General features: G+C 72.3%; 50 protein-coding genes (2 of these 50 cut by a window edge). 27 read left to right on the forward strand and 23 right to left on the reverse strand.

The genetic code is table 11. From position 1 onward, the window contains the following. The 5 genes in view from ACIPRD_RS29445 to paaA are tightly spaced (each overlapping or abutting the next) and all read right to left on the reverse strand, a layout consistent with a single transcriptional unit that may run on beyond the window. A protein-coding gene (locus ACIPRD_RS29445) for a 2Fe-2S iron-sulfur cluster-binding protein (protein ID WP_356402006.1) crosses the window boundary here: on the reverse strand, nucleotides 1–248 show its start. 820 nt of this gene lie to the left of the window's left edge; only the first 248 of its 1,068 coding nucleotides appear in the window; it begins with the start codon at nucleotides 246–248; its stop codon lies beyond the left edge, outside the window. After that, entirely contained in the window at nucleotides 248–835 is a 588-nt protein-coding gene (paaD, locus tag ACIPRD_RS29450; protein ID WP_356402004.1) for a 1,2-phenylacetyl-CoA epoxidase subunit PaaD, read from the reverse strand. The genes ACIPRD_RS29445 and paaD overlap by 1 nt, the downstream gene beginning before the upstream one ends. Continuing rightward, a complete protein-coding gene (gene paaC / locus ACIPRD_RS29455; RefSeq protein ID WP_356402002.1) occupies nucleotides 829–1,548 on the reverse strand; it encodes a 1,2-phenylacetyl-CoA epoxidase subunit PaaC in 720 nt (239 codons plus the stop codon). The genes paaD and paaC overlap by 7 nt, the downstream gene beginning before the upstream one ends. Beyond that, the gene (gene paaB, locus ACIPRD_RS29460; RefSeq protein ID WP_356401999.1) at nucleotides 1,545–1,832 is read right to left on the reverse strand and encodes a 1,2-phenylacetyl-CoA epoxidase subunit PaaB; all 288 of its coding nucleotides are present in this window, start codon (nucleotides 1,830–1,832) and stop codon (nucleotides 1,545–1,547) included. Before paaB ends, paaC begins: the two co-directional genes overlap by 4 nt. Further along, nucleotides 1,829–2,848, reverse strand: a complete 1,020-nt coding sequence (gene paaA, locus ACIPRD_RS29465) for a 1,2-phenylacetyl-CoA epoxidase subunit PaaA (protein WP_356401997.1) — start codon at nucleotides 2,846–2,848, stop codon at nucleotides 1,829–1,831. The genes paaB and paaA overlap by 4 nt, the downstream gene beginning before the upstream one ends. Before the next feature lie 356 nt (nucleotides 2,849–3,204). On the opposite strand from paaA, the gene ACIPRD_RS29470 reads away from it, so the two are divergent. Genes ACIPRD_RS29470 through ACIPRD_RS29480 form a run of 3 tightly spaced genes read left to right on the forward strand, consistent with a single transcriptional unit; the run spans nucleotide 3,205 to nucleotide 6,178 of the window. Then, nucleotides 3,205–4,221 (forward strand): DUF5819 family protein, encoded by a 1,017-nt coding sequence (locus ACIPRD_RS29470; protein WP_401567397.1) that lies wholly within the window; start codon nucleotides 3,205–3,207, stop codon nucleotides 4,219–4,221. Then, a complete protein-coding gene (locus tag ACIPRD_RS29475; RefSeq protein ID WP_356401993.1) occupies nucleotides 4,218–5,432 on the forward strand; it encodes an HTTM domain-containing protein in 1,215 nt (404 codons plus the stop codon). The genes ACIPRD_RS29470 and ACIPRD_RS29475 overlap by 4 nt, the downstream gene beginning before the upstream one ends. Then, entirely contained in the window at nucleotides 5,429–6,178 is a 750-nt protein-coding gene (locus tag ACIPRD_RS29480) for a TrmH family RNA methyltransferase (protein ID WP_401567400.1), read from the forward strand. Before ACIPRD_RS29475 ends, ACIPRD_RS29480 begins: the two co-directional genes overlap by 4 nt. A 19-nt stretch (nucleotides 6,179–6,197) precedes the next feature. Here the strand turns inward: ACIPRD_RS29480 and paaN are convergent, their stop codons facing one another. Further along, on the reverse strand, nucleotides 6,198–7,889 hold the full coding sequence (paaN, locus tag ACIPRD_RS29485) for a phenylacetic acid degradation protein PaaN (protein ID WP_401567403.1): 1,692 nt from the start codon (nucleotides 7,887–7,889) through the stop codon (nucleotides 6,198–6,200). 167 nt (nucleotides 7,890–8,056) lie between these two features. Between paaN and ACIPRD_RS29490 the strand changes: the two genes are divergently transcribed. Beyond that, on the forward strand, nucleotides 8,057–9,571 hold the full coding sequence (locus ACIPRD_RS29490; RefSeq protein WP_401567406.1) for a 3-hydroxyacyl-CoA dehydrogenase: 1,515 nt from the start codon (nucleotides 8,057–8,059) through the stop codon (nucleotides 9,569–9,571). After that, nucleotides 9,568–10,155 carry a TetR/AcrR family transcriptional regulator gene (locus tag ACIPRD_RS29495; protein ID WP_356401985.1) on the forward strand — a complete coding sequence of 196 codons (588 nt, stop codon included), beginning with the start codon at nucleotides 9,568–9,570 and terminating at the stop codon, nucleotides 10,153–10,155. The genes ACIPRD_RS29490 and ACIPRD_RS29495 overlap by 4 nt, the downstream gene beginning before the upstream one ends. 172 nt (nucleotides 10,156–10,327) lie before the next feature. Here the strand turns inward: ACIPRD_RS29495 and ACIPRD_RS29500 are convergent, their stop codons facing one another. Next, a complete protein-coding gene (locus tag ACIPRD_RS29500; RefSeq protein ID WP_356401983.1) occupies nucleotides 10,328–10,828 on the reverse strand; it encodes an Lrp/AsnC family transcriptional regulator in 501 nt (166 codons plus the stop codon). Nucleotides 10,829–11,003: 175 nt separating this feature from the next. Here ACIPRD_RS29500 and pdhA (ACIPRD_RS29505) point away from each other — a divergent pair, with 175 nt between their 5' ends. The 7 genes from pdhA (ACIPRD_RS29505) to ACIPRD_RS29535 all read left to right on the forward strand — a co-directional run bounded on the left by pdhA (ACIPRD_RS29505) (nucleotide 11,004) and on the right by ACIPRD_RS29535 (nucleotide 19,351). Further along, nucleotides 11,004–12,170 carry a pyruvate dehydrogenase (acetyl-transferring) E1 component subunit alpha gene (pdhA, locus tag ACIPRD_RS29505; RefSeq protein WP_356401981.1) on the forward strand — a complete coding sequence of 389 codons (1,167 nt, stop codon included), beginning with the start codon at nucleotides 11,004–11,006 and terminating at the stop codon, nucleotides 12,168–12,170. Continuing rightward, entirely contained in the window at nucleotides 12,167–13,171 is a 1,005-nt protein-coding gene (locus ACIPRD_RS29510) for an alpha-ketoacid dehydrogenase subunit beta (protein WP_401567409.1), read from the forward strand. Before pdhA (ACIPRD_RS29505) ends, ACIPRD_RS29510 begins: the two co-directional genes overlap by 4 nt. Continuing rightward, the gene (locus tag ACIPRD_RS29515) at nucleotides 13,171–14,685 is read left to right on the forward strand and encodes a dihydrolipoamide acetyltransferase family protein (protein ID WP_401567412.1); all 1,515 of its coding nucleotides are present in this window, start codon (nucleotides 13,171–13,173) and stop codon (nucleotides 14,683–14,685) included. The genes ACIPRD_RS29510 and ACIPRD_RS29515 overlap by 1 nt, the downstream gene beginning before the upstream one ends. Nucleotides 14,686–14,756: 71 nt before the next feature. Beyond that, entirely contained in the window at nucleotides 14,757–15,707 is a 951-nt protein-coding gene (locus ACIPRD_RS29520) for an NTP transferase domain-containing protein (RefSeq protein ID WP_401567414.1), read from the forward strand. Further along, nucleotides 15,704–17,206, forward strand: coding sequence for a molybdopterin molybdotransferase MoeA (locus tag ACIPRD_RS29525; RefSeq protein WP_356401975.1), 1,503 nt, complete (start codon nucleotides 15,704–15,706; stop codon nucleotides 17,204–17,206). The genes ACIPRD_RS29520 and ACIPRD_RS29525 overlap by 4 nt, the downstream gene beginning before the upstream one ends. After that, nucleotides 17,203–18,300, forward strand: a complete 1,098-nt coding sequence (locus tag ACIPRD_RS29530; RefSeq protein ID WP_356401973.1) for a potassium channel family protein — start codon at nucleotides 17,203–17,205, stop codon at nucleotides 18,298–18,300. Before ACIPRD_RS29525 ends, ACIPRD_RS29530 begins: the two co-directional genes overlap by 4 nt. A gap of 70 nt (nucleotides 18,301–18,370) precedes the next feature. Next, a complete protein-coding gene (locus ACIPRD_RS29535; RefSeq protein ID WP_401567417.1) occupies nucleotides 18,371–19,351 on the forward strand; it encodes an NAD(P)H-quinone oxidoreductase in 981 nt (326 codons plus the stop codon). Between the two features lie 143 nt (nucleotides 19,352–19,494). Here the strand turns inward: ACIPRD_RS29535 and ACIPRD_RS29540 are convergent, their stop codons facing one another. Further along, nucleotides 19,495–20,070 carry a hypothetical protein gene (locus tag ACIPRD_RS29540; RefSeq protein WP_401567420.1) on the reverse strand — a complete coding sequence of 192 codons (576 nt, stop codon included), beginning with the start codon at nucleotides 20,068–20,070 and terminating at the stop codon, nucleotides 19,495–19,497. A 243-nt stretch (nucleotides 20,071–20,313) separates the two neighbouring features. Between ACIPRD_RS29540 and ACIPRD_RS29545 the strand changes: the two genes are divergently transcribed. After that, nucleotides 20,314–20,850: a bacterial proteasome activator family protein gene (locus ACIPRD_RS29545; protein ID WP_356401967.1), complete on the forward strand. Its 537-nt coding sequence runs from the start codon at nucleotides 20,314–20,316 to the stop codon at nucleotides 20,848–20,850. An 87-nt stretch (nucleotides 20,851–20,937) separates the two neighbouring features. Here the strand turns inward: ACIPRD_RS29545 and ACIPRD_RS29550 are convergent, their stop codons facing one another. Then, nucleotides 20,938–22,560 carry a protein kinase gene (locus ACIPRD_RS29550; RefSeq protein WP_401567521.1) on the reverse strand — a complete coding sequence of 541 codons (1,623 nt, stop codon included), beginning with the start codon at nucleotides 22,558–22,560 and terminating at the stop codon, nucleotides 20,938–20,940. 344 nt (nucleotides 22,561–22,904) lie between these two features. Here ACIPRD_RS29550 and ACIPRD_RS29555 point away from each other — a divergent pair, with 344 nt between their 5' ends. Next, entirely contained in the window at nucleotides 22,905–24,503 is a 1,599-nt protein-coding gene (locus ACIPRD_RS29555) for a protein kinase domain-containing protein (RefSeq protein ID WP_356401965.1), read from the forward strand. Nucleotides 24,504–24,819: 316 nt separating this feature from the next. On the opposite strand, the gene ACIPRD_RS29560 is transcribed toward ACIPRD_RS29555, so the two are convergent. Then, entirely contained in the window at nucleotides 24,820–25,836 is a 1,017-nt protein-coding gene (locus ACIPRD_RS29560) for a phosphotransferase (RefSeq protein WP_356401963.1), read from the reverse strand. Nucleotides 25,837–26,398: 562 nt separating this feature from the next. Here ACIPRD_RS29560 and pdhA (ACIPRD_RS29565) point away from each other — a divergent pair. From pdhA (ACIPRD_RS29565) to murJ, 4 genes are all read left to right on the forward strand, one after another. Further along, nucleotides 26,399–27,610 (forward strand): pyruvate dehydrogenase (acetyl-transferring) E1 component subunit alpha, encoded by a 1,212-nt coding sequence (gene pdhA / locus ACIPRD_RS29565; RefSeq protein WP_356401961.1) that lies wholly within the window; start codon nucleotides 26,399–26,401, stop codon nucleotides 27,608–27,610. Nucleotide 27,611: 1 nt separating this feature from the next. After that, nucleotides 27,612–28,589, forward strand: a complete 978-nt coding sequence (locus ACIPRD_RS29570; protein ID WP_356401959.1) for an alpha-ketoacid dehydrogenase subunit beta — start codon at nucleotides 27,612–27,614, stop codon at nucleotides 28,587–28,589. An 11-nt stretch (nucleotides 28,590–28,600) separates the two neighbouring features. After that, nucleotides 28,601–30,031: a dihydrolipoamide acetyltransferase family protein gene (locus ACIPRD_RS29575; RefSeq protein ID WP_401567424.1), complete on the forward strand. Its 1,431-nt coding sequence runs from the start codon at nucleotides 28,601–28,603 to the stop codon at nucleotides 30,029–30,031. 268 nt (nucleotides 30,032–30,299) lie between these two features. Next, nucleotides 30,300–31,958 (forward strand): murein biosynthesis integral membrane protein MurJ, encoded by a 1,659-nt coding sequence (gene murJ, locus ACIPRD_RS29580; protein WP_401567426.1) that lies wholly within the window; start codon nucleotides 30,300–30,302, stop codon nucleotides 31,956–31,958. A 113-nt stretch (nucleotides 31,959–32,071) separates the two neighbouring features. Here the strand turns inward: murJ and ACIPRD_RS29585 are convergent, their stop codons facing one another. Then, the gene (locus tag ACIPRD_RS29585) at nucleotides 32,072–33,112 is read right to left on the reverse strand and encodes a BRO family protein (RefSeq protein ID WP_401567428.1); all 1,041 of its coding nucleotides are present in this window, start codon (nucleotides 33,110–33,112) and stop codon (nucleotides 32,072–32,074) included. A 215-nt stretch (nucleotides 33,113–33,327) separates the two neighbouring features. Beyond that, on the reverse strand, nucleotides 33,328–34,248 hold the full coding sequence (locus tag ACIPRD_RS29590; RefSeq protein WP_356401952.1) for a D-alanyl-D-alanine carboxypeptidase: 921 nt from the start codon (nucleotides 34,246–34,248) through the stop codon (nucleotides 33,328–33,330). A gap of 210 nt (nucleotides 34,249–34,458) precedes the next feature. Here ACIPRD_RS29590 and ACIPRD_RS29595 point away from each other — a divergent pair, with 210 nt between their 5' ends. After that, nucleotides 34,459–35,109 carry a GntR family transcriptional regulator gene (locus tag ACIPRD_RS29595; protein ID WP_356401950.1) on the forward strand — a complete coding sequence of 217 codons (651 nt, stop codon included), beginning with the start codon at nucleotides 34,459–34,461 and terminating at the stop codon, nucleotides 35,107–35,109. Next, a complete protein-coding gene (locus ACIPRD_RS29600; RefSeq protein WP_401567431.1) occupies nucleotides 35,106–36,401 on the forward strand; it encodes a nitrate/nitrite transporter in 1,296 nt (431 codons plus the stop codon). Before ACIPRD_RS29595 ends, ACIPRD_RS29600 begins: the two co-directional genes overlap by 4 nt. 117 nt (nucleotides 36,402–36,518) lie before the next feature. On the opposite strand, the gene ACIPRD_RS29605 is transcribed toward ACIPRD_RS29600, so the two are convergent. Continuing rightward, on the reverse strand, nucleotides 36,519–37,343 hold the full coding sequence (locus ACIPRD_RS29605) for a maleylpyruvate isomerase family mycothiol-dependent enzyme (protein ID WP_401567434.1): 825 nt from the start codon (nucleotides 37,341–37,343) through the stop codon (nucleotides 36,519–36,521). A gap of 185 nt (nucleotides 37,344–37,528) precedes the next feature. On the opposite strand from ACIPRD_RS29605, the gene ACIPRD_RS29610 reads away from it, so the two are divergent. Beyond that, on the forward strand, nucleotides 37,529–38,335 hold the full coding sequence (locus ACIPRD_RS29610; RefSeq protein WP_401567437.1) for a carbon-nitrogen family hydrolase: 807 nt from the start codon (nucleotides 37,529–37,531) through the stop codon (nucleotides 38,333–38,335). 45 nt (nucleotides 38,336–38,380) lie between these two features. On the opposite strand, the gene ACIPRD_RS29615 is transcribed toward ACIPRD_RS29610, so the two are convergent. Both ACIPRD_RS29615 and ACIPRD_RS29620 read right to left on the reverse strand, forming a co-directional pair. After that, nucleotides 38,381–38,875 (reverse strand): LURP-one-related family protein, encoded by a 495-nt coding sequence (locus ACIPRD_RS29615; RefSeq protein WP_356401941.1) that lies wholly within the window; start codon nucleotides 38,873–38,875, stop codon nucleotides 38,381–38,383. A 32-nt stretch (nucleotides 38,876–38,907) separates the two neighbouring features. After that, on the reverse strand, nucleotides 38,908–39,996 hold the full coding sequence (locus ACIPRD_RS29620) for a GlxA family transcriptional regulator (RefSeq protein ID WP_401567441.1): 1,089 nt from the start codon (nucleotides 39,994–39,996) through the stop codon (nucleotides 38,908–38,910). Nucleotides 39,997–40,048: 52 nt separating this feature from the next. Here ACIPRD_RS29620 and ACIPRD_RS29625 point away from each other — a divergent pair, with 52 nt between their 5' ends. Further along, nucleotides 40,049–40,456 carry a cupin domain-containing protein gene (locus ACIPRD_RS29625; RefSeq protein WP_356401938.1) on the forward strand — a complete coding sequence of 136 codons (408 nt, stop codon included), beginning with the start codon at nucleotides 40,049–40,051 and terminating at the stop codon, nucleotides 40,454–40,456. A 68-nt stretch (nucleotides 40,457–40,524) separates the two neighbouring features. Beyond that, nucleotides 40,525–42,348: a thioredoxin-like domain-containing protein gene (locus tag ACIPRD_RS29630; RefSeq protein WP_401567442.1), complete on the forward strand. Its 1,824-nt coding sequence runs from the start codon at nucleotides 40,525–40,527 to the stop codon at nucleotides 42,346–42,348. Nucleotides 42,349–42,463: 115 nt separating this feature from the next. Here ACIPRD_RS29630 and ACIPRD_RS29635 read toward each other — a convergent pair whose 3' ends face one another. From ACIPRD_RS29635 to ACIPRD_RS29645, 3 genes are all read right to left on the reverse strand, one after another. After that, nucleotides 42,464–42,721, reverse strand: a complete 258-nt coding sequence (locus ACIPRD_RS29635; RefSeq protein WP_356401934.1) for a hypothetical protein — start codon at nucleotides 42,719–42,721, stop codon at nucleotides 42,464–42,466. 179 nt (nucleotides 42,722–42,900) lie between these two features. After that, nucleotides 42,901–44,232: a M18 family aminopeptidase gene (locus ACIPRD_RS29640; protein WP_401567445.1), complete on the reverse strand. Its 1,332-nt coding sequence runs from the start codon at nucleotides 44,230–44,232 to the stop codon at nucleotides 42,901–42,903. Nucleotides 44,233–44,356: 124 nt separating this feature from the next. Then, nucleotides 44,357–46,183 carry an acyl-CoA dehydrogenase gene (locus ACIPRD_RS29645; protein WP_356401930.1) on the reverse strand — a complete coding sequence of 609 codons (1,827 nt, stop codon included), beginning with the start codon at nucleotides 46,181–46,183 and terminating at the stop codon, nucleotides 44,357–44,359. Nucleotides 46,184–46,367: 184 nt separating this feature from the next. Between ACIPRD_RS29645 and ACIPRD_RS29650 the strand changes: the two genes are divergently transcribed. The 3 genes from ACIPRD_RS29650 (at nucleotide 46,368) to ACIPRD_RS29660 (ending at nucleotide 49,136) form a co-directional block, all read left to right on the forward strand. Continuing rightward, nucleotides 46,368–46,838, forward strand: a complete 471-nt coding sequence (locus tag ACIPRD_RS29650; protein ID WP_356401928.1) for an SseB family protein — start codon at nucleotides 46,368–46,370, stop codon at nucleotides 46,836–46,838. A 118-nt stretch (nucleotides 46,839–46,956) separates the two neighbouring features. After that, nucleotides 46,957–47,934, forward strand: a complete 978-nt coding sequence (locus tag ACIPRD_RS29655) for a pirin family protein (RefSeq protein ID WP_356401926.1) — start codon at nucleotides 46,957–46,959, stop codon at nucleotides 47,932–47,934. A gap of 155 nt (nucleotides 47,935–48,089) precedes the next feature. Further along, the gene (locus ACIPRD_RS29660) at nucleotides 48,090–49,136 is read left to right on the forward strand and encodes an AI-2E family transporter (protein WP_356401923.1); all 1,047 of its coding nucleotides are present in this window, start codon (nucleotides 48,090–48,092) and stop codon (nucleotides 49,134–49,136) included. A 66-nt stretch (nucleotides 49,137–49,202) separates the two neighbouring features. On the opposite strand, the gene ACIPRD_RS29665 is transcribed toward ACIPRD_RS29660, so the two are convergent. Further along, nucleotides 49,203–51,353 carry a SpoIIE family protein phosphatase gene (locus ACIPRD_RS29665; protein WP_356401921.1) on the reverse strand — a complete coding sequence of 717 codons (2,151 nt, stop codon included), beginning with the start codon at nucleotides 51,351–51,353 and terminating at the stop codon, nucleotides 49,203–49,205. 237 nt (nucleotides 51,354–51,590) lie between these two features. Between ACIPRD_RS29665 and aspS the strand changes: the two genes are divergently transcribed. Further along, on the forward strand, nucleotides 51,591–53,354 hold the full coding sequence (gene aspS, locus ACIPRD_RS29670) for an aspartate--tRNA ligase (protein WP_401567450.1): 1,764 nt from the start codon (nucleotides 51,591–51,593) through the stop codon (nucleotides 53,352–53,354). An 87-nt stretch (nucleotides 53,355–53,441) separates the two neighbouring features. Here aspS and ACIPRD_RS29675 read toward each other — a convergent pair whose 3' ends face one another. From ACIPRD_RS29675 to ACIPRD_RS29690, 4 genes are all read right to left on the reverse strand, one after another. Further along, entirely contained in the window at nucleotides 53,442–54,167 is a 726-nt protein-coding gene (locus ACIPRD_RS29675) for a hypothetical protein (RefSeq protein WP_401567453.1), read from the reverse strand. 59 nt (nucleotides 54,168–54,226) lie between these two features. Continuing rightward, complete coding sequence (locus tag ACIPRD_RS29680) at nucleotides 54,227–54,478, reverse strand: hypothetical protein (protein ID WP_401567455.1); 252 nt, start codon at nucleotides 54,476–54,478, stop codon at nucleotides 54,227–54,229. Between the two features lie 122 nt (nucleotides 54,479–54,600). Next, nucleotides 54,601–55,377, reverse strand: coding sequence for a hypothetical protein (locus tag ACIPRD_RS29685; RefSeq protein WP_401567457.1), 777 nt, complete (start codon nucleotides 55,375–55,377; stop codon nucleotides 54,601–54,603). Between the two features lie 366 nt (nucleotides 55,378–55,743). Then, nucleotides 55,744–56,251, reverse strand: partial view of a Uma2 family endonuclease gene (locus tag ACIPRD_RS29690; RefSeq protein WP_401567460.1) — the 3' portion only. Its footprint extends 104 nt past the window's final position; the window shows 508 of its 612 coding nt (coding positions 105–612); its start codon lies beyond the right edge, outside the window; the stop codon is at nucleotides 55,744–55,746.

Genomic DNA, 56,251 nt, shown 5'->3' on the forward strand with positions numbered 1-56,251 from the left:
TCGACGAGCCGCACGCCCACCCGCAGCGTGCCGGGGCCCTCGCCCGCCGGGTCGGGGGCCGGGGAGCAGATCGAGTAGGTGCGCCGTATCTCGGTGCCGTCCACGTCGCGCCGCCGCAGGGTGAGGTGCTGGCCGGGCGCGTGCCGGTACTCCTCGCGCAGCCCGGGCGGGACGGCGAGGGTGAGGGCGACGGAGTCGTCGGTGAGCCGCTCGACCGCGGCCACCGGGAGCGGGTGGAAGCGCGCCATCACAACTCCTTGAAGTGGTCGAAAGGTTCACGGCAGGCGAGGCAGCGGCGCAGGGCCTTGCAGGCGGTGGAGGAGAACCTGCTCAGCAGCTCGGTGTCCGCGGAACCGCAGTGCGGGCAGCGGACGGGGTCCGCCTCCGCCTCCGCGGCTGTTCCGGCGCCGGCGTGCGCGGTGCCAGTAAGCGCGGTGCCGGTACGCGCGGGGCCCGTGCGGGTCGGGCCCAGGGAGAGCGTGACCGGCCCGGTGCCGTGCCGCTCACGCGGCGGGGCGATGCCGAACTCCGCGAGCTTGCGGCGGCCTTCGGGGGTGATGTCGTCGGTCGACCAGGCGGGTGCGAGCACCGTGCGGACGGTGACGTCGCGTATGCCGCGGGCGTGCAGCGCCCGCTCGATGTCCAGGCTCATCGCCTCCACGGCCGGGCAGCCGGTGTAGGTCGGGGTCAGGTCGACCTCGACCGCGCCGGTGTCACCGACGCGGACCGCGCGCAGGACGCCGAGCTCCTGGAGGGTGAGCACGGGCAGCTCGGGGTCGGGCACCGAACCGGCCAGCTCCAGCAGTTCGGCCTCCAGGGCGGTGGCCGTCACCATGACGCCCCCGGGTGGCTGCGGTGCAGGTGCTGCATCTCGGCGATCATCCGGCCGAAGGGCTCGGTGTGCACGCCCTGGCGGCCGGCCCCCGCGGTCCAGGCACCGGTGCGCGGACCCTCGGGCACGGTCAGGCCGGCCCGGCCGAGCACGTCCGTCACGGACTCCGTCCAACGGCTCCCGATGTCCTGGAGGTCGACGTCCAGGCCCTCCACGGGCTGGAACATCTCGCCGGTGAACCGCCACAGCGCGTCGCAGGCCCGCTGCATCCGCCGTCCGCTCTCGGCGGTGCCGTCGCCGAGCCGGAGGGTCCACTGCTCGGCGTGGTCGCGGTGGTAGGCGACCTCCTTGACGGCCTTCGCGGCCAGCGGGGCGAACGGGCCCGACCCGGCGGCGAGTCCGTCGTACATCAGGTGCTGGAAGGTGGAGAAGTACAGCTGGCGGGCGATGGTGTGGGCGAAGTCGCCGTTCGGCTGCTCGACCAGCTGGAGGTTGCGGAAGGCGCGTTCCTCGCGGAGGTAGGCCAGTTCGTCCTCGTCGCCGGCCATGGACAGCAGGACGCGGGCCTGGCCGAGCAGGTCGAGGGCGATGTTGGCGAGTGCGACCTCCTCCTCCAGCACGGGGGCGTGCCCGGCCCACTCGCCCAGGCGGTGGGAGAGCACCAGGGCGTCGTCGCCGAGAGCGAGCGCGGCGGTCGCGGGGACGGTCGCGGTCACAGGTGCTTCACCCCTTCCGGGATGTCGTAGAAGGTCGGGTGCCGGTAGGGCTTGTCGCCGGCCGGCTCGAAGAAGGGGTCCTTCTCGTCGGGCGAGGAGGCGGTGACGGCGGCGGCCGGGACGACCCAGATCGAGACGCCCTCGCCGCGCCGGGTGTACAGGTCACGGGCGTTGCGCAGGGCCAGCTCCGCGTCGGGGGCGTGCAGGCTGCCGGCGTGGGTGTGGGACAGGCCGCGGCGCGAGCGCACGAAGACCTCCCACAGGGGCCAGTCGGTGTTCGTCATGCTCGCCTCTCTCCGGTCGCACCGGCGGTCCCGGTGTGCTTCGCCGCGTAGGCCGCGGCGGCCTCCCTGACCCAGGCGCCCTCGTCGTGCGCGCGCCGGCGCTGGGTGATCCGCTGTTCGTTGCACGGGCCGTTGCCCTTGAGGACCTCCCAGAACTCCGTCCAGTCGATCGCCCCGAAGTCGTAGTGCTCGCGCTCCTCGTTCCACCGCAGGTCCGGGTCGGGGAGGGTGAGGCCCAGGGACTCGGCCTGGGGGACGGCGATGTCGACGAAGCGCTGGCGCAGTTCGTCGTTGGAGTGGCGCTTGATCTTCCATTCCATCGACTGAGCGGAGTGCTGCGACGCGTCGTCCGGCGGGCCGAACATCATCAGCGAGGGCCACCACCAGCGGTCCACGGCGTCCTGAGCCATCGCGTGCTGCTCAGGGGTGCCGTTGCTGAGGGCGAGCAGCAACTCGTAGCCCTGGCGCTGGTGGAAGGATTCCTCCTTGCAGATCCGCACCATGGCGCGCGCGTACGGGCCGTAGGAGCAGCGGCACAGCGGGACCTGGTTGGTGATCGCGGCGCCGTCCACCAGCCAGCCGATCGCGCCGACGTCGGCCCAGGTCAGCGTGGGGTAGTTGAAGATCGAGGAGTACTTCTGGCGGCCGCTGTGCAGCTTGTCGAGCAGCTCGTCGCGGCCGGTGCCGAGGGTCTCGGCGGCGCTGTACAGGTACAGGCCGTGGCCGGCCTCGTCCTGGACCTTGGCCATCAGGATCGCCTTGCGGCGCAGGCTGGGCGCCCGGGTGATCCAGTTGGCCTCCGGCTGCATGCCGATGATCTCCGAGTGCGCGTGCTGCGCGATCTGCCGGACGAGGGACGCGCGATAGGCGTCGGGCATCCAGTCGCGTGGCTCGATGCGCTCGTCGGCGGCGACGGCCGTGTCGAAGGCGTGCTGGTGGGCGGCCGTGTCGCCGGCGGTGCCCGGCGCCTCGTCCACCGGTGTGCGGGCGGTGCCGGGCGCGGCTGCTGTGGCCATGCGGTCCCCCTGACCTCGGGCTCTGCGTGGGACTGGTCCCGACCGATCGTTCGGTCCGTGCGCATCAATGGTGTGCCGGGCCGCCACCGGGTGTCAACCGCTGTGGACAACCCCGACGGCGACGCGCCGGACACCGCTGAGCGCCTGTGGACGACCCACCGTGCCGGGGGCGTGAGAACCGCGCGCCGCGGCGAGGACACCGGCTCCGGGGGCCGTCGGGGCCGTACCCGGGGCTGCGCCCGGCGGGCTCAGCTGAGTACCGTTCCGTCCGGGCGCCGTCCAAGAGGCGTTCGTGGGCCATGGGGCGCCTGTGCCGGGCGGCCGGAGGACAGAGCGGAAACGGGGGACGGGCCGGAATGGACGCGTACGAAGAGGGCGCGCGGGCCTCGCGCGGGCCGGACGGCCCGGCGGTGCCGACCGGAACGGCCGAGCGGGCGGAGGCGACCGGGCCGGCGGAGGTCACCGGGCCGGCCGGGGACGGCCGGGCGTCCGGGGTCTCCGGGGCCTCTGGATCGTCCGGGGCGACCGGGTCGTCCGGGGCGACGGAGGGGCCAGGGCATTCCGCTGAGGGGCCAGGGCACTCCGGCGGACCACCCGGCGGCATAGCGCCGCCCGGGGACGGCCCGGAGCCGGCCGGAACCGGCACCGACGCCGACACCGGCACCGACGCCGACACCGGTACCGACGCTGACACCGGCACCTCAAGGAGCGGCGGCAACAGCAGCGGCACCGGACTCGCCGCGCTCTCCCTGCCCTACCGGGTCGCCGCCGCGGTGGCGCTCGCGGTCGTCGCGGTCACCGCGGGCGTGCACCTGTGCATGGTGTTCCTGAGCCTCGCGCCGACGAACACCGTGACGAAGAAGCACGGCCAGGCCGTCCAGGACTGGGTCTACCCCGAGTTCGAGCAGAACTGGAAGCTGTTCGCCCCCAACCCGCTCCAGCAGAACATCGCCGTCCAGGCGCGCGCCAAGGTGCGCACGCGGGACGGCGGTCTGCGGGACACCGGCTGGTACGACCTCTCCGCACAGGACGGCGCCGCGATAGACGGCAACATCGCGCCCAGTCACACCCAGCAGAACGAGGTGCGCCGCGCCTGGGACTTCCTCGTCGGTACGCACGGCACCGACAACCGGCCCCTGGGCATGCGCGGCGCGCTGTCCGAGCAGTACGTGCGCCGGATCGTCGTGATGCGCCTGTACCGCGACGACACGATCGGCAGGGGGAACGTCATCCAGAGCGTCCAGGTCCGTTCCAGCACCACCAATGTGCAGCCGCCCGTCTGGAGCGGTGAGAAGGTCTCCGGCAAGCCCGTCCTCCGTGTGCTGCCCTGGTGGTCGGTGCCCGACGACGAGGCCGCGGGAGGTGTCCGGTGAACCGGTTCTCCCTGTCTCTGTCGCGCGGTGTCGCCCGCGTCACCGGATCGGCCCTCGGCCCGTACCAGAGCGCCGCGATCCGCATCGGCTTCGCCGGGACCTGGCTGCTGTTCCTGCTCCGCGAGTTCCCCCACCGCCAGGAGATGTACGGCCCCGACGGCCCCTGGAGCAGGCCTCTCGCCCAGCAGCTGATCTCCGACAACCACGCGTTCACGGCGCTCATGTGGTTCGACGGTCAGTTCTGGTTCGAGACCGTCTACGCGCTGGCGGTCCTCGCGGCCGCGGCCCTGCTGGTCGGCTGGCGCACCCGTACCGCCTCGGCGCTGTTCATGGTCGGCGTGCTGTCGCTGCAGAACCGCAGCGTCTTCATGGGGGACGGCGGTGACAACGTCCTGCACCTGATGTCGATCTACCTGGTGTTCACGCGCTGCGGTCGGGTGTGGTCGCTGGACGCGCGGCGCGCGGCCCGTGAGGAGGCGGCACGCGCGCGAGGGGAGCGTGTTCCCGCCGACCGGACGGGTCCGCTGCTGTGGGCGGTGCTGGGCCTGGCGTTCCTCGTGGTGACGCTGACCGGCCGGTCCCAGGGGGACTGGCCGGTACCGGTGCTGCTGTGGACGGTGTGGGCGGGACTCGGCCTGCGCTGGGCCGTCGGACGCCGCGCGAAGTCCCCGCAGCCGCGGATCCTGCTGGAGATGATCGCCGACATCGTGCACAACGGTGCTCTCGTCGTGATCATGGTGGAGGCGTGCCTGATCTACGCGACCGCCGGCTGGTACAAGATCCAGGGATCGCGCTGGCAGGACGGCACCGCCGTCTACTACCCGCTCCACCTGGACTACTTCTCGCCCTGGCCCGCCCTCGCGGACCTGATGTCCTCCAGCGGCACGATCATGATGATCGTGGCCTACGGCACGGTCATGGTGCAGGTCGCGTTCCCGTTCACGCTGTTCAACCGGCGGGTCAAGAACGTTCTGCTGGTGGTGATGATGGCCGAGCACGCCGTCATCGCGGTCGTCCTCGGACTGCCCTTCTTCTCGCTGGCGATGATCACCGCGGACGCGGTCTTCCTGCCGACGGCCTTCCTGCTGCTGCTCGGCGGCTGGGTGACCCGCGCGGGCGGCCGGCTTCGCGCGCGGACCGGGGACCGTACGCTGCCCTCCCCCCGCGCCCCGGAGGAGAGCGAGGCGGAACGCGTAGGGTTCACGGCATGACCGACCCCCTGATCCGCTGGCGCGCATGCGCCGGTGACGCCGTGCTGCTCGACGGCTTCCACGCCCTCAAGCACGCGCTGCGCTTCGGGGCAGAGGTGCCGGTGGCCGTCACCACCGACCGGCGCGCCACGCTCGCCCTCGCCGGCGAACTGGCCGGGGACGTCCGGGACACCCTGGACGCGCTGCTGACCGAGGTGTCCGCGCAGACGTACGCCTCCCTGGTGCCGCGCCCTCATCCGACCGGGGTCGCGGCGCTCGCCGTACGGCCGTCACGCGAGGACGGGCTGCGGGCGCTGGCCCGCACGCCGCGTACCGCACCCGTCGTGGTCCTCGACGATCCGCGCCACCTCGGCAACGCGGGGGCCGTGATCCGGCTCGCCGCCGGTTTCGGCGTCACCGGGGTGGTCACCACGGGCACGCTCGACCCCTGGCACCCCACCGTGGTGCGAGGCGGCGCGGGGCTGCACTTCGCGACCACCGTGGAGCGGCTCGGCGTCGACGAGCTGCCCGAAGGCCCGCTGTTCGCCCTCGATCCCGAGGGCGACGACATCCGGGGCGTGACGCTGCCCGACGACGCCGTGCTGGCGTTCGGTTCGGAGCGCAGCGGCCTGTCGGCGGAGCTGCGCGCGCGGACCGGCCGGCTGCTGGCGCTGCCCATGCGCCCCCAGGTCTCCAGCTACAACCTGGCCACCAGCGTGGCCATGACGCTGTACCACTGGAGTGCCACCGGGGGCGCACCCTCCTGAGCCGTTCCCGGGCGTCGGCCTAGGCCTCCCGGCGGACCTCGATGACGCGGAAGCGGCCGGCCACGAAGGCGCCGTCGGTGAGCGCCGCGTTCGCCGCCGGGTTGCCGCCCGAGCCGTGGAAGTCGGAGAAGGCCGCGGTCTGGTTCACATAGACCCCGCCGGTCAGGTTCAGCGACAGCTGGGCGGCCTCCTCCAGGCACACCTCCTCGACGGCCCGCGCGACCTCCGGGTCGGTGGTGTACGCCCCGACCGTCATCGCGCCCTTCTCACCGATCGTGCGGCGCAGCAGCTCCACCGCGTCGGACACCGAGCCCACCGCGACGGCGAAGGAGACCGGGCCGAAGCACTCGTTCATGAAGGCGGCCTCGGCGTCCGGCTTGGCGCCGTCCAGCTTGACCATGACGGGGCTGCGCACGACCGCGTCCGGGAACTCCGGGTTGGTGATCTCGCGGGAGGCGAGCGCGACCTCGCCGAGCCCGGACGCGGCCTCCAACCGGGCCTTGACGTCCGGGTTCACGATCGCGCCCAGCAGGGCGTTCGCGCGCGCGTCGTCGCCGAGCAGGCCGTCCACCGCGCGGGCGAGGTCCGCGGTGACCTCGTCGAAGGTCTTGTGGCCCTCGTCGGTGCGGACGCCCTCGCGCGGGATCAGCAGGTTCTGCGGGGTGGTGCACATCTGGCCGCTGTACAGGGACAGCGAGAACGCCAGGTTGGACAGCATCCCCTTGTAGTCGTCGGTGGACTCCACGACGACCGTGTTGACGCCGGCCTTCTCGGTGTACACCTGCGCCTGGCGCGCGTTGGCCTCCAGCCAGTCGCCGAAGGCCGTGGAGCCGGTGTAGTCGACGATCCGGATCTCGGGGCGCGTGGCGAGCGTCTTCGCGACGCCCTCACCGGGCCGCTCGGCGGCCAGCGCGACCAGGTTCGGGTCGAAACCGGCCTCGGCGAGCACGTCCCGCGCGACCTGGACGGTCAGCGCGAGCGGCAGCACCGCGCGCGGATGGGGCTTGACCAGGACCGCGTTGCCGGTGGCCAGGGAGGCGAACAGGCCCGGGTAGCCGTTCCAGGTCGGGAAGGTGTTGCAGCCGATGACCAGGCCGATGCCGCGCGGTACCGGCGTGAACGTCTTGGTCAGCGCGAGCGGGTCGCGCTTGCCCTGGGGCTTGGACCACTCCGCCGTCGCGGGCGTGCGGACCTGCTCCGCGTAGGCGTAGGCCACCGCCTCCAGGCCGCGGTCCTGGGCGTGCGGGCCGCCGGCCTGGAACGCCATCATGAAGGCCTGGCCGCTGGTGTGCATGACCGCGTGCGCGAACTCGTGCGTCCGGTCGCTGATCCGCTTGAGGATCTCCAGGCAGACCGCGGCGCGCAGCTCCGCTCCCGCGTCCCGCCAGGCGCGCTGTCCGGCCCGCATCGCGGGCAGCAGCACGTCGATGTCCGCGTGCGGGTAGGTCACGCCCAGCTCGACGCCGTACGGCGAGACCTCGCCGCCCACCCAGTCGTCCGTGCCGGGCTGGCCGAGGTCGAGACGGGTGCCGAGGACGGCGTCGAAGGCGGCCTTGCCCGCGGCCGCGTCCAGGCTGCCGTGCTCGCCGTACGCCTTGGGGTGCTCGGGATGGGGGGACCAGTAGGCGCGCGTGCGGATCGCTTCCAGGGCCTGGTCGAGCGTGGGCCGGTGCTTCGCGATCAGTTCGTGGGGGGTCGGCTGGGCGGTCATGCGGGACCAACTCCTCGTCTGCAGAACTCGTCTTCGAGTTCATGACCTGGGCGGAACGGAGAAAGCACAGCGGGATCGAGCGGTCAGAGCTAGAGTAACCGAACGATCGGTCGGGACAAGGGGGTCCGCCGCATCTGTGGACAACGTCGTGCGGGAGGATCGCGCACATGACAGCAATCGACCTCAGCAGCCCCGTTGCCGTCGTCGGCACCGGGACCATGGGCCAGGGCATCGCCCAGGTCGCGCTGGTCGCGGGCCATCCCGTGCGGCTGTACGACGCCGTGCCGGGCCGGGCCCAGGAGGCCGCGGACGCGATCGGCGCGCGGCTGGACCGCCTGGTGGCGAAGGGCCGGCTCGCCGCGGCGGACCGGGACGCGGCGTGCGCCGGGCTCACACCTGTCGACTCCGTCGCGGAGCTGGCGGACTGCGCACTGGTCGTCGAGGCCGTGCTGGAACGGCTCGACGTCAAGCAGCGGCTCTTCCGGGAACTGGAGGAGGCCGTCTCCGAGGACTGCCTGCTCGCCACCAACACCTCGTCCCTGTCGGTGACGGCCATCGGCGGCGCCCTCGCGAACCCCGGCCGCTTCGTGGGCCTGCACTTCTTCAACCCGGCTCCGCTGCTGCCGCTGGTCGAGGTGGTCTCCGGGTTCGCCACCGACGTCACGTCGGCCACGCGCGCGTACGAGACCGCGCGTGCCTGGGGGAAGACCCCCGTGGCCTCGGCGGACACCCCGGGTTTCATCGTCAACCGCATCGCCCGGCCCTTCTACGCCGAGGCCTTCGCGGTGTACGAGGACCAGGGCGCCGATCCGGCCACCATCGACGCGGTGCTGCGCGAGTGCGGCGGCTTCCGGATGGGCGCCTTCGAACTGACCGACCTCATCGGGCAGGACGTCAACGAGTCCGTGACCCGCTCGGTGTGGGAGTCCTTCTTCCAGGACGCCCGCTTCACGCCCTCTCTGGCCCAGCGCCGGCTGGTCGAGGCGGGCCGGCTGGGCCGCAAGTCGGGGCACGGCTGGTACGACCACGCCGAAGGGGCCGAGCGGCCCGAGCCGCACACCACCCAGAAGGAACGGCCGCCCGCCCACGTCACCGTCGCCGGCACCCTCGGTCCCGCCGCGGAACTGGTCGCGATGATGCGCGAGGCGGGCATCGAGGTCCGCGAGGAGGAGCAGGAGCACGGCTCCTTCATCGAGCTGCCGAGCGGCGACACCCTGTGCCTCGCCGACGGGCAGACGGCCGTCGAGTTCGGCGGCGTCGTGTACTTCGACCTCTCTCCCGACTACCGCAAGGCCACCCGGATGGCCCTGTCCGCCTCCCAGGAGACCTCGGCGCAGACCCTCGCCGAGGCGGTCGGTCTCTTCCAGGCCCTCGGTATGGACGTCAGCGTCGTCGGTGACGTCCCGGGCCTGATCGTGGCCCGGACGGTGGCCCGCATCGTCGACCTCGCCTACGACGCCGTCGCCAAGGGCGTGGCCACCGAGGAGGACATCGACACCGCGATGCGTCTGGGCGTCAACTACCCGCTCGGGCCCTTCGAGTGGAACCGGAGGCTCGGCCGCACATGGGCGTGCGACCTGCTGGAGGACCTGAACGCGCGCCACGCCTCCCCCCGGTTCCGGCCGTCCCTCGCGCTCTACCGGCACGCCCACACACTCGACACGCGGGAGGGCGCCTCATGACCACCGCACGGCGCGACACGTACACCCCCGAGACCCTGCTCTCGGTCGCCGTCCAGGTCTTCAACGAGCGCGGCTACGACGGCACGTCCATGGAGCACCTGTCCAGGGCCGCGGGCATCTCCAAGTCGTCCATCTACCACCACGTCAGCGGCAAGGAAGAGCTGCTGCGGCGGGCCGTGAGCCGGGCGCTGGACGGCCTGTTCGCGATCCTGGAGGAGGAGCACGCGCGCGCGGGCCGGCCCGTGGACCGGCTGGAGCACGTCGTACGGCGCATGGTCGAGGTGCTCATATCCGAGCTGCCGTACGTCACCCTGCTGCTGCGGGTGCGCGGCAACACCGAGACCGAGCGGTGGGCGCTGGAGCGGCGCCGCGACTTCGACCACCGTGTCGCCGGGCTACTGAGGGCGGCCGCCGACGACGGGGACGTACGCACGGACGTGGAGGTGCGGCTGGCGACCCGGCTGGTCTTCGGGATGATCAACTCCGTCGTGGAGTGGTACCGGCCCGAGGCACGCGGCGCCAGCGGACGCGAGGTGGCCGACGCCGTGGTCCGGCTGGTCTTCACCGGCCTGCGCCAGGGGTGAGACCGGGGCCGCGGCCTTCTTGCCGAGGACCGCGGAACGGCGCCGTGATGGTGATGGCCGTGGCGCGGGGTCTTCACGGCGAGGGCCGCGACGCAGGGCCTTGACGGAGAGGGCCGTGGCGCGGGGCCTTCATGGCCAGGGCCGCGGCGCGGGGCCGGCGCAGGGCCGGGGCTCAGGTCTCCGGTTCCAGGTCCTCCTCCTCGAAGACCAGCAGCGTGCGGGTGCTGAGCACCTCCGGGATCGCCTGGAGCCGGGTGAGCACCAGCTCGCGCAGCGCGCGGTTGTCGGGCGTGTGCACCAGCAGCAGGACGTCGAAGTCGCCGCCCACCAGGGCGATGTGGGAGGCGCCCGGCAGCTCCCTGAGCTGGTCGCGGACCGTGCGCCAGGTGTTCTGGACGATCTTCAGCGTGACGTACGCCGATGTGCCGTGCCCCGCCCGTTCGTGGTCGACGCGGGCGCTGAACCCGCGGATCACCCCGTCCTCGACGAGACGGTTGATCCGCGCGTAGGCGTTGGCGCGGGAGACATGGACCCGTTCGGCGACCGACCGTATGGAGGCACGGCCGTCGGCCTGGAGGATCTTCAGGATGTCCTGGTCGATGGCGTCCAGCGGGCGCGGCGGTGGCGATGCGGCCCCGTCCTGAGGCCCCTGGGCCATTTGTTCAGGTGCCATGTCCCCCCGCTTCGCCGCCGTGGACGTCCTGCATTCATTCCAGGCTGTGCAGAACCGTTTGTCCACAGCCTGGCGGGGCCTGTAGCCAAAATGTGCCGACGACCGAACAATCGGTAGGTGAGGCGGGTCACAGCCGACCCGTCTCCCGTAGCCACCGCCACGAGGAGGTGCCGTGATGACGGTCATGGAGCAGCAGGGCGCGTACCGGCCGTCGCCGCCGCCCGCCTGGCAGCCCCGCATGGACCCCGCCCCGCTGCTGCCCGACGCCGAGCCCCACCGGGTCCTCGGCACGAAGGCGGCCGCCGAGGCCGATCCGGCCCTGCTGCTGAGGCTCTACGCCCAGCTGGTCCGGGGCCGCCGGTACAACGCCCAGGCCACCGCCCTGACCAAGCAGGGCCGCCTCGCCGTCTACCCTTCCACCACCGGCCAGGAGGCCTGCGAGGTCGCCGCCGCCCTGGCCCTCGAAGAGCGCGACTGGCTCTTTCCCAGCTACCGCGACACGCTCGCCGTCGTCGCCCGCGGGGTCGACCCCGTCGAGGTGCTCTCCCTGCTGCGCGGCGACTGGCACAACGGCTACGACCCCCGCACCCACCGGGTGGCCCCGCTGAGTACCCCGCTCGCCACCCAGCTGCCGCACGCCGTCGGTCTCGCGCACGCCGCCCGCCTCAAGGGGGACGACGTGGTCGCGCTCGCCATGGTCGGCGACGGCGGCACCAGCGAGGGCGACTTCCACGAGGCGCTGAACTTCGCCGCCGTCTGGCGGGCACCGGTCGTCTTCCTGGTGCAGAACAACGGCTTCGCCATCTCCGTCCCCCTCGGCAAGCAGACCGCCGCGCCGTCGCTGGCCCACAAGGCCGTCGGCTACGGCATGCCGGGCCGGCTGGTCGACGGCAACGACGCGCCCGCGGTGCACCAGGTGCTCACCGAGGCGGTCGCGCGAGCGCGCGAGGGCGGCGGTCCCACCCTGATCGAGGCGGTCACCTACCGCATCGACGCCCACACCAACGCCGACGACGCCACCCGCTACCGCGGCGACGCCGAGGTCGAGGCATGGCGCGCCCACGACCCCGTCCAGCTGCTGGAGCGCGAACTCACCGCGCGCGGGCTGCTGGACGAGGCCGGCATCGAGGCCGCCCGGCAGGACGCCGAGGCGATGGCCGCCGACCTGCGTGCGCGGATGAACCAGGACCCCGAGACCGACCCCATGGACCTGTTCGGCCACGTCTACGCCGAGAGCACCGCGCAACTGCGCGAGCAGCGCGCCCTGCTGCGTGCGGAGCTCGAGGCCGAGCAGGCCGACCGGCACGACAGCGACGACGACCAGGAAGGCGACCAGCGATGACGACCGTCGCCGCCAAGCCCGCCACCATGGCGCAGGCCCTCACACGCGCGATGCGCGACGCGATGGCCGCCGACCCCACCGTGCACGTCATGGGGGAGGACGTCGGCACCCTCGGCGGTGTCTTCCGGGTCACCGACGGACTCGCCAAGGAGTTCGGCGAGGACCGCTGCACCGACACCCCGCTGGCCGAGGCGGGCATCCTCGGCACCGCCGTCGGCATGGCCATGTACGGCCTCAGGCCGGTGGTGGAGATGCAGTTCGACGCCTTCGCCTACCCGGCGTTCGAGCAGCTCATCAGCCATGTCTCGCGGATGCGCAACCGCACGCGCGGCCGCATGCCCCTGCCGATCACCGTGCGCGTCCCCTACGGCGGCGGCATCGGCGGAGTCGAGCACCACAGCGACTCCTCCGAGGCGTACTACATGGCCACGCCCGGCCTGCACGTCGTCACCCCGGCCACCGTCGCCGACGCCTACGGGCTGCTGCGCGAGTCCATCGCCTCCGACGACCCGGTCGTCTTCCTGGAGCCCAAGCGCCTGTACTGGTCCAAGGACACCTGGGACCCCGAGCACCCGGCGGAAGTGGAGCCGATCGGGCGCGCCGTGGTGCGGCGTCCCGGCCGCAGCGCCACCCTGCTCACCTACGGCCCCTCGGTGACGGTCTGCCTGGAGGCCGCCGAGGCCGCCCGGGCGGAGGGCTGGGACCTCGAGGTCGTCGACCTGCGGTCCCTGGTGCCGTTCGACGACGAGACGGTCTGCGCGGCCGTACGCCGCACCGGACGCGCGGTCGTGGTCCACGAGTCGACCGGGTTCGGCGGTCCGGGCGGCGAGATCGCGGCCCGTGTCACCGAGCGCTGCTTCCACCACCTGGAGGCACCGGTGCTGCGCGTGGCCGGCTTCGACATCCCCTACCCGCCGCCCATGCTGGAGCGGCACCATCTGCCCGGCGTCGACCGCATCCTGGACGCCGTGGCCCGCTTGCAGTGGGAGGCCGAGGGCTGATGGCACAGGTGCTGGAGTTCAGGCTTCCCGACCTCGGCGAAGGCCTCACCGAGGCGGAGATCGTGCGCTGGCTGGTGGGAGTCGGCGATGTCGTCGCCGTCGACCAGCCGGTCGTCGAGGTCGAGACGGCCAAGGCGACGGTCGAGGTGCCCTGCCCGTACGGCGGAGTGGTCACCGCCCGCTTCGGCGAGGAGGGTGCGGAACTGCCCGTGGGAGCGCCGCTGCTGACGGTCGCCGTGGGGTCCGCGGCGGACCCGGGCGCCCCGGCGGCGGAGACCGGCGGATCGGGCAACGTGCTGGTCGGCTACGGCACCTCCGAGGCGCCGGCCCGGCGCCGCAGGGTGCGGCCGGTCGCCCTGGGGCCGACGGGTGCGGGCCCGGCGGGTGCGCGGACCGGTGCGTCCGCCGCGCCGGTGACCCACCGGGCGAACGGCAGCACCGCACCGGCCGCCGGCGGTACGCCCGGCACACTCACGGGCGGCGCGGTCACGGACGGCACGACCGGCGCGGGTGTCCATGACGGCTCCGCGGTGTCCGCCCCGGCGGCGTCCACGCGCGGGAGCGTGCCGCTCGCCGAGGGCCCCGTCCCCGTCATCTCCCCGCTCGTGCGCAAGCTGGCCCGGGACAACGGGGTGGACCTGCGCGCCCTGGCCGGTACGGGCCCGGACGGCCTGATCCTGCGCGGGGACGTCGAGGACTTCCTGCGGTCCGGGACGGTCCGGGACAGCGGTACGGCCGTGGCCACCGCCCTCCCGGCGGCGACCGGGACCGGGACCAGGACCGGGACCACGACCGCTCCGGCATCGGCCCCCGCCGGACATGCTCAGGACGTCCGTGTCCCCCTCAAGGGCATCCGCGGCGCCGTCGCGGACAAGCTCTCGCGCAGCCGCCGGGAGATCCCGGACGCGACCTGCTGGGTCGACGCCGACGCCACCGAACTCATGCGCGCGCGGGCCGCGATGAACGCCGCGGGAGGCCCGAAGATCTCCCTCCTCGCGCTCCTCGCCCGTGTCTGCACCGCGGCCCTCGCCCGGTTCCCCGAGCTGAACTCCTTCGTGGACACCGAGGCACGCGAGATCGTCCGCCTCGGCCAGGTGCACCTCGGGTTCGCCGCGCAGACCGAACGCGGACTCGTCGTGCCGGTCGTCCGGGACGCCCACACGCGCGACGCGGAGTCGCTGACCGCCGAGTTCGCCCGCCTCACCGAGGCGGCCCGCACCGGCACGCTGACGCCCGCGGACCTCACCGGTGGCACCTTCACCCTGAACAACTACGGGGTCTTCGGCGTCGACGGCTCCACCCCGATCATCAACCACCCCGAGGCGGCCATGCTCGGAGTCGGCCGCATCATCCCCAAGCCGTGGGTCCACGAAGGCGAACTGGCGGTCCGGCAGGTCGTGCAGCTCTCGCTCACCTTCGACCACCGGGTGTGCGACGGGGGCACGGCGGGCGGCTTCCTGCGGTACGTGGCGGACTGCGTGGAACAGCCGGCGGTGCTGCTGCGCACGCTGTGACATCCGGCGGCCCGGGCTTCCCCTCCGGGCCGCCGCGGCCAGGAAGGGGAGCCCGGGGACATACTCGAAGGGTGACCGACAACGCCCCCACCGCCCCCGAACCCGCCGGGACCCACCGGCCCACCACGGACACCGGGGGCGCCGAGGCCCCGGGTACCGCCGCGCCGTACGACGCCGTCGTCCTGGCCGGCGGCGCGGCGCGACGGCTCGGCGGGGCCGACAAACCGGCTGTCCAGGTCGGCGGCCGGGCGCTGCTCGACCGGGTGCTCACCGCCTGCGCCGACGCCGCGACGACCGTCGTCGTGGCCGGCCCGCGGCCGACCGTCCGCCCCGTGCGCTGGACGCGCGAGGAGCCGTCCGGAGCCGGACCCGTGGCCGCGCTGGAGGCCGGGCTGCGGCTCACCACCGCCGAGCACGCCCTCGTCCTCTCCGCGGACCTCCCCTTCCTCGACCCGGCCACCGTGCACCGGCTGCTGACCGCCCTGCGGGACACCGGAGCCGACGGCGCGCTGCTCACCGACGCCGGCGGCCGGGACCAGCCGCTCGTCGCCGCCTATCGCACCGACGCACTGCGCGGCGCCCTGGCCGGCCTCGCCGAGGAGCACGGCGGACTCACCGGGCTGCCCCTGCGCCGGCTCACCGGAGCACTGCGCCTGACCCGTGTCCCTGACGCGCTCGCGTCCTTCGACTGCGACACCTGGGAGGACATCTCCCACGCCAGGGCCAGGATCAGGGAGCATGGGCACGTGCTCGATGAATGGATCACCACAGTCAAGAACGAACTGGGTATCGACCTCGACGTCGACATCCGCGCCCTGCTCGACGTCGCACGCGACGTCGCCCATGGCGTGGACCGGCCCGCCGCCCCTCTCACCACCTTCCTCGTCGGCTATGCCGCCGCCCAGGGCAAGGGCGGTCCCGAAGCCGTCGCCGAGGCCTCGGCCAAGGTCACCGCGCTGGTGCGCCGCTGGGAGGAAGAGAACGAAGGGAAGAGCGGGGCCGACACCCCCGACGCCGGATGACCACCCCCGCCCCGGCCCCCGGCACCCGTGCCGGGGGACCCGGAGCCAAGGGCTCCCGGGACACCCGGGACGCCGACGATTCAGGCAACAGCCGCACCGGCCGCCGAGGCGGCAAGGGCGGCGAGAGGGAGAGGAGCGGGGACCTGGACGACCTTGACGTCGAAGAAGCCCTGGCGCTGGTGAGGAGCTCCAGGGACACCGCCTGCGGCACCCGGACCGCGCCCCGGAGCGATTCCCACGGGTCCCCGCAGACACCCGGGCACGGAACTCCGCACGCACCGGCGGCCGAAGCGCGCCACCGGTCCGTCCCCTGGCCCGGTGCCCGTGAGATCGCCGCCCGGGCCGCCCGCGGCGCGAGCCGTCGCGCACCCGTGTCCGTGCCCCTCGCCGACGCCCTGGGCCTGGTGCTCGCCGCCCCCCTGACGGCACTGAGCGACCTGCCCTCGTTCGACACCTCCGCCATGGACGGCTGGGCGGTCGCCGGACCGGGACCCTGGCAGGTGGGCGAGGAGGGCGTACTCGCCGGACACGCCCGGCCGGAGCCGCTCCGCGACGGAGAGGCGGCCCGGATCGCGACCGGCGCCCGTGTGCCCGCCGACGCCACCGCGGTCCTGCGCAGCGAACACGGCCGCACCGACTCCCAGGGCCGGCTCCACGCCACCCGGGAGATGAGCCACGGCCAGGACATCCGCCCGCGCGGCCAGGAGTGCCGCAGCGGCGACCAGTTGCTGCCCGCCGGCATCCAGGTCACCCCCGCCGTCCTCGGCCTCGCCGCGGCCGCCGGGTACGACACCCTCCTGACCGTTCCACGCCCCCGCGTGGACGTCCTCGTCCTCGGCGACGAACTGCTCACCGGGGGACTCCCGCACGACGGCCTGATCCGGGATGCGCTCGGCCCGATGCTGCCGGGCTGGCTGCGCGCGCTCGGCGCCGAGGTCAGCGCCGTACGCCGGCTGGGCGACGACGCCAAGGCCCTGCGCAGGGCGCTCACCACCTCGCGCGCCGATCTCGTCGTCACCACCGGCGGTACCGCCGCCGGTCCCGTCGACCACGTCCATCCCACCCTGGAACGCATCGGCGCCGAACTCCTCGTCGACGGCGTCCAGGTGCGCCCCGGGCACCCCATGCTGCTCGCCCGCCTCAAGGACGACCAGTACCTCGTCGGGCTGCCGGGCAACCCCCTCGCGGCCGTCTCGGGCCTCGTCACCCTGGCCGAGCCCCTGCTGCGCACCCTCGCCGCCCGTCCGGCCCCCGAGCCGTACTCGCTGCCCCTCCGGGAGGCGGTGCACGGGCACCCGCACGACACCCGGCTCGTCCCCGTGACACTGCGCGGCGACCGGGCCGTACCGCTGCACTACAGCGGGCCGGCCATGCTGCGCGGGATCGCCGCCTCCGACGCGCTAGCCGTCGTACGGCCGGGTGGTGCCAGGCAGGGGGAGGAGGTCGAGCTGATCGACCTGCCGTGGACGGCGGCGGGAACCGGGGTGTGTTTCACGTGAAACTTCCGGGCCATGACGCCATCGCCCGCCAGGCGGACGAACACCTGGTGACCCGACGGGTGGAACTCCCCCGGAAAGTGGTGGACCGTCCGATCCGCCAGGTCGTCAAGCGCCTGCTCATGGCCCTGCTCGTGCTGGTCGCCACCGCACTCGTCGTCTACGCCGACCGCGACGGCTACCGCGACAACTCCGACGGCCCCGTCGATCTGCTGGACGCGTTCTACTACGCGACCGTCACCCTCTCCACCACGGGCTACGGCGACATCACCCCGGTCAGCGACGGTGCCCGGCTCACCAACATCTTCGTCATCACCCCTCTGCGCGTGGTGTTCCTGATCATCCTGGTCGGCACCACGCTGGAGGTCCTCGCCGAACGCACCCGCGAGGAATGGCGGCTCAAGCGCTGGAGGTCCACCGTGCGCGACCACACCGTGGTCATCGGGTTCGGCACCAAGGGGCGGTCGGCCGTCCAGACCGTCTGCGCGACCGGCCTGAGGAAGGACCAGGTCGTCGTGGTCGACCCCAGCGCCAAGGCGATCGAGGCGGCGACCGCCGAGGGCTACGCGGGAGTCGTGGGCGACGCCACCCGCAGCGATGTCCTCAAGCGGGCCGAAGTGGACAGGGCCCGCCAGATCATCGTCGCCCCGCAGCGCGACGACACCGCCGTCCTCGTCACGCTGACGGCCCGGCAGCTCAACCGGAAGGCCAAGATCGTGGCCGCCGTCCGCGAGGAGGAGAACGCCCCGCTGCTCAAGCAGTCGGGCGCGGACGCCGTCATCACCAGCTCCGGCGCGGCCGGCCGACTGCTCGGCCTGTCCGTGCTCAGCCCGGCCGCCAGCATGGTCATGGAGGATCTGATCCAGCAGGGCAGCGGCCTGGACCTGGTCGAACGGCCCGTGGTCCGGGCCGAGGCGGGCAGGACACCGCGCGAGACGGACGACCTCGTGGTGAGCGTCCTGCGCGGACACCGGGTCCTCGGCTACGACGATCCGTCCATCGGCACCCTCCAGCTGACGGACCGCCTGATCACCATCGTCCGGGCCACCCCGAGCACCCACGTCACCCCGCACATCCGCCCTCTGCCGGGCGACTGACCGGGGATGCTCCGCGCGCGGCAGCGGGTCTTCTCCGGAGCCGGCCGGCACGGGGAGTAGCGTCGTGGACATGCATGCGATCACGATTTCCGAACCCGGCGGGCCCGAGAAGCTGACGTGGGCCGAGGTGCCCGATCCGGTGGTCGGCGAGGGCGAGGTGCTGGTCGAGGTGGCGGCCACCGCCGTCAACCGGGCCGACATCATGCAGCGTCAGGGCCACTACGACCCGCCGAAGGGGGCTTCCCCGTACCCCGGTCTGGAGTGCTCCGGCACCATCGCCGCGCTCGGCCCCGGAGTCTCCGGCTGGTCCGTCGGTGACGAGGTGTGCGCGCTGCTCGCGGGCGGCGGCTACGGACAGAAGGTCGCCGTTCCGGCCGGCCAGCTGCTGCCCGTGCCCAAGGGGGTCGGTCTGGTCCAGGCCGCGGCGCTGCCCGAGGTGGTCTGCACGGTCTGGTCCAACGTCTTCATGGTCGCCCACCTGCGCCCTGGCGAGACGCTCCTCGTGCACGGCGGCTCCAGCGGCATCGGCACGATGGCGATCCAGCTGGCCAAGGCCGTCGGCGCCCGGGTCGCGGTGACCGCCGGGTCGGCGGAGAAGCTGGAGTTCTGCGCCCGGCTGGGCGCCGACATCCTGATCAACTACCGCGAGCAGGACTTCGTCACCGAGATCAAGCGGGCCACCGACGGCGCCGGCGCCGACGTCATCCTCGACAACATGGGCGCCAAGTACCTGGACCGCAACGTCCAGGCCCTCGCCGTCAACGGACGTCTCGCGATCATCGGCATGCAGGGCGGTATCAAGGGCGAGCTGAACATCGCCGCGCTGCTGGGCAAGGAAGGCGCGATCACCGCGACCTCGCTGCGCGCCCGCCCGCTGAGCGAGAAGGCCGCGATCGTCGCCGCCGTGCGCGAGCACGTGTGGCCGCTGATCGACTCGGGGCACATCCGGCCGGTCGTCGACCGCGAGCTGCCCATGACGGACGCGGCCGAGGCGCACCGCGTGGTGGAAGGCAGCGGCCACATCGGAAAGGTGCTGCTGGTCGCGCCGTGACCGGTGGGGCGCCCGGCGGCAGCCCGGCTGCCGAGGGCGCCCCGGACCGTGCCCGCGAAGCACAGTCCCGCGCCTCTACGGCGGATGCCCGCGCCGCTCTCCGGAGGGTGACCCCGCCGCGCGGACACACCCCGGCGGTGTGGTCAGTCGCGCCGGATGCGCAGGCCCACGAAGGCCAGGGCCAGACCCAGCCCGATGAGCACCATTCCGCTGCCGAGCGGCAGGATCTGGAGCGCCGGCCCGGTGCGGCCCTCGCTCTGCTGGAGGCCGTTCTGGTCCGGGGACGGCGTCGCCGGGGCGGACTCCGTCGCCGTGCCGGTGGCGGCGCCGCCGCCCGGGGTCTCCGCCGTCTCCGGCTCCTCCGGACGGTCCCCGTCCGCGGTGTCCGGCTCGTCCCGGCCGTGCGAGGTGTGCTCCTCGCCCCCCTCGTCGTCCTGCCGGTCCGGACGTCCCGGCCGCATCCGTCCCTCGCCCGCCCGGCTGCCGGCCCGCGACGGCCGGGCGGGCGACGGCGACGGGGAACGTGACTCCCGCGAGGTGACGCGCGCCGGCACACCGGAGGAGGCGGACGGGGCCGGAGCCGAGGCGGAAGGAGAAGCCGAGGCGGCCGAGGCGGAAGAAGAGGACGCCGGCGGACCCGGCGGCGCGGGCTCGGCGCCGTACGCCGTGGCCGGACCGCAGGCCGGTGCGGCCGCCACGAGGACGAGCAGCACCCGCACGAGGCGGAGTGTGAGTCGCAGCCATGGAGTCACGTCGGTGACCTCCCGAGCCCAGTTGCCATTGACCGACGGAATACGCGCGACCGAAGGAAAGCGCGTGACCGACGGAAAACCGATGCCATCCAGACTCACATTCCGCGCAAGAGGCGGCATTCCGGATTGGGCCGACGGGTCTAAACGCCGGAACGGCCGCGCGAGGGGGCGCCCCGGTGGTGAGGTGTACCGGTGCGAGAGAATGGCGGCATGGAGATGCCGAGGAACGAACGGTCGCCGGAAAATCCCCAGATCCTCGTCATGGGACAGGACGGGATGGCCCTCGGCGGCGGCGGAGACGACGAGTCCCGCGAGACCCCGGTCACGGAGCAGGTCGAACAGCCGGCCAAGGTCATGCGCATCGGAAGCATGATCAAGCAGCTCCTCGAGGAGGTGCGCGCCGCTCCTCTCGACGAGGCGAGCCGCGCGCGTCTCAAGCAGATCCACCGCAGCTCGGTGAAGGAGCTGGAGGACGGCCTCGCTCCCGAGCTGGTGGAGGAGCTGGAACGGCTGTCGCTGCCGTTCATGGACGACGTCACGCCGAGCGACGCCGAGCTGCGCATCGCGCAGGCGCAGCTGGTGGGCTGGCTCGAGGGCCTCTTCCACGGGATCCAGACGACGCTGTTCGCCCAGCAGATGGCCGCACGGGCCCAGCTGGAGCAGATGCGCCGCGCGCTCCCGCCGGGCGCCGGCCATGACGGCGAGGACCCGCGCATGGGCACCCGCTCGGGCGGCCCCTACCTGTAGTCCCCGTCCGCGGAGATCCCGCGGAACCGGTCATGTGAAGGGCCCGGCGGTGCGTCCGCCGGGCCCTTCACCGCTGTCCGGGCGTCTCTACGGGTTGCCCGTCGACACGCTCAGCTGGATGTCGACGTTCTTGGGGTCGACATCGGTGCCCTGCAGGGGGAACTGCGTGATGACCGCGCCGTCGCCCCAGGTGTTCTCGTCGACGGGGTTCTCCTTGATCCGCCAGTGCGCGGCCTGCGCGCACTCCTTGACGGACTTGATGTTCTTGAACCGGAAGTCCGGCAGCCGGACCTTCTGCGGGTCGTTGTACGACTCCGCGGGCTCCGTGCACTCGGTCTTGTCGATCGTCCGGGTCGTGTCCGGGCCCTTGTAGCCCGCGGAGTGCCTGGCCGGCGAGTTCTTGGCGCCACCGCCGCCGTTGTTGTCCTTCTTGTCGCCCGTACCGCTGTTCAGCACCAGGGCGACGACCAGGCCGGCCACGGCGAGCCCCGCGAGGGCCGAGACACCGATCACGGTCCTGTTCATGCCGCCGCCGGGCCGCACCACGGTCCCGGCGGTGGCGCCGTAGGCCGGCGCCTGCTGCTGCCCGTAGCCCGCCGGCGGGGTCGCGTAGCCGGCCGCCTGCGGGTACCCGTACGCCGGGGCGGGCCCCGGGGTGGCGGGGGCGCCGTACGGGCCCGGCGCCGGAGCCGACTGGTACGGCGGCGTCCCGGCCGGGCCGGTGGGGGCGGGGGGCTGCTGTCCGACGGGCGGGAACACCGCGGAGCCGACGCCCGCGCCGCTCTGCGTCGGCGCGGCGTCCGCGACGATGCTCGGCGGCGCCGCCTGGAAGGAGGCGGCGACGCGCAGGCACTCGTCGCGCATGGACTCGGCGGTCGGGAAACGCTCGTTCGGGTTCTTCTTCAGCGCGCGGGCGATCAGGGCGTCCACGGCCGGGGGCAGCGCCCGGTTGACCGAGGAGGGCGCGACCGGCTCCTCCTGCACGTGCGCGTAGGCGATCGCGAGCGGGGAGTCGGCCTCGAACGGCAGCCTGCCGGTGACCAGCTGGAAGAGCATGATGCCGACCGAGTACAGATCGGAACGCGGGTCCACGCCGCGGCCGAGGGCCTGCTCGGGCGAGAGGTACTGCGGGGTGCCGACGACCATGCCGGTCTGCGTCATCGACGTGACGCCGGACTGCATGGCGCGCGCGATGCCGAAGTCCATCACCTTGACCACACCGCGCCGGGTGACCATCACGTTGCCGGGCTTGATGTCCCGGTGGACCAGCCCCATCTCGTGGCTGATGTCCAGCGCCGCGAGCACGTCCGCGGTGATCTTCAGCGCCTTGTCGGCGGGCATCGCGCCGTACTGGCGGAGGTCCTCGTCGAGGACGGAGCTGAGCGGGTGCCCCTCGACGTACTCCATGACGATGTACGGCGTGGTCATGCCGCCCATCTCGTCCTCGCCGGTGTCGAAGACGGAGACAATGTTGGTGTGCGTGAGCTTGGCCACGGCCTGGGCCTCGCGGCGGAAGCGCTCGCGGAAGGCGGGCTCCCGGCCCAGCTCGGTGTGCAGGGTCTTGACCGCGACCTGGCGGTCCAGCACGGCGTCGTACGCGAGGTGCACGGAGGCCATGCCGCCCTCGCCGAGCAGGTCGCGCAGCTGGTAGCGGCCGCCGGCCAGCGCCCGTCCCGGATACCGGCCCTGTCCGCCGCCGTCCTGGCTCATCTCTCCGCGTCCCCCACTGGCCGTCCGGCGCCGTCGCTGGGCGGACATGCCTTGATCGAATGTCCCATTCCCGGCCAAGTCTGCCCCAGGGCACGGACACGTCAAGCTCGGTGCCCGTTCCGTGACCGTACGCGAAAGAAGAGTCGCGCAAGCGTTACAGCGGGCGCACTCCGGCGCACAGAATTTGCACCCCGGTGCGTGCGGGAGGTTTCATGGCCGGTCCGCCCGTAGGCCGTTCCCGGCACCCGATCCGGACCGGCGGCCCTCGCGAAGGCTGTAGCGTGGCCGCGGAAGACCCGTGACAACACCGCGCGCACCGCGGGCAGAAACGACGGCGAGGACCGATGGCACAGACGCACAGCGCCCAGGGCCCGTCCGACCCCGAGGCGGCTGGCGGCGGGATGTCGGACGCGCCTGAGGCGTGGGGCAACGGAGGGCTGGTCGGCGACGGCCGTTACCGGCTGACGCACCGGCTCGGCCGGGGCGGCATGGCCGAGGTCTTCGCGGCGGAGGACGTCAGACTGGGCCGCACGGTCGCGGTCAAGCTGCTCCGTGCCGACCTCGCCGAGGACCCGGTCTCCAAGGCCCGCTTCACGCGCGAGGCACAGTCGGTGGCCGGTCTCAACCACCACGCGATCGTCGCCGTGTACGACTCCGGCGAGGACCAGGTGAACGGCCACGCCGTGCCGTACATCGTGATGGAGCTGGTCGAGGGCCGCACCATCCGCGACCTGCTGATGAACGCCGAGGCACCGGGCCCCGAGCAGGCCCTGATCATCGTCTCCGGCGTCCTGGAGGCGCTCGCCTACTCGCACCAGCACGGCATCGTGCACCGCGACATCAAGCCCGCCAACGTCATCATCACCGACAACGGCGCGGTGAAGGTGATGGACTTCGGCATCGCCCGCGCCCTGCACGGCGCGCAGTCCACGATGACGCAGACCGGCATGGTCATGGGCACCCCCCAGTACCTGTCCCCGGAGCAGGCGCTCGGCAAGGCCGTCGACCACCGTTCCGACCTGTACGCGACCGGCTGCCTGCTCTACGAACTGCTCGCGCTCCGGCCTCCGTTCACCGGTGAGACCCCGCTCTCGGTGGTCTACCAGCACGTCCAGGACATGCCGAACCCGCCCTCGTCCGCCTCCGACGGCTGCCCGCCGGAGCTGGACGGGCTGGTCATGCGCTCGCTGGCCAAGGAGCCCGACGACCGGTTCCAGACGGCCGAGGAGATGCGCGGCCTGATCCAGTACGGCCTGCAGATGCTGTACGACCAGGGCGGCCACACCGGCACCTGGAACACCGGACCGGTGGGCGGCCACGACGGCCGCGGTCCCGCGGCCGGCGGTTTCGCGCACACGACCGCGATGCAGCACCCCGGTGACTTCGGTTCCGGCACGACCCAGATCCCGCAGCAGATCATTCCCGGCCGCTACGGGGACGACGGCGGCTTCGAGGGGCACGGCAACCGGGGCAGCGGCCGCGGCAAGCTGTGGATCCTCGCCGTTCTCGCGGTGGTCGCGATCGCGGCGGGCGTGGCGCTGGCGCTGAACACCACGGGCGGCGGCGGCAAGCACCAGGGCACCGATCCCTCGACGTCCCAGTCGCAGCCCGCCAAGCACCACAAGGCGACCAAGAAGCCGTCCGACGACGGCGCCGACCAGCCCACGGACACGAGGACGGACGACGGCTCGGGCTCGGGCGGCGGCACCGGCTGGTCGCAGCCGTACACCCCGACGCAGGCCCCGACCACCGCGGACACGTCCGAGCCGACCGACGCGGCGACGACCCCGCAGACCACCACGGAGCCGACGGACCCGCAGACCCCTCCGACGACGCCGGCCGATCCGGCTGACGGCGGTACCGACGCGGGCACCGGCGACGGTGGCACCGGCACCGACGCGGGTGCCGTCGACGGTGGCACCACGGTGGGCACCACTCCTTGAAGGACACCGGACCCGGACCCCTCCGGACCGGCCGAGCCGGCGGTGCCGTGAGGCGCGGCGCACGGCCGGCCGGGACGGACGCCGGACGGGGTGCCGGGACGGACGGCTGACCGATCACCCGGCGGGGTCACCGGTACGGCCGCCGATACGGTTCACGCGCGCGTGCGAGCATCCGCTCCACGCGCGCTCGCCGTTCACCGGGCCCGCAGCCGTACCGGCCCGCCGTACCGGCCCGCCGTGCCGGCCCGCAGCCGCACCAGGGCCGCCTCCGGGCCGGGCCCGCCGCCGAACCGGGCCCGGGCGCCCGGCGGGCCGGTCACTCCGTGAACGCGTCGCGCACCGCGTCGTACTCGTCGGTCCACCGGACCACGAGCGCGGAGGCCGCCGGGAACTGGCAGTCCGCGCGGGTGTCGCCGCGCTCGTAGTGCCAGCGCAGCATCCAGAAGTCGTTCAGACGCTCCCACCACACCCGGTGCACGGCCGCCGCCAGCTCCGCGGCCGAGGCCCCGGCGGCGCGCCGGTACGCGCGCGCGTACGCCCGCACCTTCGGCAGGTCCAGCGCGCCCGCCGGCCGGACGAAGAAGATCGCGGCCGCGCGTACGGCCTCCTCGGCGCGGGGCTGCACGCCGAGCCGGTCCCAGTCCACGATGGCGGCCGGCGCCTCACCCCGGTAGAGCAGGTTGAACGGGTGGAAGTCGCCGTGCACCCAGCCGACCGGACCGCCGGGCGGCGGCCGGCGGCCGGCGTGCCGCTCCAGCAGCCCGCGGCGTTCCAGGAGCCGGTGCCGGGCCAGTTCGTCGAAGGCGTCGGCGGGCCGGCTGCGGCGGACCCGGGCCAGCAGGCCGTCGATGAGGGCGAAGGTGTCCGCCGGGTCGGCGCTGCGCACGGGGTGCGGGCCGGTGGCGGGGCGGGTGCCCCCCTTGGGCGGCATCACATGCTCCAGGCAGGCGTGTACGGCCCCCAGGAGCGCCCCGAGGCGTGCGCTCTCGGCGCGGGTGAGCTGGCCGCCGTGGCGGTGCCCGCCGTCGATCCAGGGGTGCAGGGCGTAGGCGTGGCCGCCGACGACGGCGACGGTGCGCCCCTCGCGGTGGGCGAGCGGCGGGGCGACCGGGACGCCGAGGTCGGCCAGGCGCTGGGTGGCGTGATGCCGTCGTTCGATGGCGGCCGGGTCGGCGGTGTCGGGGTCGAAGTGGTGCTTGAGGAAGTAGCGGCCGCGGGTGGTGCGTACCCGGTAGCCGCGGTTGAGCAGACCCTGCCGGACGGGCTCGCAGGCGAGTGCCGTACCGGCGGAGTACAGACGGAGCAAGGTGCCCAGAGGGGGCGCTTGAGGCACAAGGGGGGGTAAACAAGGGCGCGGCACGCCGCAGATGCTAGGGCACGAAAAGCGCCCGTGAGCTGGGGCTTGTCACAGAAAGTCGTCGTCGATCGCATTCGGTCACGGGGTGTGCGTACTGTGGCGAAACGGTCCGAATGCGTACGGGTGGACGGGCCGCTCTGCCGTTCCCTGACCACCTCGAACCCGTATTTTTCCGTCTTTGCCGGTGAGGTCCGTGTCACACGTCGGCTCTTCCCGTCCCCGGGGTGCCCGGGATAACGTGCCGTTGCTCCGGCCTCCTGCAAGGCTGTGACCAGCAAGCTTCCCGATCGCGCCGATTTACTTGGATTTCCAAGCAAAAACGCAGGTCAGGTGGGGTTTCACAGAAATGTGGAGCACTGGGTAACGTAAAAGTCGCAGGGCGCTCGCCGGGGCACCTGTCACGCCTGTTCCCGGCCGAGTGGCACCCACCCCGTGCCCGCGGTCGAGAACGGTGAGCCGCTCCCCCAAGCTCTGAACGAGCCGGGGGACCCCAGGCCTCACCGGCAACCCCGGGGGCCGGAACGACGGAGGAGCACACGTGACCGTGGAGAGCAGTGCCGCGCGCAAGCCGCGACGCACCGCCGCAGGCAAGGCCGGCACCACCGGCAGCGGTGCCGGGACCACCGGCGCCAAGCGCACCACCCGCACGACCGCGAAGAAGGGCACCGAGCCCGAGCTCGTGCAGCTTCTGACGCCCGAGGGCAAGCGGGTCAAGAACCCCGAGTTCGACGCCTTCGTCGCCGGGATCACCCCCGACGAGCTGCGCGGCCTGTACCGCGACATGGTGCTCACCCGCCGCTTCGACGCCGAGGCCATCGCCCTGCAGCGCCAGGGCGAACTGGGCCTGTGGCCGTCGCTGCTCGGCCAGGAGGCCGCCCAGATCGGCTCCGGCCGTGCCACCCGCGAGGACGACTACGTCTTCCCGACCTACCGCGAGCACGGCGTCGCCTGGTGCCGCGGGGTCCTCCCGGCCAACCTGCTGGGCATGTTCCGCGGCGTGAACAACGGCGGCTGGGACCCGAACAGCAACAACTTCCACCTCTACACGATCGTCATCGGCTCCCAGGCGCTGCACGCCACCGGCTACGCCATGGGCGTGGCCAAGGACGGCGCCGACGCGGGCGTCATCGCCTACTTCGGCGACGGCGCCTCCAGCCAGGGCGACGTGAACGAGGCGTTCACCTTCTCCGCGGTCTACAACGCCCCGGTCGTGTTCTTCTGCCAGAACAACCAGTGGGCCATCTCCGAGCCCACCGAGAAGCAGAGCCGCGTGCCGCTGTACCAGCGCGCCCAGGGCTTCGGCTTCCCCGGCGTGCGCGTGGACGGCAACGACGTGCTGGCCTGCCTCGCGGTCACCCGGTGGGCGCTGGAGCGCGCCCGTGCCGGCGAGGGCCCCACCCTGGTCGAGGCGTTCACCTACCGCATGGGCGCCCACACCACCTCCGACGACCCCACCCGCTACCGCCACGACGACGAGCGCGCGGCCTGGGAGGCGAAGGACCCGATCCTGCGTCTGCGCCGGTTCCTGGAGGCCGCGAACCACGCGGACGAGGGATTCTTCGCGGAACTCGAGGCCGAGTCCGAGACGTTCGGCAAGCAGGTACGCGAAGCGGTCCGCTCGATGCCGGACCCGGACCACTTCGCCATCTTCGAGAACGTGTACGCGGACGGGCACGCGCTCGTCGACGAGGAACGAGCGCAGTTCGCCGCCTACCAGGCGTCGTTCGCCGACGCCGATGGGGGTAAGTGAGATGGCCGAGAAGATGGCCCTGGCCAAGGCGATCAACGAGTCGCTGCGCCGCGCCCTGGAGACGGACCCGAAGGTCCTCGTCATGGGTGAGGACGTCGGCAAGCTCGGCGGTGTCTTCCGCGTCACCGACGGCCTCCAGAAGGACTTCGGCGAGGACCGGGTGATCGACACCCCGCTGGCCGAGTCCGGCATCGTCGGCACCGCGATCGGCCTCGCCCTGCGCGGCTACCGCCCGGTGGTCGAGATCCAGTTCGACGGCTTCGTCTTCCCGGCGTACGACCAGATCGTCACCCAGCTCGCGAAGATGCACGCCCGCTCGCTCGGCAAGGTCAAGATGCCGGTCGTCATCCGCATCCCCTACGGCGGCGGCATCGGCGCGGTCGAGCACCACTCGGAGTCCCCCGAGGCGCTCTTCGCGCACGTGGCGGGCCTGAAGGTCGTCAGCCCCTCCAACCCGTCGGACGCCTACTGGATGATGCAGCAGGCCATCCAGAGCGACGACCCGGTCATCTACTTCGAGCCCAAGCGCCGCTACTGGGACAAGGGCGAGGTCGACGCCGAGGCGATCCCCGCGCCGCTGCACAAGGCACGGGTCGTCCGCGAGGGCACCGACCTCACCCTGGCCGCCTACGGCCCCATGGTGAAGCTCTGCCAGGAGGTCGCCGACGCGGCCGCCGAGGAGGGCAAGTCCCTGGAGGTGCTGGACCTGCGCTCGGTCAGCCCCCTGGACTTCGACACCGTCCAGGCCTCGGTCGAGAAGACCCGCCGCCTGGTCGTGGTCCACGAGGCACCGGTGTTCTTCGGCTCCGGCGCGGAGATCGCCGCCCGGATCACCGAGCGCTGCTTCTACCACCTGGAGGCCCCGGTGCTCCGGGTCGGCGGCTACCACGCCCCGTACCCGCCGGCGCGCCTGGAGGAGGAGTACCTGCCGGGCCTGGACCGGGTGCTCGACGCCGTCGACCGTGCCCTGGCGTACTGAGGAGAGGGTTCGTGACGACGATGACGGAAGCTTCCGTACGCGAGTTCAAGATGCCCGACGTGGGCGAGGGACTCACCGAGGCCGAGATCCTCAAGTGGTACGTCCAGCCCGGTGACACCGTCACCGACGGCCAGGTGGTGTGCGAGGTCGAGACCGCCAAGGCGGCCGTGGAACTCCCCATCCCCTACGACGGCGTGGTCAGCGAACTGCGCTTCCCCGAGGGGACCACGGTCGACGTGGGCACGGCCATCATCACGGTGGACGTCTCCGGCGGCGCCCCCGCCGCGGCGCCCGCCGCCGAGCAGGCCGCCGCTCCTGCCGTCCCCGCCGCGGAGCCCGAGGCCGAGCCCCAGGGCCGGACCCCGGTGCTCGTCGGCTACGGCGTGGCCACCTCCTCCACCAGGCGCCGCCCGCGCAAGGGCTCCGAGACCACGGTCCCGGCCCCCGCGCAGGCGATCCAGGCCGAGCTGAACGGGCACGGCGCCGCCCCCGCCCCGGCGGCGGCCCCCGAGCGGACCCGCCCGCTGGCCAAGCCGCCGGTGCGCAAGCTCGCGAAGGACCTCGGTGTCGACCTCACGGTGATCACCCCGTCCGGCCCGGACGGCGTCATCACCCGCGAGGACGTCCACGCGGCGGCCGCGCCCGTGACCGTCCCCGCGCCCGCGGCGCCGGCCGCGGAACCGGCGGCTCCCGCCGCCGCCCAGGCCCCGGTCCCGGCCACCGTCGTCGGGTACGACGGCGCGCGCGAGACCCGCATCCCGGTCAAGGGCGTCCGCAAGGCGACCGCGCAGGCGATGATCGGCTCCGCGTTCACGGCCCCGCACGTCACGGAGTTCGTGACGGTGGACGTGACCCGCACGATGAAGCTGGTCGAGGAACTCAAGCAGGACAAGGAGTTCCAGGGGCTGCGCGTCAACCCGCTGCTCCTGATCGCCAAGGCCCTGCTGGTCGCCATCAAGCGCAACCCGGACGTCAACGCGTCCTGGGACGAGGCCAACCAGGAGATCGTGCTCAAGCACTACGTCAACCTGGGCATCGCGGCCGCGACCCCGCGCGGTCTGATCGTGCCGAACATCAAGGACGCCCACGCCAAGACGCTCCCGCAGCTGTCCGAGGCCCTGGGCGAACTGGTGGGCACGGCTCGTGAGGGCAGGACCAGCCCGGCGGCCATGCAGGGCGGCACGGTGACCATCACCAACGTCGGCGTCTTCGGCGTCGACACCGGCACGCCCATCCTCAACCCCGGCGAGTCCGCGATCCTCGCGATCGGCGCGATCAAGCTCCAGCCGTGGGTCCACAAGGGCAAGGTCAAGCCCCGTCAGGTCACCACCCTGGCGCTCAGCTTCGACCACCGCCTGGTCGACGGCGAACTGGGCTCCAAGGTCCTCGCCGACGTGGCGGCGATCCTGGAACAGCCCAAGCGGCTGATCTCCTGGGCCTGACCGCCCCCGCTCGAACGGAAGAGCCGCGCACCCGCCCCGGGTGCGCGGCTCCGCCGTTTCCCGCCGACCGAGCCGACCGAGCCGACCGAGCCGACCGAGCCGACCGAGCCGACCGAGCCGACCGAGCCGACCGAGCCGACCGAGCCGACCGAGCCGACCGCGGCCGCTCAGGCGGGGTCGATCGGAAGCGATCGGAGCCGATCGGTGAGGTCTCCGTCCGGTACGCCCTGGAGTCGGGGTGTGATGCCAACTGCCGTAAGTTGTCGGCATGGTGACGGGTCAGAGAAGCGCGGATCGGCAAGAGGCGAGTCCAACGGAGCCATCCGGCAAGGGACTTGTCCGTTCCTCGGCACTGATGGCCGTCGGCACCGTCGTCTCCCGGGGGACCGGGCTGGTCCGCCAGGTGCTCCAGGCGGCCGCGCTCGGCACAGGCCTGCTCGCCAGTACGTACAACACGGCGAACACCGTGCCGACGAGCCTCTACACCCTGATCATCGGCGGCGCGCTCAACGCCGTACTGGTGCCGCAGCTGGTGCGGGCCCGGGCCACGCACCCCGACGGGGGCCGGGCCTACGAACAGCGGCTCGTGACGCTCGTGGTCGGCGTGCTGGCCGTCGGGACCGCGCTCGCGGTGTGGGCGGCTCCGGAGGTCGTGGGGCTGTACATGCGGGACACCCCCGACCGGCACGAGGCCTACCGGCTCACCGTCGTCTTCGCCCGCTTCCTGCTCCCGCAGATCTTCTTCTACGGGGTCTTCTCCATCTACGGCCAGATCCTCAACGCCCGTGAGAAGTTCGGCGCGATGATGTGGACGCCGGTGCTGAACAACTTCGTGCTGATCGGCATGTTCGGCGTCTACCTCGGGATGATGACCGTCCCGCACACCGTCGCCGAGGTCACCGGGGCCCAGGTGCGGTGGCTCGGCATCGGCACGACCGCCGGCATCGCCCTACAGGCCCTCGCGCTCGTCCCCTTCGCCCGTGCGGCGGGCTTCCGCTTCCGGCCGCGCTTCGACTGGCGCGGCACCGGCCTCGGCTCCGGGGTGCACGCGGCCAAGTGGACGCTGCTGTTCGTGCTGGCCAACCAGGTGGCGCTGACCGTCGTCACCAACTACGCCAACGCGGCCGACCAGGCGCTGCCGAAGGCGGGCGTGGGCTACACGGCGTACAGCTACGCGCAGACCATCTGGCTGCTGCCGCAGTCCGTCGTCACCGTCTCCCTGGTCACGGCACTGCTGCCGCGCATGAGCAAGGCGGCCGCCGAGGGCCGCAGCGGCGACCTGCGCGCCGACCTGGCCCGGGCGCTGCGGATCAGCGGTGCCGTCATCGTGCCCGCGGGCTTCCTGTTCGTCGCGCTCGGACCGGACATCGCCGCGCTGCTCTTCGCCCACGGTGCCGCGGACGCGGCCTCCGCCCGGCCGCTCGGGTACATGCTCCAGGCCTTCGGGCTCGGGCTGATCCCGTTCTCCGCGCAGTATCTGCTGCTGCGCGGCTTCTACGCCTTCGAGGACACCCGTACGCCGTTCTTCATGGCCGTGTGGATCGGCGCCGTCAACATCGCGCTCGCCACCGCCTGCCATGTGCTGCTGCCCGCCCGCTGGGCGGTCACCGGCATGGCCGGCGCCTACACGCTCTCCTACTGCGCGGGCCTCCTGCTCACCTCCCGGCTGCTGGCCCGCCGCACCGGTGGCCGCCTCGACGACGGTGCCCTGCGCGGCACGTACGCCAAGCTGCTGACCGCCGGAGCCGGGGGCGCGGTGGCGGCGTGGGCCGCTGCGGACGCCTGCGGGCGGGCGCTCGGCGGGAGCGGCACGGTGGCCACGGCCGCGGCCACCGCCGCCGGTACCGTCGCACTCGCCGTGGTCTTCGTCGTCCTGGGGCGGCTGCTGCGCATCGCCGAACTGCGCCGGCTCCCCGGCCTCGGCTGAGCCTGCGGGGCCGTGCTCTGCGGTAGCCTCGGAGACCTGGAGGGGACGGCCGCACCTTCGGATTGCGGCCGCCCCCTCCTCCTTTTCCCGGGCGGAAGGGAACGGGGCCGTTCCTAGCGCCCGTTGAGGACGTACACCGGTGCCCCGTCCTCCGAGCCGCCCTGCGAGCGGATGCAGGCGTGCTTGCGCAGCAGGCGCAGGCATTCGTTGACGCGGTGCACGGACAGGCCCGTGCGGGCGGCGATCGCTTCGAGCGGCTCCCGCAGTTCACCCTTCTCGACGAGCACCGGGGCGATCACCACGGCGACCGTCCACACGTCCTCGGTCACCGACAGCCGCTCCCGCCAGTCGGCCAGCACCGACTCCGTGGTGGGCAGCGCCAGGGGCGGTCGTCCGGGCGTCCGGCGTTCGAGGACGAGGGCGTCGAGCCGGTCCGCGATGCGTTCCATCGCCCGGACCATGGCCTGCTGCACGGCGAGCGTGGCCTGTTGCACCGCGAGGGTGGACTGCTGGACGGCGAGCGTGGACTGCTGGGTGGCCAGGTTCTCCCGCTGGATCTCCAGCATCTCCCTCTGCAGGGTGAGCGAATCGCGCTGCAGGGTGACCGACTCGCGCTGCCCGGTCGCCAGTTCCTCGTCCAGCCGGAGGTTGTGCGCCTCCAGACGGACGATGGCCTCGGCGACCTGCTCCGGCATGGCGTAGGCGATGGGAGCACCCGGATCGGCCGGCTGCACCTCCGCCTCCTCCAGGGTGTACGAGCCCTCCCGCTGCACGGTCTCGATCACCTCGGCGGCCCACTGCTTGAACGGGGCGCAGGCGGGCTTGGTGCAGGCGTTGACGAGGAGGATGAGACCTTGGAGAGAGATGATGTTCAGATCTCGGCGCCACTGCCTGCCTGCGGGAACGCTGAGACCGTAACCTCCAGTTAGGGTCTCGAGCATCTCTCGGTGCTCCTCGGGGACGTGGTCCGCGAGTGCCTTCTGCGGGTTGGAATGCCCCAGTCGCTTGCACACATCCACCGCCGGGAACCAATGGGTTCCGTCCGGCATGGTCAGACGGCGGACCCGGTCGCCCGTCGCCGCGTACACGAAGTCGCTCACGTCGATCGCCTCATGGCGCGCGGCGGAGTCGGGCTGCTTGCTGGGTTCGTTCATGTGAACCACCTCCGTCGCGGAACGTAGAGGCGGCGAAATCGAATATGCCAGCAGTGCGGGGGATGTTCATGAATGCGAGGGAAGATCAGGGGATCTGCCTCGCGGCCTGCGGCTTCTCTTGTATGTGCGTGCCTGTACGGGGCGACATATGGGGGCATATGCGAAGACCCGCCGCCCCCTGATGCGGGTGCGACGGGTCCGTGGTGCGGGTGGTGTCAGCGCGCGAAGCCGTAGTTGAGGAGCTTCGTGGCGTCCGTGCCGCGCTGGGCGACGGACGAGGAGGCCAGGACGGTGCCGATGACCGTCTTGCCGTTGCGGGTCGCGGCGAAGACCAGGCAGTACTTGGCCTCGGGGCCGGAACCGGTCTTCACACCGATGGTGCCGCTGTAGCTGGACAGCAGCGTGTTGGTGTTGGTCCAGGCGCCCATGGTGCGGGTGCTGCCGGTCTTGGTGACCGTCTTGGCGGTGTAGCTCTTCGTCTTGACGACCGTGCGGAACGTGGAGCTCTTCATCGCGCTGCTGGCGATCTTCGTCAGGTCGCGCGGCGTCGAGTAGTTGCTGCCGCTGCCGATGCCGTCGAAGGAGTCGAAGTGCGTGTTCTTCAGGCCCAGGCTCTTGGCGGCGCTGTTCATCTTGCCGATGAACGACTTCACGCGCGCGGCGCGCGCGGAGGCGGTGTTGCCGGTGGGGCCGGTGCCGAACTTGTCGGCGAGCGCGTAGGCGGCGTCGCAGCCCGACGGCAGCATCAGGCCGTACAGCAGCTGACGGACGGTGACCTTGTCGCCGACGATGAGGTGGGCGGAGGAGGCCGTGTTGGCGACGATGTAGTCGCTGTACGCCTTCTGGATCGTGACCTTGGCGTCCAGGTTGAGGTTCGGCTGCGCCAGGACGACCTTCGCGGTCATGATCTTGGTGGTGGAGCCGGTGGACCGCTTGGTGTCCGCGGCCTTCGTGAACAGCGTCGAACCCGTGCCGTTGTTCATCACGTAGCCGCCCTTGGCCACGATGGAGGGCGCGGTGACGGCCTGCGCGGGCGCCGCGGTGAAAGCGCCGGTGGCGAGCAGGGCGCCGGAGGCGACCGTGATCGCGACAGCTCGGCGGGAGCGGATGCGGGTGCCCTTAATGCCGGTAATCAAAGTGAAGTACCCCGATTGTCTTGAATGCCGCTACGGTGCGGCCGAGTTGAGGTGGCACGAACGTGGGGCCGCACGTGTGTGACACGTAAATAGCACAGAAGGTTGTGCGGCCGGCCCGGGAAATTTTCCGCTCCGGTGCCCGGAACCCCGCGGTGTCCGGATGGTGGAACCGCCCGTCGCATGCGTACGTGATGTATCTATCCTGTGGCCATGCAAACGGCCACCAGGCAGCCACCCGCCGCCGACCGCGTCTACACCCATGTCAAACAGGGCGTCCTCGAACGCCGTTACGAGGGCGGGACGCTGCTCACCGAAGGCGAACTGGCCGAGGCGGTGGGCGTCTCGCGCACTCCCGTCCGTGAGGCGCTGCTGCGGCTGGAGGCCGAGGGCCTGATCCGGCTCTACCCGAAGAAGGGCGCCCTGGTCCTGCCGGTCTCCGCGCAGGAGATCGCCGACGTGGTGGAGACCCGGCTGCTGGTCGAGGAACACGCCGCCCGCAAGGCCGTACCGGCGCCGCCCGCCCTGCTGGAGCGGCTGGCCGGGCTGCTCGAACGGCAGAAGGAGCAGGCCGCCGCCGGTGACTTCGCCGCCGCCGCGGTGACCGACCGCAGTTTCCACGCCGAGATCGTGCGCAGCGGCGGGAACGAGATCCTCTCCCGCCTCTACGACCAGTTGCGGGACCGCCAGCTCAGGATGGGAGTCGCGGTCATGCACTCGCACCCCGACCGGATCGCCAAGACGCTCACCGAACACGAGGAGATCCTGGACGCGCTGCGTTCGGGCGACCAGGAGGCGGCCGTCGGGATCGTGCACCGGCACGTCAGCTGGTTCTCGAACCTCGCGCGGGGTGAGGTCCGGTGAACGGCATCACCCTCCCGGGCGACCCGCCGGGCGGCCGCAAGGCGGTCACCGTATGGTCCGTCGGTGTCGCCGTCTACTTCGTCGCCGTCATCTTCCGTACGTCCCTCGGTGTGGCCGGCCTGGACGCCGCGGACCGTTTCCACGTCAACGCCTCCGCCCTGTCCACGTTCTCCATCCTCCAACTGCTGGTCTACGCCGGCATGCAGATACCCGTCGGACTCCTGGTCGACCGGCTCGGCACCAAGAAGGTGCTGAGTATCGGCGCCGTGCTGTTCACCGCGGGCCAGCTGGGCTTCGCCTTCTCGCCGTCGTACGGCACGGCACTCGCCTCGCGCGCGCTGCTGGGCTGCGGCGACGCGATGACCTTCATCAGCGTGCTGCGCCTGGGCACGCGCTGGTTCCCGGCCCGGCGCGGACCGCTGGTCGCCCAGCTCGCCGGTCTGGTCGGCATGGCCGGCAACCTCATCTCCACCCTCGTCCTCGCCCGGCTGCTGCACAGCGTCGGCTGGACCCCCGCCTTCGCGGGCAGCGCGCTCGCCGGTGCCGTCGTCCTCGTGCTGACCCTGCTGTTCCTGAAGGACCACCCCGACGGCCACGAACCCGAGCCGTCCCCGCACCAGGGCGCGGCCTACGTCCGCCGGCAGATCGCCGCGGCCTGGCGGGAGCCCGGCACCCGCCTCGGCATGTGGGTGCACTTCACCACCCAGTTCCCGGCGATGGTCTTCCTGCTCCTGTGGGGACTGCCGTTCCTCGTCCAGGCCCAGGGCCTGAGCCGCGCCACGGCGGGCGAGCTGCTCACTCTCGTCGTGCTGTCCAACATGGCCGTCGGGCTGGTCTACGGCCAGATCGTCGCCCGGCGCCACGAGGCCCGGCTGCCGCTGGCGCTCGGCACGGTCGGGGCGACCGCCCTCATGTGGGCGCTCACCCTGTTCTGGCCCGGCGATCACGCGCCGATGGGCCTGCTGGCGGCCCTCTGCGTGGTCCTCGGCGCCTGCGGCCCGGCGTCGATGCTCGGCTTCGACTTCGCGCGTCCGGCCAATCCGCCCGAGCGGCAGGGCACCGCGTCCGGCATCACCAACATGGGTGGCTTCATCGCCTCCATGACGACGCTGTTCGCGATCGGTGTGCTGCTGGACGCCACCGGCGAGGACTACTCCGTCGCCTTCTCCGCCGTCTTCGCCCTCCAGCTCCTCGGCGTCACCCAGATCCTGCGCCTGCGGGGCCGGGCGGCCCTGCGGGAGCGGGAGCGGCTGGTGGCGAGCCGGGTGGAGACGGTGCACGTGCCGGCCTGACCGGCACCCGGTCCCGGGACCGGGGCCGTCCGTACACAGGAACACCCGCCGGAGCGGTGATGCCCGGCGGGTGTTCCGTGTGTCCGAGGTGCTACGAGCCGACCGGGGCGCGCCGGGTCACTGGGTGAGGGAGAAGTTCCGCAGGATCGCCGCCGTGAGGTCCGGGTCGCCCTCCGTCTTCACGCGGTCCGCCACCGCCTCCGGCGTCACCCGGCCGCAGGCCAGGCGCACATAGGTCTCCCAGTCGAGAGCCAGCGTCGCGGCGGGGCCGAGCGCCGGGGAGGTCTCCAGGGTGCCGCGGCCCTGGATGTCGACCCGGACGGTGCGCAGGAACTCGACGGGGCCGTGCACGTCGAAGACGATCGCCGAACTGCGCGGCGCGTCCGCTCCCTCGGCGACGACCTTCGGCAGGGCTTCGAGCATGACGTCACGGGCGATGTGCGCGCCGGGGGAGTCGAGGTTGCCGGGGCGGCCGAGGGCGGTGCGCAGGTCCTGCTCGTGCACCCACACGTCGAACGCCCGCGTACGCATGGCCTGTTCGAGGGTCACCTCGGTGCCCATCATGGCGCGTACCTTGGTGCCGGGATCGCGGGACTCGTTGCGCAGCTGGCGGTTGCGGCGGATGACCGTGTACTCCAGCTCGGAGGTCATCTCCGGCGAGGTGTGGTGACGGCGGACGTCGACCTGCATCTCCGTGTAGCGCTGGTGCTCGTTGGTGACGTGGAAGAGGTCGCGGGGGAGCGTGTGGATGGGCCGCGGGTCGCCGAGCATCTCGCAGTCCATGCCGATGATGTGCGAGACCACGTCCCGGACCGACCAGCCGGGGCACGGGGTGCGCCGGTTCCACTCACCCTCGACGAGCGACTGGACGATCTCGGATATCGCGTCGATCGAGTGGGTCCAGGCATCGGCGTAGGGCTGGAGGGTGGGATGCAGACTCACGGAACGGGACCCCTCGGGCGGTCGGTACACGGGCAGGTTGTGGCGGCTTTTGCCAGTGGGAGGTGGCTGCACTCGGCGGCGTTCTCGGGACCCCCAAGTTACGCTGCTCCGAGGCACCCCGGCAGTGCTTTCGTGTGACGATCGTAGGCCCGTGTGGACGACTCGAATGCCAGGACGGTGGTAGTGTGCGCGCCTCGCTGATCCAGATTGCCGTGGACGAGGGCGAATCGGTGGCCGAACGGCGTCTTCGGGCGGCCGCTCTGGTCCGTGAACAGGCAGGCTCCGACCTCGTGGTCCTGCCCGAACTGTGGACGACCGGCGCCTTCGCCTACGACCTGTTCGGCTCGGAGGCCGAGCCGTTGCGGGGCCCGACGTACGAGGCGATGGCCAAGGCGGCGACCGACGCCGGGGTGTGGCTGCACGCCGGTTCCATCCCGGAACGGGATCCGGACGGCTCCCTCTACAACACCTCTCTCCTCTTCTCCCCCTCGGGCGAGGCCGTCGCGTCCTACCGCAAGATCCATCGCTTCGGCTTCGACCGGGGCGAGGCCGTGCTCATGGGCGCGGGCTCGGACCTGGTGACGCTCCGGCTGCCGGAGACCACGCTCGGCGTGACCACCTGCTACGACCTCCGTTTCCCCGAACTCTTCCGTGCCCTCGTCGACGCCGGCGCCGAGACCCTGGTGATCTCGGCGGGCTGGCCCGAACGCCGCCGCGCGCACTGGACACTGCTGGCACGGGCGCGGGCCGTGGAGAACCAGGCGTTCGTGCTCGCCTGTGGAACGGCCGGGACGCACGCCGGAGTTCCGCAGGCGGGTCACTCGATCGTGGTGGATCCGTGGGGCGAGGTGCTCGCCGAGGCGGGCCCCGGCGAGCAGGTCCTCACCGTCGACATCGACCCCGCGAAGGTGGCGGAGACCCGCGAGCAGTTCCCGGCCCTGAAGGACCGGATGCTCGGCCTCGAACCGCCCCGGCGGCAGGACACCCCCTGAGAGCGTGTCCGCCGGGGTGTATCCCCCGGCGGACGGCCCGCCCGGCTAGTCCTCCTGCCCCTCCTTCTCCGCCAGGTGGATCACGCACACCGCGACCGCGATCAGCAGCGCCGGATCGGTGTCGTCGCGTACGACGTCGACGCCGTACGTCTCGCGGATGCTGAGCCACCGGCGGGAGATCACCGCGAGGAGTTCGCCGTCGTACTCGACGGCGAACTCGCGGTCGAGGATCTTGCCGCTGACGTCCAGGTCGGTGCCGTCGACCAGGGACACCCGGTAGTGGTTGCGCAGCAGGGACAGCCGCTTGCGCCGGATGGTGGCCAGGCCCTCGCCGTCCCGCTCGATCACCATGGTGTCGCGCAGGGCGAACATCTTCTGGTGGATGTCGATCAGGACGCGGCCCTGGGCGTCCTTCAGCTCGAAGGTGTCCCGCAGCCGCATGGCCTTGCCGTCGACGAGGAACACCTTGTGGCCGTGTTCGTCCTCGATCCAGTAGTCGTCACCGATGCCGAGGATCCGGTCGCGTACGAGGAATCTCATACCCTTGCTGCTTCCCCGGCGCGGGCCGCTCGTCACAGGCCCAGGTCGTCCGGCGGTCCGAAACGCCGGCGGTAGTCCGACGGGGTCAGCCCCGTCTCGCGGCGCAGCCGGGCCCGCAGGTTCGCCGCGGTGCCGAGGCCGCTGCGTGCGGCCACGACGTCCAGGCGCTCCTCGCCCCGCTCGATCAGCCGGCAGGCGAGCGCGACCCGTTCCCGGGTGAGCCAGGCCAGAGGGGTCGTACCGAGCCGCGTACGGAAACGGCGGTGCAGGGTCGCCGGCGAGACCGCCGCGCGCGCGGCCAGTCCCGCCACGGTCAGCGGTTCGCCGAGCCGTTCCAGCGCCCAGGCCAGCAGCGGGCCGAGGGAGTCGCCGGGCACCTCGGGCACCGGCCGCTCCACGAACTGCCGCTGTCCGCCCTCCCGGTGGGAGGCGAAGACCAGCCGCCGGGAGACCGCGTTGGCGATCTCCGCGCCGTGGTCCCGGTGCCAGACGTGCAGCCCCAGATCGAGGGCGGCCGCGCTGCCGGACGCGGTCAGCACGTCGCCGTCGTCCACGAAGAGCACGTCCGGTTCCAGCCGCACCCGCGGGTGCAGCCTGCGGAACTCGCCGGCCCAGCGCCAGTGCGTGGTGGCCGGCCGGCCGTCGAGCAGCCCGGCCTCCGCGAGCGCGAAGGTGCCGGTGCAGAAGCTGATGACGCGGGCGCCGCGCGCGTGCGTGCGGCGGATCGCGTCCAGGACCTCGGGGCCGCGCGGGACGACGTTGTCGGGCCGGCCGGGCACGATCAGGGTGTCCGCCCCGTCCGCCACGTCCAGGCCGGCCACCCCGGTCAGCGTGAAGAAGCCGTGGTTCATGCGCACTTCGGGGGTCGGCGCGCACACGGTGACCTCGTACAGGGGTCCGGGCAGACCCAGTTCGGGGCGCGGCAGTCCGAACAGCTCGGTGGCGACACCGACTTCGAACGGGTTGGTGCCCTCGTCCACGATCACGGCCACCCGGTGGGCACGCGCGACCCGTGCCGCCCGGCCCGCATGCCCCGGCTGCTCCGGGAGCCCCGGTCGTACCCGCCGCCCCGGCTGCCCCGGTCGCCCTGGCTGCTCCGGCTGCGAGGATCCTTGCGCCATGTGCGATTTCTAGCACTCGTACGACCGCCCGGCCACCGCGCACGATGGGCCCATGACCACCACCGGACCCGCCCGCGGACCCATCGCCCTGGACCAGGCCCTCGCCTCCTTCACCGAGCGCTGGAGCCCCCGTATCGTCACCGCCGTCAACGACTACGACGTACGCGTCGCCAAGGTCGAGGGCGAGTACATCTGGCACGTGCACGAGGACACCGACGAGTTCTTCCTGGTCCTGTCCGGCGAACTGCACATCGGTCTGCGGGAGCCGGCCGGTGAGCGCACGGCCGTCCTGCCCGCCGGCTCCGTCCTCACCGTCCCCCGCGGTACCGAGCACCGGCCGTACGCCCCGGTTCCCACCGAGATCCTCCTCTTCGAGCCGACCGGCACCCTCACCGTGGGCGACCGGCACGAGGAGATCCCGTCCCACGTGGACGCGACGACGGGCCACGCACTGCGCTGAGCGCCTGCCACGGCGCCCGCCGCGGCGCACCAGGTGGCCCGTCCGCCCCAGGTGGCACCCTTGGACGCATGAGCGACACCGCACCCCGACGCGTCCGCGTCCGCGCCCCCGAGCTGATCGGCAAGGGCGGCTGGCTGAACACGGGCGACAAGCAGTACACCCTCGCCGACCTGCGTGGACGCATCGTCGTCCTGGATTTCTGGACCTTCTGCTGCATCAACTGCCTGCACGTCCTGGACGAGCTGCGGGAGTTGGAGGAGAAGCACCGGGACACGGTCGTGGTGATCGGGGTGCACTCGCCGAAGTTCGTGCACGAGGCCGAGCACCGGGCGGTCGTGGACGCCGTCGAGCGGTACGGCGTGGAGCACCCGGTGCTGGACGACCCCGAGCTGGCGACCTGGAAGCAGTACGCCGTGCGCGCGTGGCCGACGCTCGTCGTCGTCGACCCCGAGGGCTACGTCGTCGCGCAGCACGCCGGCGAGGGCCACGCGCACGCCATCGAGCGGCTGGTCGAGGAGCTGGAGGCCGAGCACGAGGCGAAGGGCACCCTGCGCCGCGGCGACGGCCCCTACGTGCCGCCGGAGCCGGAGGCGACGGTGCTGCGCTTCCCCGGCAAGGCACTGCTGCTGCCGTCCGGGAACTTCCTGGTCAGCGACACCACCCGGCACCAGCTGGTGGAGCTGGCCGGGGACGGCGAGACGGTCGTGCGGCGCGTCGGCACCGGCACGCGGGGCTTCGCCGACGGCGGTCCGCGGGAGGCGTCGTTCAGCGAGCCGCAGGGTCTGGCGCTGTCGGAGGACGGGGCCTCGGTGGTCGTCGCCGACACCGTGAACCACGCGCTGCGCGCCCTGGACCTCGCCACCGGCGAGGTGACCACGCTCGCCGGCACCGGCAGGCAGTGGTGGCAGGGTTCGCCGACCGCCGGACCGGCCCGTGAGGTCGACCTGTCCTCGCCGTGGGACGTGGCGTTCTTCGGCGGCAAGGTGTGGATCGCCATGGCCGGCGTCCACCAGCTGTGGACGTACGACCCGGCGGACGGGACCGTCGCCGTGGGCGCGGGCACCACCAACGAGGGCCTGGTCGACGGGCCCGGCGCCGAGGCCTGGTTCGCCCAGCCCTCGGGGCTCGCGGCCACCGCGGACCGGCTCTGGCTCGCCGACTCCGAGACGTCCGCGCTGCGCTGGGTGGACCTCGACGGCACCGTCCACACCGCCGTCGGCACCGGCCTGTTCGACTTCGGGCACCGCGACGGCGCCGCGGAGCAGGCGCTCCTCCAGCACCCGCTGGGCGTCACCGCGCTGCCGGACGGCTCGGTCGCCGTCGCCGACACCTACAACCACGCGCTGCGCCGCTACGACCCCGCCACCGGCGAGGTCACCACGCTCGCCACCGATCTGCGCGAGCCCAGCGACGCCGTGCTCGTGGGGGACGACATCGTGGTCGTCGAGTCGGCCCGGCACCGCCTGACCCGGCTGCGGCTGCCCGAGGAGGCGGTCCGCGTGGACGCGGTCGCCCACCGGACCCGGCGCGCGGCGACGGAGGTGGCCCCGGGCGGGCTCCGCCTGGACGTGATCTTCCAGGCGCCCGCGGGCCAGAAGCTGGACACCCGCTACGGCCCCTCGACCCGTCTGCTGGTCTCCTCCACCCCGCCCGGGCTGCTGCTCGGGGGCGCGGGCGCGGGCACGGACCTGTCGCGGGAGCTGGAGCTGGACCCGGCCGTCACCGAGGGGGTCCTGCACGTCTCGGCGATGGCCGCTTCCTGCGACGACGACCCGGAGAACGAGTACCCGGCCTGCCATGTCCACCAGCAGGACTGGGGCGTCCCGGTCCGGCTCACCGAGGGCGGCGCGGACCGGCTGCCGCTGGTGCTGGCGGGCATGGACGCGCGGTAGCGCTCACGTTCCGGCGGCACCTGCCCGGGAGCTCCCGCTCCGGTGGCACCTGCCCGAGCGCTCACGCCCCGGTGGCACGGCCCGGCGCTCAGGCCCCGGCGGTGTCGCCGGGGCGTCAGGCGCCGTAGCCGTCGCTGTAGCCGCCGCGGTGGCCGTGGTGGTGGTGCGGTTCCTCCTCGACGACCGGGGCCGCCGAGGGCACCACGACGCGCCGGCGCCGTGCGATGCCGCTGAACGCGGCCAGCCCGATGAGGCCCGCCGCCATGAGGATGACGCCGACCACGTCGAGGTTGACGCCGTTCATGTGCCAGTCGGTCGCGAACGTGAGGATGGCCCCCACGGCGATGAGGATGATGCATCCGCCGAGACCCATGGCAGCTCGCCTTCCCTTCGGGTTTCCGGAAACTCCGGTCCCGGTCGCGGGTACCCGGCGAACGGTGAACTAGGCCCCGCCGTCGAACTCCTGCCCGCCCCAGGGCGGAAGCCGGGCGGCGGGCCGGGCGGACGAAGGGAGTTCGGCGGCAGGCTCACGGCCTAGGGGGCGGACACGTCCTAGCCCTCCAGGAAGCCCACCAGCGCGTTCGCCAGGAGGAACGGGTCGTCGGCGCCGCACAGTTCGCGGACGCTGTGCATGGACAGGATCGCCACGCCGATGTCGACGGTCTTGATGCCGTGCCGGGCCGCGGTGATCGGTCCGATGGTGGTGCCGCAGGGCATGGAGTTGTGGGAGACGAAGGTCTGGAAGGGCACGCCGGCCCGCTCGCAGGCGGCGGCGAACACCGCGCGGCCCGAACCGTCCGTGGCGTAGCGGTTGTTGACGTTGACCTTGAGGATCGGGCCGCCGTTGATCCGCGGGTGGTGCGTCGGGTCGTGCCGCTCGGCGTAGTTGGGGTGCACGGCGTGGCCGGTGTCCGAGGACAGGCAGACGGTGCCGGCGAAGGAGCGGGCGCGGTCCTCGTAGGAGCCGCCGCGGGCGAACACCGAGCGTTCGAGCACGCTGCCGAGCAGCGGGCCGTCGGCGCCGGTGTCGGACTGCGAGCCGTTCTCCTCGTGGTCGAAGGCGGCGAGGACGGGGATGTGGGTGAGCGGGGCGCCGGAGGCGGCCGCGGTCGCCGCGGCGGCGAGGGCGGCCGTGCCGGCGTGCACGGAGAGCAGGTTGTCCATGCGGGGGCCGGCGACCAGTTCGCGGTCGCGGCCCAGATAGGCGGGGGCCTCCACGGGGTAGGCCATGAGGTCCCAGCCGGTCACCGAGCCGGCCGGGAGTCCGGCCTCCTCCTCCAGGAAGGCGATCAGGTCGCCCTCGCGGACGTCGTCGCCGAGACCCCACACCGGCTGCAGGTGGCGCTGCTTGTCGAGCTTGAGGCCGTCCGAGGTCACGGTGCGGTCCAGGTGGATGGCGAGCTGGGGGACGCGCAGCAGCGGCCGGTCCACGTCGACCAGGACCTCACCGCCGTCGCGCAGGGTCAGCCGGCCGGCCAGGCCCAGGTCGCGGTCGAGCCAGGAGTTCAGCAGCGGGCCGCCGTAGATCTCCACGGCGACCTGGCGCCAGCCGTGCGCCCCGGTGTCGGGCAGCGGCTTGACCCGCAGGTTCGGGGAGTCGGTGTGCGCGCCGATGATCCGGTACGGGGTGTGCGGGGCGGCGCCCTCGGGGACGTACCAGGCGACGATCGCTCCGCCGCGCAGCACGTAGCGGCCGCCGCTGCCGGAGGCGGCGCCGGAGGGGCCCTCGCTGTCCCACGCGTCGGTCTCGGCGACCTGCCGGAAGCCCGCCTTCTCCAGCCGCTCGGCTACGTTCGCCACGGCGTGGTACGGCGTGGGGCTCGCCGCGAGGAAGGACATGAGGTCGTCGGTGTGGCCGCGGTCGAAGCGGGTCGGTGCGCTCATGTGGTTCACCTTAACGACGTGCGCGGGCCCGCTCCCGGCAAGGGGAGCGGGCCCGCGCGGACGATCAACGGCTGTGGGGCCGGAGGCGCTTGTGGCCTGTCCTCCGGATTCCGCCGGGGCGGCCCTAGAAGGCCGCCTCGTCCAGCTCCATCAGGTCCAGCTCGACGTTCTCGGAGATCTTGCGGGCCAGGGTGACGCCGGGCAGGACGTTGGCCGCGAAGAACTTCGCGGCGGCGATCTTGCCGGTGTAGAACGCCTTGTCCTTGGCGGACGCGGTCTCCAGCTTCTCGGCGGCCACGGCGGCACCGCGCAGCAGCAGGTGACCGACGATGACGTCGCCGGAGGCCAGCAGCAGGCGGGTGGTGTTGAGGCCCACCTTGTAGATGTTCTTGACGTCCTGCTCGGTGGCCGCGAGGTCGGTCAGCATCAGGCCGACGATGGCCTCCAGCTCCACGGCCGCCTTGGCCAGGTGCTCGCGGGCGCCGGCCAGGTCCTCGCCGCCGGTGCCGAGCGCCAGGAACTTCTTGATGTCCTCGGCGACGCCGTTGAGCGCGGCACCCTGGTTGCGGACGATCTTCCGGAAGAAGAAGTCCTGGCCCTGGATGGCCGTGGTGCCCTCGTACAGGGTGTCGATCTTGGCGTCGCGGATGTACTGCTCGATCGGGTACTCCTGCAGGAAGCCGGAGCCGCCGAAGGTCTGCAGCGACTGGGCGAGCTGCTCGTAGCCCTTCTCGGAGCCGTAGCCCTTGACGATCGGCAGGAGCAGGTCGTTGAGGGCGTGCTCGGCGGAGGCGTCCTCGCCGTTCGCCTCCTTGACCGCGATCGTGTCCTGGACGGAGGCGGTGTGCAGCACGAGGGCGCGCATGCCCTCGGCGTACGCCTTCTGCGTCATCAGCGAGCGGCGCACGTCGGGGTGGTGCGTGATGGTGACCTTGGGCGCGGCCTTGTCCATGAACTGGGCCAGGTCCGGGCCCTGCACGCGCTCCTTGGCGTACTCGAGCGCGTTGAGGTAGCCGGTCGACAGGGTCGAGATCGCCTTCGTGCCGACCATCATGCGGGCGAACTCGATGATGCGGAACATCTGGCGGATGCCGTCGTGCTTGTCGCCGATCAGCCAGCCCTTGGCGGGGTGGCGGTCGCCGAAGGTCATCTCGCACGTGTTGGAGGCCTTGAGGCCCATCTTGTGCTCGACGTTGGTGGCGTAGACGCCGTTGCGCTCGCCCAGTTCACCGGTCTCGCCGTCGAAGTGGAACTTGGGCACGAGGAAGAGGGAGAGGCCCTTGGTGCCGGGTCCGGCGCCCTCGGGACGCGCGAGGACGTAGTGGAGGATGTTCTCCTCCATGTCGTGCTCACCGGAGGTGATGAAGCGCTTCACGCCCTCGATGTGCCAGGAGCCGTCCTCCTGCTGGACCGCCTTGGTGCGGCCGGCGCCGACGTCCGAGCCGGCGTCGGGCTCGGTGAGCACCATGGTGGAGCCCCAGGTCCTCTCGACCGCGATCGAGGCCCACTTCTTCTGCTCCTCGGTGCCCTCCTCGAAGAGGATGCGGGCGAACGCCGGGCCGGAGGAGTACATCCAGATGGCCGGGTTCGCGCCGAGCACCAGCTCCGCGTACGCCCAGATCAGGGACGGCGGGGTGTTGGTGCCGCCGATCTCCTCGGGCAGGCCCAGGCGCCAGTACTCGGAGTCCATGAAGGCCTTGTAGCTCTTCTTGAAGGAGGCCGGGACCGGGGCGGTGTTCGTCTCGGGGTCGAAGACCGGAGGGTTGCGGTCGGCGTCCGTGAAGGACTCGGCCAGCTCGTTCTCCGACAGGCGCGTCAGCTCCGCCAGGACGCTCTTGGCGGTGTCCGTGTCCATCTCCTCGAAGGGGCCGGTGCCGTAGAGCTTGTCGCGGCCGAGGACTTCGAAGAGGTTGAACTCGATGTCGCGGAGATTGGACTTGTAGTGCCCCATGGTGACGGCTCCGTATAGGACTCGGCGAGGCACTGACTCCTCGCATCTGGCTCACGTACCAACAAGTAACTCCGATGATGCTACCCGCCAGTAATAAGATGCAACCCCGCCCGCCCGGCCGGTGTGTGAGAAGCGTCTACTCCGTCTCCCCACCGGACGCCCCCGTCTCGATACGCTTGCGCCCATGTACGGCTACGACCAGAACGCTGGCGCTCAGCAGCAGTACGCCCCGCCGCAGCAGCCGGGTGGTGTCGGAGGGTACGGCCAGCAGCCGCCGCTCTACCCGGAGCCGTCGCCGCCCTCGCTCGCGGACGCGGTGCGTGCCTTCACGACCGGGCAGATGGCCGCCGAGGACTTCCAGCAGATCTTCGCCACGTCGAAGGTCTACTGCCCGCGCGGTGACACCCCCGGCTTCCTCGCCCTGCACAACACCCAGCAGCCGGTGATCCCGATGTTCTCCTCGCTCAAGGAGCTGCGCCGGTACGCGGGCAAGGAGTCCAAGTACTTCGTCATCACCGGTGCCGAGGTGATCGACCTGCTGCCGACCGGCTACGGCTTCGTCGTGGACATGGAGGGCGAGCACCGCATGGTGTTCGACGCCAAGGCCGTCGAGCAGATGGTCGACTTCGCGATGCGCCGTATGTACGGCGGCTGACCGGTCCTGTCGTGTGACATCCGCGGGGCCCGGGGGGAATTCCTTCCGGGCCCCTCTCGTTGTGAGTGGCAGAAAGTTCAATGCTCAACTAAAGTGGACGCTCAAGGAGGTACCGACCATGCCTGCAGTGACCGTCGAGAACCCGCTCACGCTGCCCCGCGTGACCGCTCCTACCGACGCCGTGGCGCGTCCCGTGATCGGCGTGACGACCGCCCCGAGCGGATTCGAGGGCGAGGGCTTCCCGGTGCGCCGTGCGTTCGCCGGGATCAACTACCGCCACCTCGACCCGTTCATCATGATGGACCAGATGGGTGAGGTGGACTACGCGCCGGGCGAGCCCAAGGGCACCCCGTGGCACCCGCACCGCGGCTTCGAGACCGTCACCTACATCATCGACGGCACCTTCGACCACCAGGACTCCAACGGCGGTGGCGGCACCATCACCAACGGCGACACCCAGTGGATGACCGCGGGCTCGGGCCTGCTGCACATCGAGGCCCCGCCGGAGGCCCTCGTGATGTCCGGCGGTCTCTTCCACGGCCTCCAGCTGTGGGTGAACCTCCCCGCCAAGGACAAGATGATGGCCCCGCGCTACCAGGACATCCGCGGCGGCAGCGTCCAGCTGCTCACCTCCCCCGACGGCGGCGCGCTGCTCCGCGTCATCGCCGGTGAGCTGGACGGCCACGCCGGTCCGGGCATCACCCACACCCCGATCACGATGATCCACGCGACCCTCGCCCCGGGCGCCGAGATCACCCTGCCCTGGCGCGAGGACTTCAACGGTCTCGCGTACGTCATGGCGGGCCGCGGCAGCGTCGGCGCCGAGCGCCGTCCGATCCACCTGGGCCAGACCGCCGTCTTCGGCGCGGGCTCCTCGCTGACCGTCCGCGCCGACGAGAAGCAGGACTCGCACACCCCCGACCTGGAGGTCGTCCTGCTCGGCGGGCAGCCCATCCGTGAGCCCATGGCCCACTACGGCCCGTTCGTCATGAACACCAAGCAGGAACTGATGCAGGCCTTCGAGGACTTCCAGAAGGGCCGGCTGGGGACGGTCCCGGCGGTGCACGGGATGTCGGAGAAGGGCCCGCAGGGCTGACCGCCCGCCGCCCGTCGCGCCCACGCGTCCCCCGGCCCTCCCGGCCGGGGTGCGGGTGGGCGCCGGCGTTTCCGGGGGCGCTTCCCCGGAAGGCGTCTCACCCGGCCGGTCCGCTGCGCAGGACAGCCGGCCCCGCGGCGTGATCGGCTGGACGCGTGCAGCTGCTGCCCGAGCCCGTACGCCGCCTCGCCGCCTGGTGCGCCGTCCTGCTGCTCGTCGCCGGGGTGGGCTGGGTCGCGGTGCGGCTCTGCTCGGAGTTCCGCACCGCCGTCACCCCCGTCCTGCTCGCCCTGCTCGGCAGCGCCCTGCTCGGCCCGCTGTACCGGCGGCTGGTGGCGGCGAAGGTCAACTCCTCGGTGGCGGCCGCGCTGACCTGCGTCGCCGTGCTGGCCGTGGTCGGCGGCGCCCTCTACATCGTCGTCTCGGCGCTCGTGGACACCGGCGACCAGATCGTCACCTCGCTCCGGCGGATCGCGCAGTCCGTCGCCCGGCACTTCGGGGCCACGGGCACCGGCGTCGACGACCTCACGGGCAATGTGCGCCAGCTGCTGGGCAAGTTCGGCGCGACGGCCGTCTCCCACGTCATCAGCGGGGTCAGTGTCGTCGGCGAGACCATCGCCGTGGCCGTGCTCGCGCTGCTGCTCGTCTTCTTCTTCCTGCGCGACTCCGAGCGGGCCGTCCGGGGCCTGAGGTCCGTCGCCCCCGGCGGCACCGCCGACCTCGTGGAGGCCATGGCGCGGCGCGCCTTCGAGCGGGTGGAGGGGTTCATGCGGGGGACCACCCTCATCGCGCTCATCGACGCCGTCTGCATCACCGTCGGACTGCTGATCCTGCGGGTGCCCGGCGCCGTCGGGCTCGGCGCGCTCGTCTTCGTCGGCGCCTACATCCCCTACCTCGGCGCCTTCATCTCCGGCGCGGTGGCCGTCCTGGTGGCCCTCGCCGACCGCGGCTTCGTGATCGCGCTGTGGGCCCTCGGGGTCGTCCTCGCGGTGCAGGTGCTGGAGGGCCATGTGCTCCAGCCGGCCATCCAGAGCCGGACCGTGCAGATGCACCCGGCGGTCGTGCTGCTCGCGATCACCGCCGGGGCGTCCGTCGCCGGTGTCCTCGGCATGCTCCTCTCGGTCCCGTTGACGGCGGCCGCCTTCGGGATCGTCCACGAACTGCGGGAGCGGTACGGGACACCGGAACCGTCCGACTCCTAGGGAGCCCGCCGGGCTCACGGCGCGGCCGGCACGCCCGGCGGCCGGCTCACCGCGTGGCCGGCCCGCTCACTCCGTGCCCGGCTCGTGCAGTTCGAACCAGATGCTCTTGCCCTTCCCCCGGGGCTCCACCCCCCACGCGTCCGCGAGCAGCTCGATCAGCACGAGGCCGCGGCCCGAGGAGGCCAGTTCGCCGGGGCGGCGTTTGTGCGGCAGGTCGTCGCCGGTGTCGGTGACCTTGACGTGCAGCCGGCGTCCGCCCGGTTCCCCGGAGACCTCCGCGATCACCAGCGCGTCGGCGTCCGTGTGGACGAGGACGTTGGTGGTCATCTCGGAGAGCAGCAGGACTGCGGAGTCGACCTGGTCGGCCGAGCTCCAGTCGTGCAGGAGCTCGCGCAGGTGCTGACGGGCCTCGGCGATCCGCTCGGGCTCGTCCTGTGCCACCGACAGCAGCGTGTGCCGCACGCGGGGACGTACCGCCGGGGCCCCGCCCTGCCCGTCGCCGGGGCGGCAGAGCAGCACGAGCGCGATGTCGTCCTCGCGGCGGTCGGTCAGCGGGCCGGTCATGTAGTGCGAGGAGGGGCCGTGGACGCCCTGCACCAGCGCGTCGGCCAACCCCTCCAGGCCGCTCTCGCCGTCCCTCGCGCCCTCCCGGACGTCGTGGTCCTCCAGGATCGCGCGGATGCGCCGCCAGCCGCTCTCCATGTCGTGCCCGCCGGTCTCGATCAGACCGTCCGTGCACAGCAGCATGGTCTCGCCGGGCTCCAGCGTGAACCGGGTCGTCGGATAGTCGGCGTCCGGGTCCACCCCCAGGGGCAGGCCGCCCGCGGTCGGCCGCCGCATCACCGTGCCGTCGGCCAGCCGGATCACCGGGTCCGGATGCCCGGCCCGCGCGACCTCCAGCTCCCCGGTCGCCGGGTCCACCTCCGCGTACAGGCAGGTCGCGAAGCGCAGGTCGGGCATGTGGTCGCCCGGGTGCGCGTCGTGGGTGATGCCGTGCAGGAAACGGGAGGCGCGGGAGAGCACCGCGTCGGGCCGGTGCCCCTCGGCGGCGTAGGCACGCAGGGCGATGCGGAGCTGGCCCATCAGGCCCGCCGCCCGTACGTCGTGCCCCTGCACGTCCCCGATGACCAGGGCGAACCGGTCCTCGCCGGGCAGCGGGATCATGTCGTACCAGTCGCCGCCCACCTGGAGGCCGCCACCGGTGGGGATGTAGCGGGCGGCGATGACCATCCCGGGGATCTCCGGGCCCGTCGAGGGCAGCATGGAGCGCTGCAGGCCCTCCGACAGTTCCCGCTGCGATTCGTCGGCGCCGGCCCGGCTGAGCGCGTGGCCGAGCATCCGGGCGACCGTGTTCAGCACCGCCCGCTCGTCGGGTGTGAACGCCACGGGGTACGAGAACGCCGCCAGCCAGGCGCCCATCATGCGCCCGCCCGCCGTCAGCGGCAGGAACGCCCAGGAGCGGCGGCCGAGGTGCTCGGCCAGCGGCCAGGTGGCCGGATAGCGGTCGCGGTAGTCCTGGGGCGAGGAGAGGTAGACGGCACGGCCGGTGCGGACGACGTCGGCGGCCGGGTACTTCGTGGCCAGCGGCATGTGGGAGAAGGTGGCCTCGTCGCCCTGCTGGTACCCGTGCTGCCCGATGATCGTCAGCCAGTCGCCCTCCACCGCGAACACCACGAGCCCGTCCGGGGTGAAGCCCGGCATGGAGAGGCCGGCCGCGACCCGCAGCACCTCCGCCGTCGACCGGGCCTCCGCCAGCGCGCGGCCCGCGTCCAGCAGGAACGCCTCCCGGGAGCGCCGCCAGTCGCCGGTGACCGCGCTGCGCCCGGCCGGGGAACCCGGGGTCGGCTCGGTGACCTCCTGGAGCGTCCCGATCAGCTCGTAGCCCCCGCGGGCGGGGTCGTACGACGGCTTGGAGCGGCTGCGGACGACCCGGACGATCCGGCCGCGCTCGTCCATGATCCGGACGCGCACCTCGGCCAGCGTGCCCTCGGCGACCGCCAGCTGCACCACCCCGGTGATCTCGTTCCAGTCGACCGGGTGCAGCCGGGCGCGGGTCTGCGCCTCGGTCAGGGTGGTGGCGGCCGCGGGCAGCCCGAGCAGACGTGCCGCCTCCGCGTCGACGGTGACCAGTCCGCTGGCGGTGTCCCAGTGCCACGTTCCGGTCGCGAGGGCGGCGAGTACGTCCTGGACGGACGGCAGAGGCTCGCCTGTGCGCATTGCCCCACTTTAAGAAGATATGACCGTGCGTGGCCACCGTAGGTGGGCCGGTTCTGCCGACCGTGGCGCGTACGGCCCGCCGCCGGGGCCTGCCGGGGCGTACCGGGGTGGCGGCCGGGCGGTAATGGCGGAGAGCCGATCTTGGGGTGGCCGGTACCCTTGATGGGTCCGGGCCCCGTGCCCGTACGCAACCGCGGAGAGCACCGCGGTCACCCGAACGAAGGACGATGAACGACGATGCATCGGTACAGGTCCCACACCTGCGGCCAGCTCCGCGCCTCTGACGTCGGTACCGACGTCCGGCTGAGCGGCTGGCTGCACAATCGCCGAGACCTGGGCGGCATCCTCTTCATCGATCTGCGTGACCACCACGGCATCACGCAGCTCGTCGCCCGCCCCGGCACGCCCGCCTACGAGGCCCTGGACAAGCTGTCCAAGGAGACCGTCGTCCGCGTCGACGGCCGCGTTGTTTCACGTGGAACCGAGAACGTGAACGCCGAGCTGCCCACCGGTGAGGTCGAGGTCGAGGTCGGCGAGGTCGAGGTCCTGGGCGCCGCGGCTCCCCTGCCCTTCACCATCAACGCCGAGGACGGCGTCAACGAGGAGCGGCGCCTGGAGTACCGCTTCCTCGACCTGCGCCGCGAGCGCATGCACCGCAACATCATGCTGCGCACGGCCGTGATCTCGGCGATGCGCCACAAGATGTCCGCGATGGGCTTCAACGAGATGGCGACGCCGATCCTGTCCGCCACCTCCCCCGAGGGCGCCCGCGACTACGTGGTCCCGTCCCGGGTGCACGCGGGCCGTTTCTACGCCCTGCCGCAGGCCCCGCAGCAGTTCAAGCAGCTGCTGATGATCTCCGGCTTCGACCGCTACTTCCAGATCGCGCCCTGCTTCCGCGACGAGGACGCCCGCGCCGACCGCTCGCCGGGCGAGTTCTACCAGCTCGACGTCGAGATGAGCTTCGTCGAGCAGGAGGACATCTTCCAGCCGATCGAGAAGCTCATGACCGAGCTGTTCGAGGAGTTCGGCGGCGGCCGCCACGTCACCTCGCCGTTCCCGCGCATCCCGTTCCGCGAGGCGATGCTCAAGTACGGCTCCGACAAGCCGGACCTGCGCGCCAAGCTGGAGCTCGTCGACATCACCGACGTCTTCGAGGGCTCGGCGTTCAAGGCGTTCGCCGGCAAGCACGTGCGTGCCCTGCCGGTGCCGGACGTCGCGGGCCAGAGCCGCAAGTTCTTCGACGGACTCGGTGAGTTCGCCGTCACGCAGGGCGCGCAGGGCCTGGCCTGGGTCCGCGTCGGCGAGGACGGCACGCTGTCCGGCCCGATCGCGAAGTTCCTCACCGAGGAGAACGTCGCCGAGCTGACCAAGCGCCTCTCCCTGGCCCCCGGCCACGCGGTGTTCTTCGGCGCCGGCGAGTTCGACGAGGTCTCGAAGATCATGGGCGCCGTGCGCGTCGAGGCCGCCAAGCGTGCCGGCCAGTTCGAGGACGGCGTCTTCCGCTTCTGCTGGATCGTCGACTTCCCGATGTACGAGAAGGACGAGGAGACCGGCAAGATCGACTTCTCGCACAACCCCTTCTCGATGCCGCAGGGCGGCCTGGAGGCCCTGGAGACCCAGGACCCGCTGGACATCCTGGGCTGGCAGTACGACATCGTCTGCAACGGTGTCGAGCTCTCCTCCGGTGCCATCCGGAACCACGAGCCCGAGATCATGCTCAAGGCCTTCGAGATCGCGGGCTACGACCGTGACACCGTCGAGGACAAGTTCGCCGGCATGCTCCGCGCGTTCCGCTTCGGCGCCCCGCCGCACGGCGGCATCGCCCCGGGCGTGGACCGCATCGTCATGCTCCTCGCGGACGAGCCCAACATCCGCGAGACGATCGCCTTCCCGCTCAACGGCAACGCCCAGGACCTCATGATGGGCGCGCCGACCGAGCTGGACGAGTCCCGCCTGCGCGAGCTGCACCTGTCGGTCAGGAAGCCTCAGCCGAAGTAGGACTCCGCGACAGCGGTACGAAGGCGCCCGGGGAGGACGGTCCCCGGGCGCCTTTCGTCTGCGTACGGCCCCTCGTGCGGGCCGGGATCACTCCCCCGGGTCCGCGAGCAACTCCGCCCCGGGCGATTCCTCGTCGGGTGACTCCTCGTCGGGGGACTCCCCGTCCTCCATCAGCCGCTCGGCGATGTCGTCGGACCAGTGCTGCGCCCAGGCCCGCAGTCCGGCGACCTGGGGGCCCGTCAGGCCGTACCGGACGAAGTCGTGGTCGGAGTAGAAGTCCGTGCCCGTGAGGCGCGACTGGAGCGTGGGCAGGTCGAAGGGGTCGCGGGCGTGACGGCGGCCCAGTTCCTCCAGGCCGGGCAGCGAGAACCTGTCCGCTGCCGCCCGCGCGTCGATCAGGTCGACGGCCGCGCCCCGGTCGAACAGCGCGCGGATCTTGGTGCCGACGGCGTCCTCCAGCGAGAGCGCTGGCCCGTACCCGGTCAGCTCCGGCGGCTGCCAGAACGCCTCCTTGTGCAGGACCAGGGAGCACGTCTCGCCGGACGGCGGATCGGTGACCGCGAGTTGGGCGGTCAGCGGCGTGACCGCCCCGGCCCGGACATGCCGGCCCCGCGCCTCCAGCGCCGCGCCGAGGGCACCGGCGATCCGGTCCATGGGCTCGGGGCTCTCGGTGGCGAAGTCGAGGTTGGCGTGCGGGCGCCGGAGCAGGTCGTGCGCTTCGAGGGCGTAACCGCCGGCCAGTACCAGGACGTACGGGCTGCCGGCGGTGACGACGTCCGCGAGGAGCCTGTGGTGGGGTTCGGGGAGGTTCACGGGACCCGTACTCTGCCAGACCCGGGGGCAGGTGTTCGCGTGCCTCGCCCCGGTGTTGCTCAGGCCGGGGGCGATGCGGGCGTGCCGGTGCCCCCGGTGAAGAGGTCTTCGGCCCGGTCGACCGAACCGGCCCGGTCCAGCCACTCGTTGACACGTTCGAGTTCGGTGCAGGTGAGGATGCGTTCGCGTACGCCGTCGGAGACGGGGATGCCACGGACCTCAAGCACCCGCAGCACCCCCTTGGCCTCGCCCTCCAGGAACGTCCGCTCGATCAGGGTGCCCCGGCCCGGGAAGTAGTTCACGAACGTCATGATGTGCCTTCTCCGGTACATGCCCTCATGAGCTGATGTGGCCATGAGCGCACGGTGGAGGCGCTGGTGGTGACTGATCCGGGGTCCGGCGGTGCTCACTCGTTCGAGGGGCGGTGGGACGTTCAGATTCGGCGTTGCCACCAGCGGCGGGGGCGGGGTGTGGGGGTGGGCAGGGAGGCGAGGGCGGTGCGGATGGTGTCGAAGGTGGCTATCGGGTGGTGGCCGAAAGCCTGGCCGTCGGCGGGCAGGGCCAGGCCCGCGCAGACGAGTCTGAAGCTGTCGTCGCCCATGGGGACGCTGTAGAAGACCGGGGCGCCCACGCAGCCGGCCGGGAGTTCGCCGCCCCAGCGGATCGTGCCGTCGGAGGCGCGTGCCAGAGCGCCCACCACGATCGCCTGCTCCCTCTTGCCCGTCCCCGGCGCCACGTCGTGCGCCAGGGCGTACGCCGTGACCGGGTCGGAGGTGAGGGCGGCGATGTCCTCCGCGCGGGCCGCGATGCCGTCGGTGATCTCCTGGGTGTCCCACCGTATGCCCTTGCGGGCGGCGTACGCGTGCAGTCCCACCGTGGTCTGGACGGCCACCCCGAGCCCGTCGAGGTGGGTCCAGCCCTGCGCGAAGTCCGTCATCGCGAGCTTCTCCGCGGTGGGCCCCGGGTCGAACATCTCCGGCCGCAGCGTCACCTCGGCCAGGCTGAAACGTGTCACCTCGGAGGCGGTCAGCAGGAACTGCCTGATGGTGTCGGTGCCTTCGCCCACCGCCAGAAGTTCGTTGAACCAGAACATCGTGGCGTACGGGCCGGTGTGGTGCGCCCACTGGAAGGCGAGGGTGGCGCGGCCCGCGTGCGCGAGGACGGCGTCGATGGTGGCCTTGCCGAGGCTCGGCGGCTGAGAAGACGGCATGAGCAGGGACGGTACCGGTCGTGGTGCTCGTACCGCGTGCGCATTTCCTGGCGCCCTGTCGCACGCGCGCCGGTGCGGGCGGCAGAGAGATATCCGCAGTGTGGGCTGCCCCTTGACGGGAGTCCGTCCTCGTCGTCCTGGTCGCCGGCGACCGCCTGGGCCTCCTTGGTGACCGCCGCCCGGACGGCGTCCGCCCCGTACTGCTCCAGCTCGGGCCAGGATGCCTGCGTGGGCAGCAACATCTTCGCGGCGTCGGCGGGGACGGCGGCGAGCGGGGACAGCAGGCTCCAGTGCTCCTTGACCGCCTGGGTCAGCGGCTCCTCGGCCTGATGCGTGAACATGCCGCCAGGGACGATGAGACGGTTCTCAGTGCTGTTCGGCGGCGTCGCTTCTGTAGCGCGGCAGGTTCCGGGTCGAGATGGTCCACTCGCCGATGGTGACGTCCTCGCCGTAGACGAAGTCCTTGCGGGTGGCGTAGCGGGGGCCCCCGGGAGTGGAGTGGATGTCGGTGAGGACCGCGCCCGTGCCGGTGCGGGGGTCGAAGACGGCGTAGACGGGGATGCCCATCAAGGGGTAGTCACGCATCTTGCCGACCCAGTCGTTGTCCGGGTTGGAGCGGGACACGACTTCGATGGCGGCGATGAGGGTGCGCGGATCGATGGACGCTTCGCTGTCCAGGTCGGTCCACGCGATCACCATCACGTCGGGGTGGCGCATGATGCCCTCGGGCTCGTCCTCCACATCGGGGGTGCCGTTGTGGGCCAGCAGCTCATCCGGCATGACCTTCTCCAGCCGGCGGCTGATACGCGCTGCCGTGACCTCGTGCGGTCCCCCCGGCGACATCATGTCGTGGACGATCCCTTCCTTGGTGATC

The sequence above is a fragment of the Streptomyces sp. NPDC090108 genome, from assembly GCF_044747185.1.
Classification (GTDB): Bacteria; Actinomycetota; Actinomycetes; order Streptomycetales; family Streptomycetaceae; genus Streptomyces.

Coding starts and splice junctions, on each gene's coding strand:
- paaD (WP_356402004.1), bottom strand. CDS start 835: ATGGTGACGGCCACCGCCCTGGAGGCCGAACTGCTGGAGCTGGCCGGT.
- paaB (WP_356401999.1), bottom strand. CDS start 1,832: ATGACGAACACCGACTGGCCCCTGTGGGAGGTCTTCGTGCGCTCGCGC.
- paaA (WP_356401997.1), bottom strand. CDS start 2,848: ATGGCCACAGCAGCCGCGCCCGGCACCGCCCGCACACCGGTGGACGAG.
- ACIPRD_RS29470 (WP_401567397.1), top strand. CDS start 3,205: ATGGACGCGTACGAAGAGGGCGCGCGGGCCTCGCGCGGGCCGGACGGC.
- ACIPRD_RS29480 (WP_401567400.1), top strand. CDS start 5,429: ATGACCGACCCCCTGATCCGCTGGCGCGCATGCGCCGGTGACGCCGTG.
- paaN (WP_401567403.1), bottom strand. CDS start 7,889: ATGACCGCCCAGCCGACCCCCCACGAACTGATCGCGAAGCACCGGCCC.
- ACIPRD_RS29490 (WP_401567406.1), top strand. CDS start 8,057: ATGACAGCAATCGACCTCAGCAGCCCCGTTGCCGTCGTCGGCACCGGG.
- ACIPRD_RS29495 (WP_356401985.1), top strand. CDS start 9,568: ATGACCACCGCACGGCGCGACACGTACACCCCCGAGACCCTGCTCTCG.
- ACIPRD_RS29500 (WP_356401983.1), bottom strand. CDS start 10,828: ATGGCACCTGAACAAATGGCCCAGGGGCCTCAGGACGGGGCCGCATCG.
- pdhA (WP_356401981.1), top strand. CDS start 11,004: ATGACGGTCATGGAGCAGCAGGGCGCGTACCGGCCGTCGCCGCCGCCC.
- ACIPRD_RS29510 (WP_401567409.1), top strand. CDS start 12,167: ATGACGACCGTCGCCGCCAAGCCCGCCACCATGGCGCAGGCCCTCACA.
- ACIPRD_RS29515 (WP_401567412.1), top strand. CDS start 13,171: ATGGCACAGGTGCTGGAGTTCAGGCTTCCCGACCTCGGCGAAGGCCTC.
- ACIPRD_RS29525 (WP_356401975.1), top strand. CDS start 15,704: ATGACCACCCCCGCCCCGGCCCCCGGCACCCGTGCCGGGGGACCCGGA.
- ACIPRD_RS29535 (WP_401567417.1), top strand. CDS start 18,371: ATGCATGCGATCACGATTTCCGAACCCGGCGGGCCCGAGAAGCTGACG.
- ACIPRD_RS29545 (WP_356401967.1), top strand. CDS start 20,314: ATGGAGATGCCGAGGAACGAACGGTCGCCGGAAAATCCCCAGATCCTC.
- ACIPRD_RS29550 (WP_401567521.1), bottom strand. CDS start 22,560: ATGAGCCAGGACGGCGGCGGACAGGGCCGGTATCCGGGACGGGCGCTG.
- ACIPRD_RS29555 (WP_356401965.1), top strand. CDS start 22,905: ATGGCACAGACGCACAGCGCCCAGGGCCCGTCCGACCCCGAGGCGGCT.
- ACIPRD_RS29570 (WP_356401959.1), top strand. CDS start 27,612: ATGGCCGAGAAGATGGCCCTGGCCAAGGCGATCAACGAGTCGCTGCGC.
- murJ (WP_401567426.1), top strand. CDS start 30,300: ATGGTGACGGGTCAGAGAAGCGCGGATCGGCAAGAGGCGAGTCCAACG.
- ACIPRD_RS29585 (WP_401567428.1), bottom strand. CDS start 33,112: ATGAACGAACCCAGCAAGCAGCCCGACTCCGCCGCGCGCCATGAGGCG.
- ACIPRD_RS29595 (WP_356401950.1), top strand. CDS start 34,459: ATGCAAACGGCCACCAGGCAGCCACCCGCCGCCGACCGCGTCTACACC.
- ACIPRD_RS29615 (WP_356401941.1), bottom strand. CDS start 38,875: ATGAGATTCCTCGTACGCGACCGGATCCTCGGCATCGGTGACGACTAC.
- ACIPRD_RS29620 (WP_401567441.1), bottom strand. CDS start 39,996: ATGGCGCAAGGATCCTCGCAGCCGGAGCAGCCAGGGCGACCGGGGCAG.
- ACIPRD_RS29625 (WP_356401938.1), top strand. CDS start 40,049: ATGACCACCACCGGACCCGCCCGCGGACCCATCGCCCTGGACCAGGCC.
- ACIPRD_RS29630 (WP_401567442.1), top strand. CDS start 40,525: ATGAGCGACACCGCACCCCGACGCGTCCGCGTCCGCGCCCCCGAGCTG.
- ACIPRD_RS29635 (WP_356401934.1), bottom strand. CDS start 42,721: ATGGGTCTCGGCGGATGCATCATCCTCATCGCCGTGGGGGCCATCCTC.
- ACIPRD_RS29640 (WP_401567445.1), bottom strand. CDS start 44,232: ATGAGCGCACCGACCCGCTTCGACCGCGGCCACACCGACGACCTCATG.
- ACIPRD_RS29645 (WP_356401930.1), bottom strand. CDS start 46,183: ATGGGGCACTACAAGTCCAATCTCCGCGACATCGAGTTCAACCTCTTC.
- ACIPRD_RS29650 (WP_356401928.1), top strand. CDS start 46,368: ATGTACGGCTACGACCAGAACGCTGGCGCTCAGCAGCAGTACGCCCCG.
- ACIPRD_RS29655 (WP_356401926.1), top strand. CDS start 46,957: ATGCCTGCAGTGACCGTCGAGAACCCGCTCACGCTGCCCCGCGTGACC.
- ACIPRD_RS29665 (WP_356401921.1), bottom strand. CDS start 51,353: ATGCGCACAGGCGAGCCTCTGCCGTCCGTCCAGGACGTACTCGCCGCC.
- aspS (WP_401567450.1), top strand. CDS start 51,591: ATGCATCGGTACAGGTCCCACACCTGCGGCCAGCTCCGCGCCTCTGAC.
- ACIPRD_RS29680 (WP_401567455.1), bottom strand. CDS start 54,478: ATGACGTTCGTGAACTACTTCCCGGGCCGGGGCACCCTGATCGAGCGG.
- ACIPRD_RS29685 (WP_401567457.1), bottom strand. CDS start 55,377: ATGCCGTCTTCTCAGCCGCCGAGCCTCGGCAAGGCCACCATCGACGCC.